This window comes from Burkholderia sp. Ac-20384 (assembly GCF_017104605.1).
Classification (GTDB): Bacteria; Pseudomonadota; Gammaproteobacteria; order Burkholderiales; family Burkholderiaceae; genus Burkholderia; species Burkholderia lata.
The window spans coordinates 1-42,786 of record NZ_JAAGPE010000058.1; the positions used below are offsets into that span (position 1 = coordinate 1).

The 42,786-nt window shown below is 67.2% G+C and carries 41 protein-coding genes; 31 read left to right on the forward strand and 10 right to left on the reverse strand.

The features are described 5' to 3' along the window. Together tecA and G3O00_RS13865 are read left to right on the forward strand one after the other, a co-directional pair. On the forward strand, positions 1 to 504 hold a 504-nt coding region (gene tecA / locus G3O00_RS13860), incomplete at its 5' end, for a type 6 secretion system effector deamidase TecA (RefSeq protein WP_277399269.1). Positions 505 to 812: 308 nt separating this feature from the next. After that, a complete protein-coding gene (locus G3O00_RS13865; protein ID WP_241025131.1) occupies positions 813 to 1,691 on the forward strand; it encodes an IclR family transcriptional regulator in 879 nt (292 codons plus the stop codon). A 105-nt stretch (positions 1,692 to 1,796) separates the two neighbouring features. Here G3O00_RS13865 and G3O00_RS13870 read toward each other — a convergent pair whose 3' ends face one another. Then, the gene (locus tag G3O00_RS13870; RefSeq protein WP_011354709.1) at positions 1,797 to 2,876 is read right to left on the reverse strand and encodes a porin; all 1,080 of its coding nucleotides are present in this window, start codon (positions 2,874 to 2,876) and stop codon (positions 1,797 to 1,799) included. Positions 2,877 to 3,320: 444 nt separating this feature from the next. On the opposite strand from G3O00_RS13870, the gene G3O00_RS13875 reads away from it, so the two are divergent. The 15 genes from G3O00_RS13875 to G3O00_RS13945 all read left to right on the forward strand — a co-directional run bounded on the left by G3O00_RS13875 (position 3,321) and on the right by G3O00_RS13945 (position 17,384). After that, positions 3,321 to 3,638, forward strand: coding sequence for a non-heme iron oxygenase ferredoxin subunit (locus G3O00_RS13875; protein WP_011354710.1), 318 nt, complete (start codon positions 3,321 to 3,323; stop codon positions 3,636 to 3,638). Between the two features lies 1 nt (position 3,639). Further along, the gene (locus G3O00_RS13880; RefSeq protein ID WP_011354711.1) at positions 3,640 to 3,951 is read left to right on the forward strand and encodes a recombinase-like helix-turn-helix domain-containing protein; all 312 of its coding nucleotides are present in this window, start codon (positions 3,640 to 3,642) and stop codon (positions 3,949 to 3,951) included. A 52-nt stretch (positions 3,952 to 4,003) separates the two neighbouring features. Continuing rightward, positions 4,004 to 5,080, forward strand: a complete 1,077-nt coding sequence (locus tag G3O00_RS13885) for an aromatic ring-hydroxylating dioxygenase subunit alpha (RefSeq protein WP_206143288.1) — start codon at positions 4,004 to 4,006, stop codon at positions 5,078 to 5,080. Next, entirely contained in the window at positions 5,073 to 5,843 is a 771-nt protein-coding gene (locus G3O00_RS13890; protein ID WP_206143289.1) for an SDR family oxidoreductase, read from the forward strand. The genes G3O00_RS13885 and G3O00_RS13890 overlap by 8 nt, the downstream gene beginning before the upstream one ends. Before the next feature lie 37 nt (positions 5,844 to 5,880). Beyond that, positions 5,881 to 6,408, forward strand: coding sequence for a cupin domain-containing protein (locus G3O00_RS13895; RefSeq protein ID WP_039344094.1), 528 nt, complete (start codon positions 5,881 to 5,883; stop codon positions 6,406 to 6,408). Between the two features lie 18 nt (positions 6,409 to 6,426). Further along, positions 6,427 to 7,323, forward strand: coding sequence for an alpha/beta fold hydrolase (locus G3O00_RS13900; RefSeq protein ID WP_206143290.1), 897 nt, complete (start codon positions 6,427 to 6,429; stop codon positions 7,321 to 7,323). After that, positions 7,320 to 8,177, forward strand: coding sequence for an IclR family transcriptional regulator (locus tag G3O00_RS13905; protein ID WP_206143291.1), 858 nt, complete (start codon positions 7,320 to 7,322; stop codon positions 8,175 to 8,177). Before G3O00_RS13900 ends, G3O00_RS13905 begins: the two co-directional genes overlap by 4 nt. Further along, a complete protein-coding gene (locus G3O00_RS13910) occupies positions 8,174 to 8,971 on the forward strand; it encodes an SDR family oxidoreductase (protein ID WP_206143292.1) in 798 nt (265 codons plus the stop codon). The genes G3O00_RS13905 and G3O00_RS13910 overlap by 4 nt, the downstream gene beginning before the upstream one ends. Then, positions 8,964 to 10,631: a thiamine pyrophosphate-binding protein gene (locus G3O00_RS13915; RefSeq protein WP_011354718.1), complete on the forward strand. Its 1,668-nt coding sequence runs from the start codon at positions 8,964 to 8,966 to the stop codon at positions 10,629 to 10,631. Before G3O00_RS13910 ends, G3O00_RS13915 begins: the two co-directional genes overlap by 8 nt. Then, on the forward strand, positions 10,624 to 11,439 hold the full coding sequence (locus G3O00_RS13920) for an aspartate dehydrogenase (protein ID WP_206143293.1): 816 nt from the start codon (positions 10,624 to 10,626) through the stop codon (positions 11,437 to 11,439). Before G3O00_RS13915 ends, G3O00_RS13920 begins: the two co-directional genes overlap by 8 nt. 72 nt (positions 11,440 to 11,511) lie before the next feature. Next, entirely contained in the window at positions 11,512 to 13,002 is a 1,491-nt protein-coding gene (locus G3O00_RS13925; protein ID WP_206143294.1) for an aldehyde dehydrogenase, read from the forward strand. Between the two features lie 18 nt (positions 13,003 to 13,020). Beyond that, positions 13,021 to 13,983 carry a VOC family protein gene (locus tag G3O00_RS13930; RefSeq protein WP_206143295.1) on the forward strand — a complete coding sequence of 321 codons (963 nt, stop codon included), beginning with the start codon at positions 13,021 to 13,023 and terminating at the stop codon, positions 13,981 to 13,983. Continuing rightward, positions 13,980 to 15,224 carry an FAD-dependent oxidoreductase gene (locus G3O00_RS13935; protein ID WP_206143296.1) on the forward strand — a complete coding sequence of 415 codons (1,245 nt, stop codon included), beginning with the start codon at positions 13,980 to 13,982 and terminating at the stop codon, positions 15,222 to 15,224. The genes G3O00_RS13930 and G3O00_RS13935 overlap by 4 nt, the downstream gene beginning before the upstream one ends. 29 nt (positions 15,225 to 15,253) lie before the next feature. Beyond that, positions 15,254 to 16,654, forward strand: coding sequence for an MFS transporter (locus tag G3O00_RS13940; protein WP_174935695.1), 1,401 nt, complete (start codon positions 15,254 to 15,256; stop codon positions 16,652 to 16,654). Positions 16,655 to 16,832: 178 nt separating this feature from the next. Continuing rightward, positions 16,833 to 17,384, forward strand: a complete 552-nt coding sequence (locus G3O00_RS13945; RefSeq protein ID WP_206143297.1) for a GNAT family N-acetyltransferase — start codon at positions 16,833 to 16,835, stop codon at positions 17,382 to 17,384. 15 nt (positions 17,385 to 17,399) lie between these two features. Here G3O00_RS13945 and G3O00_RS13950 read toward each other — a convergent pair whose 3' ends face one another. Together G3O00_RS13950 and G3O00_RS13955 are read right to left on the reverse strand one after the other, a co-directional pair. Beyond that, the gene (locus G3O00_RS13950; RefSeq protein ID WP_206143298.1) at positions 17,400 to 17,798 is read right to left on the reverse strand and encodes a RidA family protein; all 399 of its coding nucleotides are present in this window, start codon (positions 17,796 to 17,798) and stop codon (positions 17,400 to 17,402) included. 96 nt (positions 17,799 to 17,894) lie between these two features. Continuing rightward, on the reverse strand, positions 17,895 to 18,821 hold the full coding sequence (locus G3O00_RS13955) for an ADP-ribosylglycohydrolase family protein (RefSeq protein ID WP_206143299.1): 927 nt from the start codon (positions 18,819 to 18,821) through the stop codon (positions 17,895 to 17,897). Positions 18,822 to 18,998: 177 nt separating this feature from the next. Here G3O00_RS13955 and G3O00_RS13960 point away from each other — a divergent pair, with 177 nt between their 5' ends. The 6 genes from G3O00_RS13960 to G3O00_RS13985 all read left to right on the forward strand — a co-directional run bounded on the left by G3O00_RS13960 (position 18,999) and on the right by G3O00_RS13985 (position 23,880). Then, positions 18,999 to 19,226, forward strand: a complete 228-nt coding sequence (locus G3O00_RS13960; protein WP_011354727.1) for a DUF3079 domain-containing protein — start codon at positions 18,999 to 19,001, stop codon at positions 19,224 to 19,226. A 194-nt stretch (positions 19,227 to 19,420) separates the two neighbouring features. Beyond that, positions 19,421 to 21,088, forward strand: coding sequence for a hydroxylamine reductase (hcp, locus tag G3O00_RS13965; protein ID WP_206143300.1), 1,668 nt, complete (start codon positions 19,421 to 19,423; stop codon positions 21,086 to 21,088). Between the two features lie 13 nt (positions 21,089 to 21,101). Continuing rightward, a complete protein-coding gene (locus tag G3O00_RS13970; RefSeq protein WP_206143301.1) occupies positions 21,102 to 22,124 on the forward strand; it encodes an FAD-binding oxidoreductase in 1,023 nt (340 codons plus the stop codon). Between the two features lie 284 nt (positions 22,125 to 22,408). Next, positions 22,409 to 22,792 carry a hypothetical protein gene (locus tag G3O00_RS13975; protein WP_206143302.1) on the forward strand — a complete coding sequence of 128 codons (384 nt, stop codon included), beginning with the start codon at positions 22,409 to 22,411 and terminating at the stop codon, positions 22,790 to 22,792. 85 nt (positions 22,793 to 22,877) lie between these two features. Next, on the forward strand, positions 22,878 to 23,291 hold the full coding sequence (locus G3O00_RS13980) for a PPC domain-containing DNA-binding protein (RefSeq protein ID WP_174935680.1): 414 nt from the start codon (positions 22,878 to 22,880) through the stop codon (positions 23,289 to 23,291). A 76-nt stretch (positions 23,292 to 23,367) separates the two neighbouring features. Further along, positions 23,368 to 23,880 carry a DUF4274 domain-containing protein gene (locus tag G3O00_RS13985; protein ID WP_206143303.1) on the forward strand — a complete coding sequence of 171 codons (513 nt, stop codon included), beginning with the start codon at positions 23,368 to 23,370 and terminating at the stop codon, positions 23,878 to 23,880. Between the two features lie 119 nt (positions 23,881 to 23,999). On the opposite strand, the gene acnB is transcribed toward G3O00_RS13985, so the two are convergent. Further along, the gene (gene acnB, locus G3O00_RS13990; RefSeq protein WP_206143304.1) at positions 24,000 to 26,585 is read right to left on the reverse strand and encodes a bifunctional aconitate hydratase 2/2-methylisocitrate dehydratase; all 2,586 of its coding nucleotides are present in this window, start codon (positions 26,583 to 26,585) and stop codon (positions 24,000 to 24,002) included. Positions 26,586 to 26,947: 362 nt separating this feature from the next. Here acnB and G3O00_RS13995 point away from each other — a divergent pair, with 362 nt between their 5' ends. Further along, positions 26,948 to 27,703 carry a BPL-N domain-containing protein gene (locus G3O00_RS13995; RefSeq protein WP_206143305.1) on the forward strand — a complete coding sequence of 252 codons (756 nt, stop codon included), beginning with the start codon at positions 26,948 to 26,950 and terminating at the stop codon, positions 27,701 to 27,703. Between the two features lie 21 nt (positions 27,704 to 27,724). Here the strand turns inward: G3O00_RS13995 and G3O00_RS14000 are convergent, their stop codons facing one another. Beyond that, positions 27,725 to 28,198: a nuclear transport factor 2 family protein gene (locus G3O00_RS14000; RefSeq protein ID WP_206143312.1), complete on the reverse strand. Its 474-nt coding sequence runs from the start codon at positions 28,196 to 28,198 to the stop codon at positions 27,725 to 27,727. Between the two features lie 225 nt (positions 28,199 to 28,423). Here G3O00_RS14000 and G3O00_RS14005 point away from each other — a divergent pair, with 225 nt between their 5' ends. Beyond that, entirely contained in the window at positions 28,424 to 29,812 is a 1,389-nt protein-coding gene (locus G3O00_RS14005) for a lysozyme inhibitor LprI family protein (RefSeq protein ID WP_206143306.1), read from the forward strand. 66 nt (positions 29,813 to 29,878) lie between these two features. Here the strand turns inward: G3O00_RS14005 and G3O00_RS14010 are convergent, their stop codons facing one another. Next, the gene (locus tag G3O00_RS14010; RefSeq protein WP_021161497.1) at positions 29,879 to 30,127 is read right to left on the reverse strand and encodes a hypothetical protein; all 249 of its coding nucleotides are present in this window, start codon (positions 30,125 to 30,127) and stop codon (positions 29,879 to 29,881) included. A 623-nt stretch (positions 30,128 to 30,750) separates the two neighbouring features. Then, a complete protein-coding gene (locus tag G3O00_RS14015) occupies positions 30,751 to 31,185 on the reverse strand; it encodes a universal stress protein (protein ID WP_011354737.1) in 435 nt (144 codons plus the stop codon). Between the two features lie 367 nt (positions 31,186 to 31,552). On the opposite strand from G3O00_RS14015, the gene G3O00_RS14020 reads away from it, so the two are divergent. The 6 genes from G3O00_RS14020 to G3O00_RS14045 all read left to right on the forward strand — a co-directional run bounded on the left by G3O00_RS14020 (position 31,553) and on the right by G3O00_RS14045 (position 36,679). After that, positions 31,553 to 33,037: an amidase gene (locus G3O00_RS14020; protein WP_206143307.1), complete on the forward strand. Its 1,485-nt coding sequence runs from the start codon at positions 31,553 to 31,555 to the stop codon at positions 33,035 to 33,037. A gap of 514 nt (positions 33,038 to 33,551) precedes the next feature. After that, positions 33,552 to 34,238, forward strand: coding sequence for a hypothetical protein (locus G3O00_RS14025; RefSeq protein WP_041493250.1), 687 nt, complete (start codon positions 33,552 to 33,554; stop codon positions 34,236 to 34,238). A 125-nt stretch (positions 34,239 to 34,363) separates the two neighbouring features. Then, positions 34,364 to 35,194 (forward strand): arylamine N-acetyltransferase, encoded by an 831-nt coding sequence (locus tag G3O00_RS14030; RefSeq protein WP_206143308.1) that lies wholly within the window; start codon positions 34,364 to 34,366, stop codon positions 35,192 to 35,194. A gap of 91 nt (positions 35,195 to 35,285) precedes the next feature. After that, positions 35,286 to 35,462: a ribbon-helix-helix domain-containing protein gene (locus tag G3O00_RS14035; RefSeq protein WP_039344130.1), complete on the forward strand. Its 177-nt coding sequence runs from the start codon at positions 35,286 to 35,288 to the stop codon at positions 35,460 to 35,462. 1 nt (position 35,463) lies between these two features. Beyond that, positions 35,464 to 35,814 (forward strand): VOC family protein, encoded by a 351-nt coding sequence (locus G3O00_RS14040; protein ID WP_206143309.1) that lies wholly within the window; start codon positions 35,464 to 35,466, stop codon positions 35,812 to 35,814. A gap of 7 nt (positions 35,815 to 35,821) precedes the next feature. Next, a complete protein-coding gene (locus G3O00_RS14045; protein ID WP_206143310.1) occupies positions 35,822 to 36,679 on the forward strand; it encodes a class I SAM-dependent methyltransferase in 858 nt (285 codons plus the stop codon). 31 nt (positions 36,680 to 36,710) lie between these two features. Here G3O00_RS14045 and G3O00_RS14050 read toward each other — a convergent pair whose 3' ends face one another. The 3 genes from G3O00_RS14050 to G3O00_RS14060 form a co-directional block, all read right to left on the reverse strand. Beyond that, positions 36,711 to 41,552, reverse strand: a complete 4,842-nt coding sequence (locus tag G3O00_RS14050) for an NAD-glutamate dehydrogenase (RefSeq protein WP_206143311.1) — start codon at positions 41,550 to 41,552, stop codon at positions 36,711 to 36,713. 192 nt (positions 41,553 to 41,744) lie between these two features. Beyond that, positions 41,745 to 41,933 (reverse strand): 4-oxalocrotonate tautomerase, encoded by a 189-nt coding sequence (locus G3O00_RS14055; RefSeq protein ID WP_011354745.1) that lies wholly within the window; start codon positions 41,931 to 41,933, stop codon positions 41,745 to 41,747. Positions 41,934 to 41,984: 51 nt separating this feature from the next. Continuing rightward, on the reverse strand, positions 41,985 to 42,761 hold the full coding sequence (locus G3O00_RS14060) for a class II aldolase/adducin family protein (protein ID WP_174943821.1): 777 nt from the start codon (positions 42,759 to 42,761) through the stop codon (positions 41,985 to 41,987). Between the last annotated feature and the right edge of the window lie 25 nt (positions 42,762 to 42,786).

The following is a 42,786-nucleotide window of genomic DNA, read 5'->3' on the forward strand; positions in this document are numbered from 1 at the left end:
TTGCTGCTTCACAAGGAGCCATCCATGCAACTCTCGCAGTTAGGCGGGCATGTCGCCCAGTCCGGTTTCGCCGAACGGCAGAAGCACGCCCAGGCGCTGATGTTCGGCATGGCCGACATCAACGAATATGTTTCCGGCGGCGTCTGCTACGACGCCGCGGCCTATGTCCGGTATCTGCTGCGCAGCGACGCGATGATCGCACCCGGCGCGCTGCTCGACACGATCGGCCAGCACTGGCGGACCCGGTTCAACTTCGAGACCGGCGGTGAATGGGACGGGCGCGCGAGCATTCCGGCGGGCACCGCGGTCGGCTTCTCGCGCGGCGGCATGGTCTTTCATGCCGCGATCGCCGTCGGCGGCAGCCGGATCCGGGCAATCAACGGGGGCCGCCTGGGCAGCGGCTGGATGTATGCGGTCGATCTGGCACGCGTGCTCGAGCCGGACGCGGCTGGCGGCTTTACGTACGACCGCGCAAACATCCGGGTTCACCTGTCGCGCCTGTAGGCAGCCCGGCGTCGCCTGCCGCGCCGGCCGCCATTCGCTCGCCACGCGCCATTCGCCGCGCGCATGGCCGGCCTCCCGCCGTCCGCCGTCCGGCGATTTCCGCATGGCGTCGTGCTGTCCATCGCTGCTATCCTCTCGACCGTGAATGACTATTCGTGGGGCGGTGGCTGCGCATGCTGCGCCGCGGCAATGCACGCGGCTGCAAGCCTGCGTGTGCGCCGAGGTAGCATGGCCGCCTGTCCACGACGATCCATGACCTGTTTCGTGACTGATTTCCTTCCGTCCATGTCCACATGGCCAAGACAACGATGAGCGGCGCACCTGAATCCGCGGCGCCCGGCGACGACGAATCGACCGGCGGCGCGTCGTCCTACCTGGTGCCGGGGCTCGAACGCGGGCTGCGGATCCTCGCCGAATTCTCCGCGCGCGAGCCGGTGCTCGGCGCGCCCGAGCTGTCGAAGCGCATCGGCATTCCGCGCACGACCACGTTCCGCCTGCTGCAGACCCTCGAAGCGCTCGGTTTCCTCGAGCGCGTGAACGGCGACCGCTATTTCCGGCTCGGCGTCGGCGTGCTGCGGCTCGGCTTCGAATACCTGAATTCGCTCGAACTGACCGATCTCGGCGGGCCCGTGCTCGAACGGCTGCGCGATGCGACCGGCCTGTCGACGCATCTGCTGATCCGCGACCAGCGCGACGTCGTGTTCGTCGCGAAGGCGCAGAGCAATACGTCGATGTTCGGTTCGGTGAAGGTGCACGTCGGCACGCGCCTGCCCGCGCATGCGACCGTGCACGGCCACGTGCTGATGGGCGACCTGACGCGCGATGCGCTGCGCCAGCTCTATCCGGAAAAGCGGCTCGAGCAGTTCACCGAGCGCACGCCGGGCACCGTCGACGAACTGTACGAACGCGTGCGCCATTACGCGCGGCTCGGCTACGCGATGAGCGAGGCGGCATTCGAGAGCGGCATTTCGGCAGTCACTGCGCCCGTGCGCGATCATTCGGGCTCGATCGTCGCGGCGATCACCGCGACGGTGCCGCGCTCGGAAATCGGCGAGGCCCGCGAGAAGGAACGGCTCGTCGAAGCCGTGTGCGGCGCGGCGGTCGACCTGTCACAGCGGCTGAACTATCGTCCGCTCGAAAGCGATCCGACCTTCGCGCACGCGCGCCACAAGGTCGCGATGTTCTGAGTGGCCCGATGCGCGGCCGGTGGCCGTGCAAATCCAGTGTGCGAAAGAAAAAAAGCGGCCTGCGGGCCGCTTTTGTCGTTTCAGGCGGCGAACGCCTGACTTCGTTCAGAACGAGTGGTGGATGCCGGTGAGCACGATCACCTGGTTCGCGGTGCTCGACACGCCTGCCGTGAAGAACGCGGCCTGCGCACCGCCCGAACCGTGCTCAACCAGCACGTTCGCATACAGCTGCGTGCGCTTCGACAGCGAATAGATGTCGCCGAGCTCGACCTGCGTCCAGCGGCGGCCGGCCAGCGTCGTGGTCGCCGCGCCGCCCGCGATCGTGTTGAACGCGCTGCTGCGGTAGTTCACACCCGCGTCGTAGCTCTGGAACGTGTCCGAAAAGCCGTTCGACTGCATCTTCGTGCGCGTGTACAGGCCGTGCACGAGGAAGTCGCCGAACTGGTACGACGCACCCGCCCCGATGTTCTCGACCTTGCTCGCGGTATAGCCGTTCGCGGTGTTCTGCCCCTGGAACGACGTGATGCCGGTCGTGCTGATCAGGATCGAGCGGTCGTGCTCGTTCGAGTACACGGCCGACGCCTTGAACGGCCCGTTCGCATAGTTCAGCGCGACGCCGACCGATTTGCCGGTCGAGAAGTTCGTCGTATTGCCGAGCGCCATCGTCGCCGCGGCCGAGAAGCCCGCGAAGGTCGGCGAACGGTACTTGACCGCGTTGTTGTACGGCACGTTGCCGGTCGCGGCGAGCCCGTCGATGTTGCCGGGGTGGAACGCGTACCAGCTCATCGCGAGGTAGGCCGTGCTGAGCGGATCGAGATAGTCGAACGACAGCGGCGTCTGACGGCCGAGCGTCAGCGTGCCGTAGCGTTCCGAGCTGAGGCCGACGAAGGCCGCGCGGTTCCAGATCGTGTTCGCGGTCGCGAACTGGCCATTGTTCGTATAGAAGCCGTTTTCGAGCTGGAAGATCGCCGACAGGCCATTGCCGAGGTCTTCCTTGCCCTTCAGGCCCCACCGATCGGGCTGCGTATTGCCCTGGATCATCGCCCACTTCGCATGGCCACCGACGTTGTTCACGTACGCGATACCCGCATCCATGCTGCCGTACAGCATCACGCTGCTCTGCGCCCACGCGCCCGACACGGCGCCCATTCCGATCACTGCTGCTGCTACCGCGTGCTTGACCATTTGATCTCCTGAATCTCCAACCTGATGAAAACGTGCCGTGGCGGCATGCGCAGGAACGGCCGGCCGTCGCGCGTTTTCGCCATGGGGCGGGCATTCGTATGTTCCATATAAGGAACAATGTGCCTCTGATGGAATGGAGTATAGAGGTGTGAGGCCGCGAATCAAAAATAATTTTTTCGGGGCGGATGGGTTTCGGGCCGATGCCAGGCGCCGGCGCGCGAAGCCCGTGTAAACCCGGTAACTACCCGTTGTATAACAAAAAATTTCATTTGATGAGGTGGGTGCACGTGATCTCTGGCCCGACGGTCAGTGTTTTCCCTAGGGCGTGCAGCTTTTTGTTTTACTCGTGGAAAGTCACTCCTATAATCACCATCCATAAACTGATGTTCCGGGTATGGAACAAATCGGAACAAACCGAGAGTCGATCAGAAGGAAGGGTGTGAGATGTCTGAACAATGGGTTTGCGCCGGGCACGCCGGCGCGCTGTCGGAAGACACGCCGATCGAGTTCAAGCGGACCGACGGCGTTGAAATCGGGATCTACCGCGTCGGCGACGACGTGTATGCGCTCGAGAACGTATGCCCGCATGCGTACGCGCTGCTGACGCAGGGGTTCGTCGATGAAGGCACGGTCGAATGCCCGCTGCACGAGGCCGTGTTCGACATCAAGACGGGCGAATGCCTGAAGGGCCCGGGTGGACGCGCACTGAAGCAGTACGCGGTGCGCCTCGCCGGCGAGGAAATCCAGATCAAGGTGGAATGACATGAAAGAAGCGACCGTCAACTTCAATCCCTTCCTGAAGCCGTGGGTGGCGCCGCAGCCGAACAACGTCGCGGGCAAGGGGCAGATCGAGATCCCCGGCCAGGTCGAGAACCAGGTCTGGCAGAACCGCAAGGCTGCACCGACCCAGTACGAAAACGACCTCGGCGATGCGCTCGAACGCGTGTTCGAAGCCGGCGCGATCGAGCTGGACGATGTCGTCGCGGGCCTGAACCGCATCGGCTTCCGCGCGCCGGACGGCACGGTGTGGACACCTGAGCGCTTCCGCGCCGAAATGGCCTCGCTCGCGGAATGACCGCCTGAGCGCCGACCGCCGACCCGACGACAACCGCATCCGGAGCACACTGATGACGTCCCCCGAACAACACGCAGCACAACACGACCCGGTCCGTGCCTATCTCGACCGCGGCATCAAGAACTACTGGTATCCCGTCGCGCCGAGCTGGCAGGTGTCGAATGCACCGGTCGGCCTCACGCGCCTGTCCGAGCAGATCGTGCTGTGGCGCGATCACGACGGCAAGGTTCACGCGCTCGAAGATCGCTGCCCGCACCGCGGCGCGCGCCTGTCGCTCGGCTGGAACCTCGGCGGCAACATCGCCTGCTGGTATCACGGCATCGAAGTCGACGGCGGCGGCACGGTCAACCGCGTGCCGGCCGTATCGAACTGTCCGCTCGAAGGCACGAAGTGCGTGAAGTCGTATCCGGTCGAAGAGAAGGCCGGCGCGATCTTCCTGTGGTTCGGCGACGAAGCGCACGGCGAGCCGGCGCCGCTGAACCTGCCCGAGGAACTGGTCGGCGACGAGTACGGCCACTTCCTGTGCGTGTCGAACTGGAAGTGCAATTACCAGTACGCGATCGACAACGTGATGGACCCGATGCACGGTGCGTACCTGCATGCCACGTCGCACTCGATGGCCGAAGGCGACAAGCAGGCCGACATGCGCGTGCGCAAGACGGAAACGGGCCTGATGTTCGAGAAGGTCGGCCAGCGCGACGTGAACTTCGACTGGGTCGAGCTCGGCGAAACGGGCTGCCTGTGGATGCGCCTCGCGATTCCGTACAAGCAGAAGTTCGGCCCGGGCGGCAACTTCGGGATCATCGGCTTCGCGACGCCGGTCGACGGCGACAACTGCCAGGTCTATTTCTGGCGCACCCGCAAGGTCAGCGGCTGGCAGCGCGACGTGTGGCGCTTCATGTACCGCAACCGCCTCGAGGGCCTGCACTGGGACGTGCTCGAGCAGGACCGCTACGTCCTCGAAAGCCTCGCGCCGAATGCACGCGATCACGAATACCTGTACCAGCACGACGTCGGCATGACGCGCGTGCGCCGGATGCTGCGCACGCGTGCGCAGGAGCATCTCTCCGCGCTCGACGCGCATCGCGCGGCGCAGGCGCAGGCCGCATCGGAGCCGGCAAATGGCTGAGCGCGCTCCGGTCGTGGCGCTCCCGGGGCGCCGCGTGCTCGTCACGGGCGGCGCGCGCGGGCTCGGCGCGGCGTTCGTGAAGGCGCTCGTCGAAGCGGGCGCGCAGGTCGCGTTCGGCGACGTGCTGGCCGACGAAGGCCGTGCGCTTGCCGCGCAACTCTTAGAAGCGGGTCACGTCGCGCATTTCTTCGCGCTCGATCTCGCCGATCCGGCGAGCGTCACCGCGTTCGTCGCGCAGGGCGCGGCGGCGCTCGGCGGCATCGACGCACTGATCAACAACGCGGCGATCACGAACTCGGGCGGCAAGCTGTCGACCGAGCTCGACGTGTCGACGTGGGACACCGTGATGAACGTGAACGTGCGCGGCGTGTGGCTCGTCAGCAATGCAGCGCTGCCGTACCTCGCGCAGTCGGGCCGCGGCGCGATCGTGAACCTCGCCTCGGACACCGCGCTGTGGGGCGCGCCGAAGCTGCTCGCGTACGTCGCGAGCAAGGGCGCGGTGATCGCGATGACGCATGCGCAGGCACGCGAGTTCGGCGCGCACGGCGTGACGGTCAACGCGATCGCGCCGGGGCTGACCGAAGTCGAGGCGACCGCCTACGTGCCGGCCGAGCGCCACGCGTTCTACATGCAGGGCCGCGCGCTGACGCGTGCGCAGGTACCCGACGACGTGACGGGCCCCGTGCTGTTCCTGCTGTCGGACGGCGCGCGCTTCGTGACGGGTCAACTGCTGCCGGTGAACGGCGGCTTCGTGATGAATTGATTGAATTGAAGTTTTCACTCTGATGAAGGAGAGGACGATGGCGGACGCCGATCTCGAACGCAAGTCGTGGGACCAGCCGGAAGGCGCAAGCTTCAACGACTGGATGGAAGGGCGCGTGGCGCGTTATGCGACGCGGCGCTACGACTGGGACGCACTGAAGTTCCAGGCCGACTACGACCCGAAGTACCGCCGTGCGCAGATGCGCTACGTCGGCACTGGCGGCACGGGCGTCGCGAAGGACGTCAACACGGTGCCGGCCGGCGGCTTCACGTTCTCGACGATGGTCATCCCGGCCGGCAACATCGGCCCGAGCCACATCCACATGGACGTCGAGGAAATCTTCTTCGTGCTGCGCGGCAAGATGAAGGTGATCTGCGAGCGTGACGGCGAGACGTGGGAAGCGATCCTCGGCGAGCGCGACCTGATCTCGGTGCCGCCGGGTGTGTATCGCACGGAAATCAACATCGGCGAGGAAGATGCGCTGATGTGCGTGATGCTCGGTTCGCCGAAGCCGGTCACGCCGACGTATCCGCCCGATTCGCCGCTCGCGAAGATCAAGCGTTGAGACGGGGCAGGTGAAGCAATGAGTGTCATCGACAAACGTGAACGCGACCGCACCGCGGCGTTCGCCGCGCTGCTCGGGCAGTTTCCCGAACAGCGTTGCGCGGCCGGCGCGGCGGGCACGATCGGTTATCGCGAGGCCGGCGCGCAGCATGCAGGCCGTGCGTTGCCCGTCGTGCTGCTGCACGGCATCGGCTCGGGCGCCGCATCGTGGGTCCGCCAGCTCGACACGCTCGGCGCATCGCGGCGCGTGCTCGCGTGGGATGCGCCCGGTTATGGCGTGTCGACGCCGGTGCGCGGCGCGTCGCCGGCCGCCGCCGATTACGCGGCATCGCTGAACGCGTGGCTCGAGGCACTCGGCATCGAACGCTGCGTGCTGGTCGGTCATTCGCTCGGCGCGATCATCGCGGGCGGTCTTGCCCGCGTGATGCCCGCGCGGATCGCCGGCTTGCTGCTGGTGTCGCCTGCGGGCGGCTACGGCAGCGCACCGGCCGAAACGCGCGAATCGCGTCGCGATGCGCGGCTGGCGATGCTCGCCGAACTCGGTCCGGCCGGGCTCGCCGAGCAGCGCAGCGGCAACATGCTGTCCGGTTTCGCGAACGAGGATGCGCGTGCGTGGGTGCGCTGGAACATGGCGCGCATCGTGCCGGCCGGCTATGCGCAGGCCACGCATCTGCTTGCAAACGCGGATCTCGCAACGGATCTCGCCGGCTTTCGCGGCCGCACGGCCGTGGCCGTCGGCGCGAACGACGCGATCACGCCGCCCGCTGCGTGCGAGCGGATTGCCGCGGCCGCGCACGTCGGGCTGCAGGTGATTCCGCAAGCAGGCCATGCCGGCTACGTGGAAGCACCGGCCGTCTATTCCGCACTGATCGACACGTTCTGCCGTCAGTGCGACCAACAGCGGGGGCTGGCATGAACGAACCGCTGCAACAACCCGAAACCGAAAGCGGCAAGGCCGAAGCCAGCTACGTCGTGCCCGGCCTCGAACGCGGGCTGCGGATCCTCGCCGAATTCTCGCCGCGCGAGCCCGTGCTCGGCGCGCCCGAATTGTCGAAACGGCTCGGCATTCCGCGCACGACGGTGTTCCGTCTGCTGCAGACGCTCGAATCGCTCGGCTTCCTCGAGCGCGCGGACAAGGATCGCAACTACAAGCTCGGCATTGCCGTGCTGCGGCTCGGCTTCGAATACCTGAGTTCGCTGGAGCTGACCGATCTCGGCCTGCCCGTGATCGAGAGCCTGCGCGATGCGACCGGCTTCACGACGCACATCGTGATCCGCGACGGCCGCGACGTGGTGTTCGTCGCGAAGGCGCAGAGCCAGGCGCCGGTGTTCAGCTCGATCCGCGTGAACGTCGGCACGCGCTTGCCCGCGCATGCGACGACGCACGGGCACGTGCTGATGGGCGACCTGTCGCTGAAGGAGCTGCATGCGCTGTATCCGGAAGGTTCATTGAACCGGATGACGAACGCGACGCCGGAGTCGGTCGACGCACTGTACGAAGTGATCCGCGAGGATGCGCTGCGCGGTTACGGCGTCAGCAACTCGTCGTTCGAGCGCGGCATCTCGGTGGTCACGGCGCCGGTGCGCAACGAGACGCAGAAGATCGTCGCGTGCATCACGGTGACGGTGCCGCGCCCGGAAATCGATGCGGCGCTGATCGCGGACGGTCTGATCGACAAGGTGCAGCGCGCGGCGGCAGAACTGTCGCGGCGGCTCAATTACCGCTCGGATGACGAGCACACGTTTCTCAAGGCTTTAGGACTCCGATGATTCAGATCGATCTGACCGGGCAGGTGGCGGTGGTGACGGGCGGTTCGTCCGGCATCGGCCTCGCGACTGCCGAACGGTTCCTGCAGGCAGGCGCATCGGTCGCGATTTGCGGCCGGGACGGCGACCGTCTCGCACGCGCCGAAGCGATGCTCGTTGAAAAATACCCGGGCGCGCAACTGCTCGCCGCGCGTTGCAACGTGCTCGACGAAGCCGATGTGGCCGCGTTCGCGCAAGCGGTGTCGACGCGCTTCGGCCGCGCCGACATGCTGGTCAACAACGCGGGCCAGGGCCGCGTGTCGACCTTCGCCGACACGACCGACGACGCGTGGCGCGAAGAACTCGAACTGAAGTATTTCAGCATCATCCGCCCGACGCGCGCGTTCCTGCCGCTGCTGCGCGATGCGCAGGCGCCGACGATCACCTGCGTGAACTCGCTGCTCGCGCTGCAGCCGGAGCCGCACATGGTCGCGACGTCGTCGGCGCGCGCGGGCGTGCTGAGCCTCGTGAAGTCGCTCGCGACGGAACTCGCGCCGCAGCGCATCCGCGTGAACTCGATCCTGATCGGCATCGTCGAGTCGGGCCAGTGGCGCCGCCGTTACGAAACGCAGGCGCAGTCCGGCGAAAGCTGGGAGGACTGGACGGGCGCGCTCGCCCGCACGAAGAACATTCCGCTGAACCGCTTCGGCAAGCCTGACGAGGCCGCCTGGGCACTCTTTTATCTCGCAACGCATCTGTCGTCCTACACGACGGGCAGCCATATCGACGTTTCTGGAGGCTTTGCACGCCATGTCTGAAAAAACCACGGTTGGCGAGCTGATTGCCGCCTTTCTCGAGCAGTGCGGCGTGAAGACCGCATTCGGTGTCATCTCGATCCACAACATGCCGATCCTCGACGCGATCAACTCGCGCGGCAATATCCGGTATGTCGGTGCACGCGGCGAAGCCGGCGCATTGAACATGGCTGACGGCCTGGCCCGCGTGTCGGGCGGCCTCGGCGTCGCGTTCACGAGCACGGGCACGGCGGCGGGCAACGCAGCCGGCGCGATGGTCGAGGCGCTGACGGCCGGCACCGCGCTGCTGCACGTCACGGGGCAGATCGAGACGCCGTACCTCGACCAGGATCTCGCGTACATCCACGAAGCGCCGGACCAGCTGTCGATGCTGCATTCGATTTCGAAAGCCGCGTTCCGCGTGCGCACCGTCGAAACCGTGCTGCCGACGATCCGCGAAGCCGTGCGCATCGCGCAGACCGCGCCGACGGGCCCCGTGTCGGTCGAGATTCCGATCGACATCCAGGCTGCTGAAATCGAATGGCCGGAAGACCTCGCGCCGGCACACGTCGCGGTGCGCGAGCACGACGCCGCCCGCGTCGCGAAGCTCGCCGACGCACTGGCGGCCAAGCGCCGCCCGCTGCTGTGGCTCGGCGGCGGCGCGCGCCACGCACGCGAGGAAGTCGAACGCCTCGTGAAGCTCGGCTTCGGCGTCGTGACGAGCGTGCAGGGCCGCGGCGTGCTGCCCGAAGATCACCCGGCGACGCTCGGCGCGTTCAACGTGCACGCGTCCGTCGAAGCGTTCTACAAGACCTGCGATGCGCTCGTCGTCGTCGGCTCGCGCCTGCGCGGCAACGAAACGCTGAAATACAAGCTCGCGCTGCCGCAGCCGCTGTTCCGCGTCGATGCGGATGCGCTTGCCGACAACCGCGGCTATCGCAACGAGCTGTTCGTGCATGGCGATTCGAAGCGCGTGCTGGCCGCATTGGCCGACCAGCTCGAAGGCCGCCTGTCGGTCGATCCGCAGTTCGCGGCCGATCTCGCGGCAGCCCGCGAGCAGGCGGTGGCCGACGTGTCGAAGGGCCTCGGGCCGTACAAGCAGCTCGTCGACACGCTGCAGGGCGCCGTCGGTCGCGACTACAACTGGGTGCGCGACGTGACGATCTCGAACAGCACGTGGGGTAACCGCCTGCTGAAGATCTTCGAGCCGCGCTCGGGCGTGCATGCGCTGGGCGGCGGCATCGGCCAGGGCATCCAGATGGGCATCGGCGCGGCGCTCGCGGATGCGGCCGCGAAGACGGTGTGCCTCGTCGGCGACGGGGGCCTGATGGTCAACGTCGGCGAGCTCGTCACGGCCGTGCAGGAAAACGCGAACGTGATGATCGTGCTGATGAACGACCAGTGCTACGGCGTGATCCGCAACATCCAGGACGCGCACTACGGTGGCCGCCGCTGCTTCGTGCAGCTGCACCAGCCCGATTTCGCGCAGTTCTGCGCGAGCTTTGGCCTCACGCACTACCGGATCACGTCGCTCGACGACGCGGAAGCGATCGTGCGCGAAGGGATGGCGAAGGCAGGCCCGGTGATGGTCGAGGTCGACATGCTGTCGGTCGGCTCGTTCGCATCGAACTTCGCCGGCCCGCCGGTGAAGAAGGAAGAGCCGTCGGAGCGCCAGTATGCGTAATACCCACGCACCCGTCGACGTCGCGATGATCGGCTTCGGTGCGATCGGCGCGGCCGTGTACCACGCGGTCGAGCACGATGCGTCGCTGCGCATCGCGCACGTGATCGTGCCGGAACACCAGTGCGCGGCGGTGCAGGGCGTGCTGGGCGGCGCGGTGGAGGTCGTGTCGTCGGTCGACGCACTGGCCCGCCGCCCGGAGTTCGCGCTCGAATGCGCGGGCCACAGCGCGCTCGTCGATCACGTCGTGCCGCTGCTGAAGGCCGGCACCGACTGCGCGGTCGCGTCGATCGGCGCGCTGTCCGATCTCGCGCTGCTCGATGTGCTCGCACAGGCGGCCGACGAAGGCGACGCGACGGTGACGCTGCTGTCCGGCGCGATCGGCGGGATCGATGCGCTGGCGTCCGCGAAGCAGGGCGGCCTCGACGAAGTGCTGTACGTGGGCCGCAAGCCGCCGCTCGGCTGGCTCGGCACGCCCGCCGAGGCACTGTGCGACCTGCGCGCGATGACCGGGGAAAAGGTGATCTTCGAAGGCAGCGCGCGCGATGCCGCGCGCCTGTATCCGAAGAACGCGAACGTCGCGGCCACCGTCGCGCTCGCGGGCCTCGGCCTCGACGCGACGCACGTGCGCCTGATCGCCGATCCGTCGGTCGAGCGCAACGTGCACCGCATCACCGCGCGCGGCGCATTCGGCGAGATGTCGCTGGAAATGAGCGGCAAGCCGCTGCCCGACAACCCGAAGACGTCCGCGCTGACCGCGTACAGCGCGATCCGCGCGCTGCGCAACCGTGCGGCCCGCTGCGTGATCTGACCGGACCATCGAATGTCCGCCCGCGCCACGGCGAGGGCGGACGTGCAGAGACAGATTTGTGGGACTTGTGACATGACTCCTTTCGATACGAGCCTCGTACCCGACGGCAACATCCTGATCGGCGGCGAATGGCGGCGCGGCCGTGGCACGCCTTTCGCGAGCATCTATCCGGCCGACCAGTCCGTGAACATGGAAGTGTCGACCGCGAATGCGGAAGACGCGGCCGAAGCCGTCGTGACCGCCGATGCCGCGTGGCGCCGCGCCGACTGGGCCGGGTTGAAGCCGCACCAGCGTGCGCAGGTGCTGTACCGCATCGCCGACCTGATCATGCAGCGCCACGAAGCGCTCGCGAACCTGCAGCGCCGCGACAACGGCAAGCCGATCGGCGAGACGCGCGTGCTGGTGGCGAGCGCCGCAAACACGTTTCGCTATTTCGCGGCGTGTCTCGAAACGCTCGACGAGGAACTGACGCCGTCGCGCGGCGACTACCTGACGATGAGCGTGTACGAGCCGATTGGCGTGATCGCGGCGATCACGCCGTGGAACTCGCCGATCGCGTCCGATGCGCAGAAGCTCGCGCCGGCGCTGGCGGGCGGCAACGCGGTGGTGCTCAAGCCGGCCGAAGTCACGCCGCTCGTGTCGCTCGCGCTGGCGCGCATCTGCGAGGAAGCGGGCGTGCCGAAGGGCGTGCTGAGCGTGCTGCCGGGCAAGGGCTCGGTGATCGGCGACGTGCTCGTGCGCCATCCGCTGGTAAAGAAGGTGTCGTTCACCGGCGGCACCGAAGTGGGCCGCGGTATCGCACGCATCGCGGCCGAGAAGCTGATGCCCGTGTCGCTCGAACTCGGCGGCAAGTCGCCGACGATCGTCTGCGACGACGCCGATCTCGATCACGCGGTCAACGGCGTGCTGTACGGCATCTTCAGCTCGTCGGGCGAAGCGTGCATCGCGGGCTCGCGGCTGTTCGTGCAGCGCTCGGTGTACGACGAATTCATGACGCGTTTGGTGGCCGGCGCACGCAAGCTGCGCGTGGGCGACCCGACGCGCCCCGACACGCAGATGGGGCCGCTGATCACCGCGAAGCATCGCGAATCGGTGGAGCGCTACGTCGCGCTGGGCCTCGAGGAAGGCGGCCGCCTGCTGTGCGGCGGCGAGCGGCCGTCGGGCGACGGGCGCGAGAACGGCTTCTTCTATCAGCCGACGATCCTCGAAGGCTTGCCGAACAGCGCGCGCATCTGCCAGGAAGAAATCTTCGGCCCGGTGCTCGTCGCGATGCCGTTCGACGACGAAGCGTCGCTGATCGCGCAGGCGAACGACAGCGTGTTCGGCCTGGCGGCCGGCATCTGGACGCGCGACTACAAGCGCGCGTGGCGCATCGCGCGCGCGCTCGAGACGGGCACCGTCTGGATCAACACGTACAAGCTGTTTTCGATCTCCACGCCGTTCTCGGGCTGGAAGGAGAGCGGGATGGGGCGCGAGAAGGGGCGTCTCGGCATCCGCGAGTACATGCAGCAGAAGAGCCTCTACTGGGGCTTGAACGACGCGCCGCTGCCGTGGGCGAACTGAGCGAAGGGGAATGACGCAATGAGCATTTTGGGAATCGAGCAGATCACGTACGGTGTCGACGACCTCGCGACCTGCCGGCGCTTTTTCGCCGACTGGGGGATGAAGGAAGTCTCGCACGACGAATCGCGCGCACGCTTCGAGACGTTGAACGGTTGCACCGTGCTGGCCGTCAAGGCCGACGATCCGGCGCTGCCGCCCGCGTTCGAAGCGGGCCCGACGCTGCGTGAAGTCACGTGGGGCGTCGCGACGCAGCAGGAACTCGACGCGCTGCGCACGAAGCTCGCCGGGCAGCCCGGCTATTACGCGCAGGACGATGCGGTCGGCTGTATCGACCCGAACGGGATGGCGATCCGTGTTGAAGTCACGCGCAAGCGCGAACTCGACATCACGGGCTCGCCGTCGAACGTGTGGGGCCAGACGCTGCGCGTCGACCAGCCGAGCCCGATCTATGCACGCGCGGAGCCGGTCGAGGTCGGGCATGTCGTGTTCTTCACGAACTGCCTCGATGCGCAGGAAAAGTTCTATCACGAGTTGCTGGGCTTCGAGACGTCCGACCGTTACCCGGGCCGTGGCGCGTTCATGCGCTGCGCGCCGCACGGCGGCCACCACGACCTGTTCCTGCTCGCGCTGCCGAATGGCAAGCGTGGCCTGAATCACGTCGCGTTCACCGTGCGCGACATCCACGAGGTGTTCGGCGGCGGTATGCACATCGACCGCTGCGGCTGGGAAACGCAACTCGGCCCGGGCCGTCACCCGGTGTCGTCCGCGTACTTCTGGTACTTCCAGAACCCGGCCGGCGGCCTGATCGAGTACTACGCGGACGAAGACATGCTGACGCCCGAGTGGCAGCCGCGCGAATTCGAGCCGGGCCCGACCGTGTTCGCCGAATGGGCCGTCGACGGCGGCCTCGACGGCAACACGCGCCGGCAGAAGGACGCGAAGGCGCCGGAAGGCAAGTTCATGACGGAGCGAAAATCATGAGCGAAGAAACCGCACAGGAGCAGGCCGCGCCCGGCACGGTCGTCGTGATCGGCGGCGGCCAGGCCGCCGGCTGGGTGCTGAAGACGCTGCGCGCGGAAGGCTTTGCGGGCCGTCTCGTGATGATCGCGGACGAACCCCATCTGCCGTACGAGCGTCCGCCGCTGTCGAAGGCCGTGCTGGCCGGCGACGCCGATATCGAAACCGTGCGCGTCGTGCGGCCCGACGAATTCGACGCGTTGAACGTCGAAGCATGGCAGCCGGAACGCGCCGCATCGATCGACCGCGCACGCCGCGTCGTGACCACCGAAAGCGGCCGCGAGATCGAATACGACCGTCTCGTGATCGCGACCGGCGGCACGTCGCGCCGCTTGCCTGACGCGCTCGTGAAGACGCCGAACCTGCATTACCTGCGCACGCTCGACGAAGCGGCCGCGCTTGGCGAGAAGCTGCGCGCGAGCCGGCGCGTGCTCGTGATCGGCGGCGGCTGGATCGGCCTCGAAGTCGCGGCGACCGCGCGCAAGCTCGGCGTCGACGCGGTCGTGGTCGAAGGCGCGCCGCGGTTGTGCGGCCGCTCGGTGCCGCAGATCGTGTCGGATTTCCTGCTCGACCTGCATCGCGCGAATGGTGTCGACGTGCGCCTCGGCGCGGCGCTCGCGTCGCTCGACGCGCAGCCGGACGACGCATCGAAGGTGCGTGCAACGCTCGCCGACGGTACGACGATCGACGCCGATTTCGCGGTGGCCGGCATCGGCCTCGCGCTGAACGCGTCGCTCGCGAGCGATGCGGGGTTGGCGATCGACGACGGCATCGTCGTCGACGAATTCGGCGCGACGAGCGACCCGGCGATCTTCGCGTGCGGCGACGTTGCGAACCATCACAACGGCTGGCTGAAGCGGCGCGTGCGGCTCGAATCGTGGGCCAACGCGCAGAACCAGGCGATCGCGGCGGGGAAGGCCGTGCTCGGCGTGCGTGCGCCGTACGCGGAGATTCCGTGGTTCTGGTCGGATCAATACGACGTGAACCTGCAGATCCTCGGTGATCTGCCGGCGGATGCGCAGCTCGTCGTGCGCGGCGATCTTGCCGCGCGACGCGCGACGCTGTTTTTCGTGGGCGAAGGACATGTGAGAGGTGTCATCGCCGTCAACAACGCACGTGAGCTGAAGCTCGCGCGCAAGTGGATGAACCAGGGCCGGGCAGTGGATACGGAAGCCTTGGCAGACACGACCAAGACACTGGCCTGACCGGCGACGAGACACAGGAGACACCCCGCATGAGCACTTTCGACAACGTCGTGGCCGGTCGCGCCACGATGGAAGCTGCCGCTTCCACGCCTGGCGCGATCATCGCGCGGCTCGAGCGGCTTCCGGCCAACGCGATGCAGATCCGCGCGCGCGTGCTGATCGGCGCCGCGACGTTCTTCGACGGCTTCGACGTGATCACGATCGCGGCGACGCTGCCGCTGCTGATTCACAAATGGGGGCTGTCGCCGACGCAGATCGGCCTGCTGATCGCATCCGGCGCGATCGGCCAGCTGATCGGCGCCTTCCTGTTCCCCGCGCTGTCGGAGAAGCACGGCCGCGTGAAGGCGATCGCGTGGAGCTCGGCCGTGATCGGCATCACGAGCATCGCGTGCGGCTTCGCGCCGACCTTCGAGATCTTCGTGCTGCTGCGGATTCTGCAGGGCCTGGGCCTCGGCGGCGAGTTGCCGGTTGCCGCGACATACATCAACGAGATCACGCGCGCACACGGCCGCGGCCGCTTCGTGCTGCTGTACGAGATCGTGTTCCCGATCGGCCTGCTCGTGTCGATGGGGCTCGGTGCGTGGCTCGTGCCGCGCTTCGGCTGGGAAATCATGTACTTCGTCGGCGGGCTGCCGCTGATCCTGTCGCTCGTGCTCACGCGCCTCGTGCCGGAATCGCCGCGCTGGCTCGCGTCGCGCGGGCGGCTCCCGGAAGCCGGGCGTGCGGTCGGCGTGTTCGAAGCGTCGGTGCGCGGCGAGCTGCCGCCCGTCACGCAGGCGGCCGCGTTCGACGAGATGGTGCGCCAGCATCCGAAGCGCAAGATGAGCGACCTGTTCAGCGCCGCGTATCGCAAGCGCACGCTCGCGGTGGCGACGTTGTGGGCGACCTGCGGGTTCATCCAGTACGGGCTGTCGACGTGGCTGCCGACCATCTACAAGAACTTCTATCACGCGCCGCTGCAGCTCGCGCTGAACCTCGCGGTGATCGGCTCGGTGATGGGCGTGCTCGGGTCGCTGGCGTCGGCGCTGCTCGTCGACAAGCTCGGCCGCAAGCCGGTGATCGTGTGGTCGTTCGTGCTGTGCGCGGTGTCGCTGGCGTTCGCGGGCATCTATCACGCGTCGTCGGTGTATGTCGTGTCGATCTTCTGCTCGCTGTCGCTCGGGTTGATGGCGTCGGGGTTCATTACTGCGTACGTCTATACGCCGGAGCAGTATCCGACGAGCATCCGCGCGTCGGGCTGCGGGCTCGGCAGCGCATGGCTGAAGGTCGCATCGTTCGTCGCGCCGATGGTCGTGCCGCACGCGATCATCGGCGGCAACCTCGCGCCGGCGTTCTACCTGATCGGCATCGTGCCGCTGATCGCGGCGGTGACCGTGCACTTCGTCGGGATCGAGACGAAGGGGAAGGTGCTCGAAGCGCTGGAAGCGTAAGCGCGGCCGGCTGGCGGCATTTGCTGAGGTGAAGAGGCCCGGGCGATGATGTCCGGGCCTTTTTGTTTTGCGGTGATCCAGGGTACCGCGGTGGGGCGGGGCGGGCGAATACGCGAAATGGCCGACTCGCGGCTCGCGTGTTCTAATTCACGATCCCGTTTTTCGACCGACTGTCGCCATGCCCCTGTTCGAACCCGTCACGCTGGATACCGCGCGCCTCGTCCTGCGGCCGTTACGCGAAGCCGATGCGCACGCGTTCTTCGAGATCTGGTCGGACAGGGAGGCGATGCGCTATTTCTCGTTCTCGCCGATGACACACGTCGAACAGGCGATCGAGCGCGTCGCACGCAACGTGAAGACGTCCGCGAGCGGGCAGGACCTGATCTGCGTGCTCGAACTGCGGGAAACCGGCGAAGCGCTCGGCGAATGCGTGCTGTTCCATGCGAACGAGCAATGCCGGCGCGCCGAGATCGGCTTCAGCCTGCGGCGGAAGTACTGGCGTGGCGGATACATGCACGAGGCGGCATCGGCCGTGATCGATCACGCGTTCGGCACGCTGCGGCTGAACCGGCTCGAAGCCGATATCGATCCGCGCAACGTCGCGTCGGCGGGGCTGCTCGAACGGCTCGGCTTCGCGCGGGAAGGGCTGCTGCGCGAACGGTGGATCGTCGGCGACGAAGTGTCGGACAGCGCGCTGTACGGGTTGCTGGCGAGCGACCGGCGCGCGTGACGCGCTGGAGTCGGATCATTTCGCCGCAGGAACGATCGCGAACGCGTCCACTTCGACCAGCACGTCGGGGCGGAACAGCGAAGCCACGCCGACGAGCGCGCTCGCGGGCGGACAGGCGGTATTGACCCACCGGTCGCGCACCTCGCGAATCTGCGGCAACAGGCCGGAATCGAAGTCGCGGACGTAGATCGTGAGCCGCGCGACGGACTCGAAGCCGACGCCCGCGGCACGAAGCGTATCGGCGATGTTCCGGAACACCTGATCGAGCTGCGTCGCGTGATCGGTGCCGACCACGGTGCCGTCGGTGTCGAACGGAACGTGCCCGGACAAATACAGCGGTTGGCCGCCTTCCACGAGTACCGCCTGCGAAATGCCGGGAATCGTGGCGCCAGGGGGATTGATTGCACGCAGCATGCGACGCTCCTCTCAGGTTGATGCGGTTGTTCGGGACGGTCGGGGGTGGCCCGCCGCGTTTGATTCAAAAGGTTGGTCAGCGATGGGGCGACGCGCTCACAGTCGGGCGAGCCAGCCCTCGACCTGTTCTTTCCCGCGCAGTGCCGCGACCCATCGATCGGGCAACGCGTGCTCGCCGTACAGTGCGCCGGCAAGGCTGCCGGCGATGGCCGCCGTCGTATCCGTGTCGTTGCCGAGCGCGATCGCGCGCTTCACGCAGTCTTCGTAGCTGCTCGTCGACAGCAGGCAATGGATCGACGACCAGAAACTGTCGACCACGTAACCGGAGCCTTGCGGCGCATCGAAGCGACCGTCGAGCACGATCTTCAGTTCGATCTCGTCGGCGGTGCCTGCGTAGCGCGCCAGCAACTCGTCTTCGGCCGCGCGCACCGCGTCGGGCGCGAGCTGGCCGTCGACGAGGCCCATCGCCGTCAGCGCATAGAGCGCACAGCACAGCTGCGAGCGCGCGTGGCCGTGCGTAACGACACTCTGCCTGCACGCGAGCCGGATCGCTTCGTCGCGCGATGCGGCGACCATCACCACCGGAAAGCAGCGCATCAGCGAGCCATTGCCGTTGTCACGTTCGTCGCAAGGGCCGGCAACGGCTGGCGCCGCGCCGGCCGCCAGCGCGTGCAACGCACGCTGCGTCTGCAGGCCGACGTCGAACACGCGGCCATCGGGCGTGAAGGCGCCGCGATGAAACCAGTCCTGCAGGTTGCGGGCGAACGTATCGAGGTTCAGGTCGCGGTCGTCCGACAGCGCGTCGAGCAGCGCGAGCGCCTGCGCGCCATCGTCGCTCCAGGTGCCGGGCGGCACGCCGTCGTGTGCGCGCGCAAAGCCGGGCGGCGGCGTCATGTCGATCTCGGCGGGCGGCGGGATCGACGCGGCGTCGTGGAATTCGTACGGCACGCCCAGCGCGTCGCCGATCAGCAGGCCAAGCAGGCCGCCGCGCAGGCGGGATCGTCGGTTCGGAGTGGCAGTCATCGGGCAGGGGTCGGATTGGCGGCTCGCGCCGCGGAATACCGTGCAGCCTAGACCAATCGCCTGCGCGTGCCTAGCCGATGCAGTGTCGCCGATGCGAACGAATGCCGCATGGCCCATGCGCGCCGGCGAACTAGAGTCGAACGGTAACCGATGAAACGACACCGGGGAGACTAGCTCATGGCGAAGAAATTTCCGCTGCATCCCGTGCATCCGGAGCGGATCTGCTGGGGATGCGACAACTACTGCCCGACGCATGCAATGCGTTGCGGCAACGGTTCGAGCCGCACGCAGCACCCGAGCGAACTGCTCGGCGACGACTGGTATCGATACGGCGACTGGGGCATCGAAGGCGCGGATGCCGACAACGAAAGCGAACGCGCGACCGAAGCCGGCGGGCAGTCGTAGCGACAAGTTGCCTCACCCGGGTGCGTCCGGTTTCTTGATCTGCATCACGGTTGCGAAACGCGTGCCGAAACATCATGAATAAAGATGCATACACAACGCATCTTGAAGCGGGCGAGATGCCCGGTGGTCAGGAACGCGCGTTCCGCCGCCGATCGCACCGACCTGCGCCCCCATGATCGATAAAGGAGAGCACCGTGTTTTGCTATCAATGCGAACAGACCGACCGGACCGGCGCACGGCCCGGCTGCGCATCGGCGAAAGGCAATTGCGGCAAGGATGCAACGACGGCGGACCTGCAGGACCTGCTGGTCCATGCGGTGAAGGGCATTGCGCAATACGGCGCGATCGCGCGTGCGATGGGCGCACCGGATCGCGACGCCGACCGGTTCGTGCTGTATGCGATGTTCACGACGCTGACCAACGTGAACTTCCATGCGGCCCGTTTCGTCGCATTGCTGCGCGAAGCGACGCAGATGCGCGACCGCGTGAAGGCCGCATGTGACGCGAGCGCGCGGGCGGCGGGAACGGTCGTCCCGGCGCAGCACGGGCCGGCGATGTGGCAGCCGGCGGACGATCTGGCCGGCCTGCTGGAACAGGCCGCGCGCGTCGGCGTGGACAACGGGCTCGACAAGGTGGGCGCGGACATCGTCGGCCTGCGCGCGCTGGTGCTGTACGGTCTGAAGGGCGTGTGCGCGTATGCGCATCATGCGCGGGTGCTCGGCTACGAGCGCGACGACATCTACGAGGGGATCGAGGCGGCGCTCGCGTTTCTCGCGCGCGACCCCGACGACGTCAACGCGCTGCTCACGCAGGCGCTCGACCTCGGCCGGCTGAACCTGACGGTCATGGAGCTGCTCGACAGCGCGAACACCGGCCGTTTCGGCGCGCAGCAACCGACGGCCGTGCGCGTGTCGCCGGTGGCGGGCAAGGCGATCCTCGTGTCGGGCCACGATCTCGGCGATCTGCACGCGCTGCTCGAACAGACGGCCGGCACGGGCATTCACGTGTACACGCACGGCGAGATGCTGCCGGCCCATGCGTATCCGGTGCTGAAGGCGTTTCCGCACCTGGTCGGCAACTACGGCGGCGCGTGGCAGGATCAGCAGAGCGACTTCGCGCATTTCCCCGGGCCGATCCTGATGACGTCCAATTGCATCATCGAGCCGATGCCGCAGTACCGGCAGCGGATCTTCACGACGGGGCCGGTCGGCTGGCCGGGCGTGCGCCATCTCGAACATCACGATTTCTCGACGCTGATCCGCGCCGCGCAGGCGCTGCCCGGGTTCCCGGCCACGGCGCCGGAGGAGATGATCACGGTCGGCTTCGGCCGGCATGCGGTGCTCGGCGTGGCGGACAAGGTCATCGACGCGGTCAAGGCCGGACAGATCCGCCATTTCTTCCTGATCGGCGGCTGCGACGGCGCGGCGCCGGGCCGCAACTACTACACCGAGTTCGCGGAGCAGGCGCCCGACGATACGGTCGTGATGACGCTCGGCTGCAACAAGTACCGCTTCAACCGGCACGCGTTCGGCGATATCGGCGGCATTCCGCGCCTGCTCGACGTCGGGCAGTGCAACGACAGCTATTCGGCGATCCGGATCGCGACGGCGCTCGCCGATGCATTCGAATGCGGCGTGAACGACTTGCCGCTGTCGCTCGTGATCTCGTGGTTCGAGCAAAAGGCGGCGGCCGTGCTGCTGACGCTGCTCGCGCTCGGCCTGCGCAACATCCGTCTCGGGCCGACGTTGCCGGCCTTCGTGACGCCGGGCGTGCTGGCGGTGCTGGTCGAGCAGTTCGGCATCCAGCCGATCGGCGACGCCGGCACCGACCTGGCCGCGTCGCTGGCGCGCCAGGCCGCTTGAGCGGGATCGTTCGATGACTTATCGCATCGAGATCACGACACGCGACGGCGAGCGCTTCGGTTTCGGCTGCGACGGCGAGCAGGATCTGCTGTCGGCAGCGGCCGACGCCGATATCACGCTGCCGTCGCAATGCCGGCGCGGCAGCTGCGGCGCATGCCAGGCGACCGTCGTCGACGGCGCGTACGAGATGCAGCCCGACAGTGCCGGCGTGCTGCCGGCTGGCCAGCGCGGCGCGGTCCTGTTGTGCCGGACGCGGCCGCGCGGCAATCTGCGGGTCGCCGCGCCGTACGACCGCACCAAGGTGCTGCTGCATCCGGTGCCCGTACGCACCGCGCGGATCGCGGCGCTTGAGACGGTCGCGGCCGACACGATGCGCGTCGAGCTGCAGGTCGAGCCTGACGACGCATTCGGCTCGGCCGCGGAGTTCGAGCCCGGTCAGTTCGCGGAGCTCGAGGTGCCGGGCAGCGGGGTGCGTCGCCCGTATTCGCTCGCGAACACGAGCAACTGGGACGGCCGCCTCGAATTCCTGATCCGGCTGCGGCCGGGCGGCTGGTTCTCGACGTACCTGCGCGAGCGTGCGCGGCCAGGCGACCCGCTGACCGTGCGCGTGCCGATGGGCGGCTTCGGGCTGTTCGCGGACAGCCTGCGGCCGCGCTGGTTCGTCGCGGGCGGCACTGGGCTCGCGCCGATCCTGTCGATGCTGCGACGCATGGCTGAGTTTCAGGAGCTGGTCGACGCGTGGCTGTTCTTCGGCGTCAATCAGGAAAGCGAACTGTTCATGCTGGATGAACTCGCGCGATTGCAAGCCGACCTGCCGCAGTTGCGCGTCGAGCTGTGCATCTGGCGGCCGGGCGGGGCGTGGGCCGGGTTGAGTGGCACGCCGGTCGATGCGTTGCGCGCGGCGCTCGCGCAGGTCGGCACGCCACCGGACATCTACGTGTGCGGGCCGCCCCCGCTCGTGCAGGGGGTGCGGGACGTGGCGATGACGGCAGGCGTGCCCGATGCGCAGTTCGCGAGCGAGCGTTTCACTGCGTGATGCTTGCATCCTGCACCGGTGGTGCGCCGCGGGTATCGAGGCACCAGCGGAAGGCTGCGCTATCCGGTGTGCAACGTGCCGGCGCGGCCTGCTGGTCCGTTGCCACGAAGCCGTTGCACGGCGCAGCCGCGAATTCGTCCGGAGGGTGCGTGCAAGGGGGCAAACAGGCGCGCGCGAGTCACCGGCGGTATGCTTGCGCCCGGGACCGGCGTCGGTGACGGACGACGGAGCGCAATCCGCGCAGCCGAAGACACGGCGGCGGCATCGGGGCACGGAGTCACAGCATGAAGCAGGTAGTGGTGACGCACGTCGCTGCGTATTCGGCCGACAGCGAATGTGCGGCGGTGACGTTACGGTGTGGCGAACACGAGATCACGGTGTTCTCGTTCGGAGGCGACGCGCGCGTCGACGACATCGTGCGAACGCCGGTGTCGGCAGTCGACTGCGATGTCCGGGCGGCCTGTCTCGACGATTGGCCCGACGACGCAAGACATGCGACCAGCCGGCAATGGATTGGGAAAACCGGGAACCCGTACGGCTACCGCGGATGCGGGTGGGTCATCGATCGGGAGCAGGGGTTGATCGACGTGGTCGGCTTCACGCTCGACGTGGGTGAGTTGCCATGCGACGGCGCGGTCGAATTCGAGTGCCTGCGGCTCGATCTCTGACCGGTCGGGTGACCGGCGGGCTTGCCGGATTGCCGGCACGAACTTACCCTTTGTCGACATCCCGGCCCCGAACAGGATCACGACCATGCACGCCCACCCTTTGCGTCTTTCCCCCGGCGACGACCTGCGCGCGTCGATCGAGCATGCATTGCGTCAGCACGACGCGCGCGCGGCATTCGTGATCCAGGGCATTGGCAGCCTGAGCGTCGCGCAGCTGCGCTTTGCCGGCGCCGACGTGCCGACCGAGCTGCGCGGCGACCTCGAAATCCTGACGCTGGCCGGCTCGGTGTCACCGGATGGCGCGCACCTGCACATGTCCGTTTCCGACGTGGTCGGCCGTGTGTCGGGCGGCCATGTGGCCAGCGGCTGCGTGGTGCGCACGACCGCCGAGATCCTGCTGGCCGTGCTGCCCGCGCATCGCTTTGCGCGCGAGCCCGACCCGCACACCGGCTTCAACGAACTGGTGATCCGTCGCGAACCGGGCGGCGATGCCGCGTGAATGACGCGCAGCGGCGCTAGAATCGCCGGTCATTCGACGCTTTTCCGCCATTCACCCTTCCGCGAGGCCGCCGTCCATGGATGATTCCGAAATCGAACAAAAGGTGTGGGACATCGTGCGCACCTGGCTCGAGGGTGCGACGCCCGAGCAATGGCACCGCTTCGCCGCGCGCTCCAATTACGACGGCAACGGCCGTGCGCTGCGCTGGCTGCTCGACAACCGCCACATCGATCGCGCCACTGCGCTGCTGATCTACTGGAATCTCGGCGCCGCGTGGTTCGTGCAGTACGCGAACGAAAGCGACCTGGGCGACGCATCCTATCAACTGGACAGGTTCCGGCTGGCGCGTGAAGTCGAGCAGCGTTATGCCGATGGCTACTACGCCGATCACGGGATCTGGTTCGATCCGCACGACTTCGACGGCGCGGGCCCGAACGACTATCCGGACGTACCGGTCGCGCGGCCGGTGCCGGCGCTGATGCTGCAGCCGACGAACGGCCGTGAGTATGTCGATCTCGACGAGGCGGAAGGGTACGACGAAGGTTTGCCGCTCGACGTCGTCGAGCGGATTTCCGCGCTTTACGACTGACCGTGCTGCGATTACCTATCGGCACCGCATAAAAAAATGGCGCCGCGGGCATTCAGCCAGCGACGCCATTGCGTGGTGTGCTGCGACGTCAACCGCCCGCCGCAGCCCGCTCCGCGTGCTTACATCTGCACGGTGTCGGCCACTTCCTTGAAGTCTTCGATCTGGTCGAAGTTCATGTACTTGTAGATCTGGTCGCCGTTCGCGTTGAGCACGCCCATGTCGGCCATGTACTCTTCCTTGGTCGGGATCTTGCCCAGACGCGAGCAGATCGCCGCCAGTTCCGCCGAGCCGAGATACACGTTCGTGTTCTTGCCGAGACGGTTCGGGAAGTTACGGGTCGACGTCGACATGACCGTCGCGCCTTCGCGCACCTGAGCCTGGTTACCCATGCACAGCGAGCAGCCCGGCATTTCGGTACGCGCACCGGCCGTGCCGAACACGCCGTAGTGGCCTTCTTCGGTCAGCTGCTTCTGGTCCATCTTGGTCGGCGGCGCGACCCACAGCTTGACCGGGATGTCGCGCTTGCCTTCGAGCAGCTTCGACGCGGCACGGAAGTGACCGATGTTGGTCATGCACGAACCGATGAACACTTCGTCGATCTTCGCGCCTGCGACGTCGGACAGCGTCTTCACGTCGTCCGGGTCGTTCGGGCACGCGACGATCGGCTCGTGGATGTCGGCGAGGTCGATCTCGATGACGGCCGCGTACTCGGCGTCGGCATCCGGCGACAGCAGTTGCGGGTCGGCCAGCCACTGTTCCATTGCCTGGATACGGCGCTGCAGGCTGCGCGGATCCTGGTAGCCCTGCGCGATCATCCACTTCAGCAGCGTGATGTTGCTGTTGAGGTACTCGATGATCGGTTCCTTGTTCAGGTGGACCGAGCAACCGGCTGCCGAACGCTCGGCCGACGCATCCGACAGTTCGAACGCTTGCTCGACCTTCAGGTCGGGCAGGCCTTCGATTTCGAGGATGCGGCCCGAGAAGATGTTCTTCTTGCCTTGCTTGGCGACCGTCAGCATGCCTTGCTTGATTGCATACAGCGGGATCGCGTTGACGAGGTCACGCAGCGTAACGCCCGGCTGCATCTTGCCCTTGAAGCGGACCAGCACCGATTCCGGCATGTCCAGCGGCATCGTGCCGGTGGCGGCCGCGAACGCGACCAGGCCCGAGCCGGCCGGGAAGCTGATGCCGATCGGGAAGCGCGTGTGCGAATCGCCGCCAGTGCCGACGGTGTCGGGCAGCAGCATGCGGTTCAGCCACGAGTGGATCACGCCGTCGCCCGGGCGCAGCGCGATGCCGCCACGCGTGCTGATGAAGTTCGGCAGCGTCTGGTGCGTCTTCACGTCGACCGGCTTCGGATAAGCGGCGGTGTGGCAGAACGACTGCATCACGAGGTCGGCCGAGAAGCCGAGGCACGCGAGATCCTTCAGTTCGTCGCGGGTCATCGGGCCCGTGGTGTCCTGCGAGCCGACCGAGGTCATCTTCGGTTCGCAGTACGTGCCCGGGCGCACGCCCTGGCCTTCCGGCAGACCGCATGCACGGCCGACCATCTTCTGCGCGAGCGAGAAGCCCTTGCCGCTGTCGGCCGGCTGGTGCGGCAGGCGGAACAGCGTCGACGGCGCGAGGCCCAGCGCTTCACGCGCCTTCGAGGTCAGGCCGCGGCCGATGATCAGCGGAATGCGGCCGCCGGCGCGCACTTCGTCGAACAGCACGTCGGACTTGACCTGGAATTCGGCGATCACGTTGCCGTCCTTCAGGGCCTTGCCTTCGTACGGGCGCAGTTCGACCACGTCGCCCATTTCCATCTGCGACACGTCGAGCTCGATCGGCAGCGCGCCGGCATCTTCCATCGTGTTGTAGAAGATCGGGGCGATCTTGCTGCCGAGGCACACGCCGCCGAAGCGCTTGTTCGGGACGAACGGGATGTCTTCGCCGGTGAACCACAGCACCGAGTTGGTGGCCGACTTGCGCGAGGAGCCGGTGCCGACCACGTCGCCCACGTAGGCGACCAGGTGACCCTTTTCCTTCAGCGATTCGATGAACTTGATCGGGCCGCGCTTGCCGTCTTCTTCCGGCGTGATGCCCGGGCGTGCGTTCTTCAGCATCGCCAGCGCGTGCATCGGGATGTCCGGGCGGGTGGTGGCGTCCGGGGCCGGCGACAGGTCGTCGGTGTTGGTTTCGCCCGTCACCTTGAACACGGTGATGGTCAGGCTTTGCGGCACTTCCGGACGGCTCGTGAACCATTCGGCGTCGGCCCAGCTTTGCAGCACGGCCTTCGCATGCGCGTTGCCCTTGTCGGCGAGTTCCTTGACGTCATGGAACTGGTCGAACATCAGCAGGGTTTTCTTCAGTGCGTCAGCGGCCACGGCAGCGACGGCTTCATCGGACAGCAGCTCGATCAGCGGCTGGATGTTGTAGCCGCCCAGCATCGTGCCGAGCAGTTCGGTCGCGCGTTCGCGCGAGATCAGCGGGCAGGCGGTCTCGCCCTTGGCCACGGCGGCCAGGAAGCCGGCCTTCACGCGGGCGGCTTCGTCGACGCCTGCGGGTACGCGATGGGTGATCAGGTCGAGCAGCGTCTGCTCTTCGCCGGCGGGCGGGTTCGTCAGCAGTTCCACCAGTTCGGCGGTCTGCTGAGCCGTCAGCGGCAGGGGAGGAATACCGAGCGCGGCGCGGGCGGCCACGTGAGCACGAAAGTTTTCAAGCATGGGGAGACCTGCTGATATTGCGTTTGAGGGGAAGGCCTTGCCGGCACTCCGGGGCTGTTCCAGGCACTGCTTTGCAGCGGGATTCTAATCTCAATGCGCTTTGACGTCAAATGTCTTATGTCTTATATAAGAGTTGGTGTCGGCACGCGGGAAAGCGAGGTGGCGCGGGGGGGCGACAGCGCAGATATCTGCACAAGCATGCAAGAAACGTGACACACAGGCGGCTTTCGCGCGCCTACGCTCTGTTTCACGTGACTTTCAATCGGGTTTCAAAAAGCGGAGCGAGCATCGGCGTGTGCTGGTCGCCTTGTCCTGGAATGTCCTGGATGGCCGCGAGCCCTTGAATCCTGTCGATCAAGAACATGCGATCCAGAGAATCGATTTTCGTGGTGGTGGCGCTCGTCGCGTCGTCGGTCGTTCATGCGGCCACGACCGACGATGAAACAAGTGGCTCCGCCAGCCGTCCCGTCGCCCTGGTCTATCGCGGCCCGGCCGCGTGCGACGGCTGCCCGGAGACGATTGCGCAGCGCCTGCGGGAATCGGGCCACCCGTTCCGGGTGATCTACGTCGGGCCGGCGGAGAAACTCAAGATCACGCCCGCTGTCCTGGCCGGCGCGGCGCTCTATGTGCAGCCGGGCGGCGGGCAGGACATCCCCGGTGCGGCGGCCAGCATCGGAAAGCATTCGATCAAGGCCGTGCGGCAATACGTGTCGAACGGCGGGCGCTATCTGGGCATCTGCATGGGCGCCTACCTGGCGGGCGACCCGGGTTTCGGGCTGGTCGCCGGCGAGTTCGACTCCGAGGTCGACCGGCCGGGCTCGACGCTCCACGGGATCGCGGACACGGTGACGCCAGTGGTATGGCGTGGGAAAAAACGCTGGATCTACTTCCAGGACGGCGCGATGCTCCCGGCCGCCCCCGGCGCGGTCGTGCTGGCGACCTATCCGAACCGCGATATCGCGGCCGCGACCTATCGCTACGGCAAGGGGCGCGTCGGGCTCGTCGGCCCGCATCCCGAAGCCGACGAAAGCTGGTATCGCCAGAACGGGCTCAAGAACCCGGACGGCATTCGGGCGGACATGGCCGACGACCTGATCGACGCGACGATGAAGCCATGACGGCGTGTGTGCGACTTCCGCTTATTTCCGCTTGGCGCGATACGCGTCGAGGTTCTTCCGCGCCTGCGTGCGGATCGCGCGTTGCATGAAAGGCGTCCAGCCGAGCAGCGCGCCTTTCAGCCCCAGCGCCTGACGCGCCCAGCGCCACAGGTCAAAGCTGTCGCGATGCTCGACGATGCGTCCGTCGCGAAACCGGAATCGCGCGTCGATCCGGTTGACCACCATCCGGTCGGTTGCGGTGAAGCGGTAGTGAGCGATCCACTCGGCGCGTCCGGCCTGCTGATCCGCGGCGACGTCGCCGAACGTCAATGAAAAGTCCTGTGCCCGCGCGACCAGCATGCGCCACATGTCGCGTGCGAGGTCGCCGCGCAGCTCGCCGAATGCGGGATCGCTGAACACGACGTCATCGGCATAGCAGGCGAGCATCCCGTCGATGTCGCGCTGCTGGAACGCCGTATAGAAGCGCTGGATCAACTCGGTGTGTGGGTGGCTCATCTTTGGGTGTGTTGTCGTTGGCGATGAAGCGGGGTCTCGACGCGGCGGCCGGATGCCGGGCAAGCCACTGTAGCGGAAATCAAACGGGCTGTCGCCGATGGCAGCGGCGGCGCGTAGCGGTTGCTCGCGGCTGTTCCACGGGCCGGTCATTTGACGGACAATCCGGCGCTGGAGGCCGATTGCGCGTCGACCCGAGCGCGCGCGTCGGCTGCCGGGAACCCACTCATGACATTCCGCTTTGAAGCCTCGTTGCGGCGCACGTTTCTGCTCGTGCTGCTTGCTCATGCGCCCCAGGCCTTCGCGGCAGGGCTCGACTGCGCGCAGGCAACCAGCCAGACCGAAAAAGCCGTCTGCGCATCGAACGACCTGCATCTGGACGACGGCAGGCTGTCGGTCTTTTACCGGAAACTGTCCGATGCATTGCCGCAGGGGCAGCGTGCCGTGTTGCGCACCGCGCAGCTCAGCTGGCTGAAGACCCGTGATCAATGCGGCGCCGATCACGGTTGCCTCGAGCAGCGCTATCTGACGCGGATCGGCGACCTGCAATCGCAACTCGCCACGGTGCTTGCCTATCGCCCCGACGCCGAAGACAAGGCTGCGCTCGACGACTTGCGCGCGCTCGTCGACCAGGCGCGCCGCGCGGATTCAAGCTCGCCGGTCGAGAAAGTGATCGACCGGTTGCGGATCACGAACGGCGTGACGCGCTTTTCGAGCGACGCCAGCGACGGGCAGGGGGCGGTTTTGCCGACGGCGCGCCCCGGCGGCGTGACGGCCGACGAGTGGCGGGCGTTGAAGGCGTCGCCGAGCGGTAGCGGGGTGGACGACACCGCGATGGGCGCGTCCTACACGCTGATCGACCTCGACGGCGACGGGCAGCGCGATCTGGTCGTCGAATCGGCGGCGAACGGAACCGGGTTGTGGTCGTCGGTCGATGTCTTGCGCCGCAAGGGCGGCAAGTTCGAGGTGTCCGGCGATTCGAACGAGGCGCTCGACCGCAGCCTGTACACGACGAATGGCCGCGGCGCGAACCAGGCCGGTGAATGGATTCGCTTGCGCGGGCGCGTCTATGCGTTGTATCGCGACAGCCACTACGGCATGGACGAGTTTTACCTGCTGCGGCCGTTTACCGTCGTTGGCCAGGTGCCGAAACTGACGGTGCATTATCGTTACCGCCTGTCGGTGCCGATCGAGCAGCGCAATGAAGGCAAGACCGGTTCGACGGTGCTTGACGGCAAGCTGCACGCGGCGCTCGACAAGGCGCTGCACGACGTGAGCGACAGCACCGCGCGCGATGCGGGCTCCGATACCCCGCTGTGTCCGATCCCGCCGTCGGTGCAGGGCGACGATCGCAGCGACTATTCGAGCTACGGGCCCGGCCACTACGCGTACGAGATCGTCGGCGACATGGCGGTTCATGTCGGCGACACGTGCTACATCGGCAGGTTGATCGACTGGTTTGGCGACTACCGGAAGGATGGCCTGGTCGCGCAGTTGTCGATGCGTCTTCCCCGCGACGAGTCGGACCGCGAGCAGACGTTCAGCGTGAACGGCATCCGGACCGTGACGTCCGTCGCGACGTCGATCGAGCAAATGACCGTCAACAGCGGGAATTGATCCAGGCGCGCGGCTCCGGTTCAGCCGTCGTGACCCGAGCGCGACCGGCGCCTCACCGGACGCCCGTCAACGGTTCGCCAGCGCGACATCCTGGTTGCCGCGCCCCGTCACCAGGCAGCCCGACATGAAGGCTTCGCCCTGGCTGCTGGCGGCTGCTTCGCCGAAGCCGCGGCCGAGCGCGTCGACCTTCACCTGCGCGGCACCTTGTTCGCACGCAAGCGGGCTGGTGTCGCGGCCCTGCGCATGCAGGATCGCGCGATCGCCAATGAGATATGCCAGCAGGGCGAAAACAGCGATATGTACGGCTCGTCTCATGGTTCGTCTCCTCGTGGCCCAAGCGTAACGCGGACCCGTTCGACGAAGCACTTGGGGGTTCCCCCGGTAAACGTCCGCTGAAATGGGGGCGCCGGGTGATCCTGTCCCGTTTTTCGTGGTTTGCGGGAGGAGGGGAATCGCGGCTTCAGTGCGCGTGGCAGGCGAAACCGGACGGGCGGCGAGGCATTCGCGCGACGGTTGTCTGCGCGACAGGCGCGCGATTCACGGGAGTTTGACGAATGTCAGGGTACGGACGGGCGGGGGCGGTTGCGCGGCGGTTCAAAGCGATAGCATGAATGCATGATTTGACGGAACGCGATCGCGGACGAACGCATCGGTTCCGGCAAGCAGGTGCGTGTTGAACATCGCTATCCAATTAGTGAGGAATCCAAATGCTTAACGTCTCTTCCGTCCTGATCAGCCTCGCCCCGATGTGGGCCATCCTGCTCGTTGCATCGTCGGCCGCCGCCTATTTCGTGTTCTGGCGCAAGGTCATCGATTGAGCGCAGCGTGAACGCCGGTGCGCGTGCGAGCGGTAACGCGCACACGGGTCGCACCGCACGTTGCAAACCCGGGGCGCGTCAGCGAACGAGCCCTCGACGCGCCACCGCGCGTCATTCCCGTCATTGCACGGCCGTGACCGGCACGTTTGAAATCCGCACCAGCCGGCTCATCACGCTGCGGCGGAACACCGACATCAGCGCATGCAACGGGTCGTGCCGCGGCGCGACGACCACGATCTCGTCGCACCCCGTCTCGGCCGCGACGGACGCGATCGTATCGGCCACCGGGCCCACCTTCATCACGACGCTGTACTTGACGCCGGCTTCCTGCAGGATCCGCTCGGCCATGGCCAGATCGTCTGACGCGAACTTCTCCTCGATCGAACGCAGCCGCGACAGCGGATGGTAGGCCTCGAGCCGCGTCGATTCGAGCGGTGCCTGAACGTTGATCAGCACGATCTCCGACGCGCAGCGTTCGCGATACAGGAAGGTCGCGTGGCGAACCGCCTGAAGCGAGCGGGGAGAGTGGCCGACCGGAACCAGCAGCTTGAGCATGAACGTTGTCCAGGAAACGAGATGATTCCAGCGTAGCGCCCCGCCGGGCCGAACGATCTAAAGAGAACGGGCGGCCGCGTAAAAATGTCGTTAACGCGTGCCGCCTCGTGGCGCGCCTAATAGAAATATAAGAAATTTAAGTTTATGCGCATAAACGATTTCATCGACCGGGGCGGCGCGCGCAAAGCGGGGCCCGCCGCCCCGATTTAGTCGGAACCGCAATGAATCGCGGCGGAAAATATCGGAGGTCGCCGATTCGACGTCGCGTAGAGTAGTGCATCGGCCGCGGCGCGGCCGCTCCCGGCCGGTTAGGGAGCAACCGCCGCCATGCGGCCCGCCATTCCATTCCGATTCCAGGAGACTCCGCATGCCGCACGGCGCCCCGCAGCTTCTCGCTCCCGCTTCCATCCCCGTCGACCCGATCGTGCGCCTGTCGGCGAGCGAGCTCGCGTCGGCGATCCGCGGCAAGGCCGTGTCGTGCGTCGAGACGATGCGCGCGTATCTCGATCACGTCGAGCGCGTGAACGGCGCGGTCAACGCGATCGTCGCGCTGCGCGACCGCGACGCGCTGCTCGCCGAGGCGGCGGAAAAGGACGCCGCGCTGGCGCGCGGCGAGTACCACGGCTGGATGCACGGGATGCCGCAGGCGCCGAAGGATCTGGCGATGACGAAGGGGCTGCGGACGACCTACGGCTCGCCGATCTTCCGCGAAAACGTGCCGCAGGCCGATTCCGTGGGCGTGGCACGGATGCGCGCGGCCGGCGCGATCTTCATCGGCAAGACCAACACGCCCGAATTCGGGCTCGGCTCGCACACGTTCAACGAGGTCTACGGCGCGACGCGCAACCCGTACGACCTGACCAAGAGCGCGGGCGGCAGCAGCGGCGGCACGGCGGCGGCGCTCGCGTCGCGGATGCTGCCGGTGGCGGACGGCAGCGATTTCGGCGGCTCGCTGCGCAATCCGGCCGCGTTCTGCAACATCTACGGCTTCCGTCCGTCGCAGGGCCGCGTGCCGCGCTGGCCGGGCGTCGACGTGTTCGTGCAGCAGCTCGGCATCGAAGGGCCGATGGGCCGTACGGTCGGCGACGTCGCGCAGCTGCTCGCGATCCAGGCCGGCTACGACCGCAACGACCCGCTGTCGCTCGCGGACGATCCGGCCGTGTTCGCGCAGCCGCTCGACGCCGACCTGCGCGGCAAGCGCATCGCGTGGGTCGGCGACTGGAACGGCTATCTCGCGACCGAGGCCGGTGTGCTCGCGCTGTGCGAGCAGGGGCTGGCGACGCTGCGCGAGATCGGCTGCGACGTCGATGCCGCGCTGCCGGCGTTCGCGCCCGACCGGATCTGGCGCCTGTGGCTTGCGCACCGGCACCTGCTGTCCGGCGGCGGGCTGCTGGCGCACTATCGCGACCCGGCGCGGCGCGCGCTGCTGAAGCCCGAGGCGATCTACGAGATCGAAGGGCTGCTCGCTATGCAGGGCGCCGCGGTGTTCGACGCGAGCGTCGAGCGCACCGCGTGGCACCAGGCCGTTCTCAGCTTCTTCGACCGCTACGACTTCATCGCGGCGCCGACCGCGCAGGTGTTCCCGTTCGACGTCGACCAGCGCTGGCCGAAGGAGATTGCGGGCCGCCCGATGGATACTTATCACCGCTGGATGGAAACGGTCGTGCCGTGGACGCTGGCCGGCTGCCCGGTGATCAGCGTGCCGGTCGGCTTCAACGACGCGGGGCTGCCGATGGGGATGCAGCTGATCGGGCGTCCGCGTGCCGATCTCGCCGTGTTGCAACTCGCGCGCGGCTACGAGCAGGCGGCTGACTTGGTCGGCGGGCGGTTGCCGGCGTGGATGGCTGCGTAACGCGTTGATGGCCGATAGCTGATAGCTGGAAGCCAAAGCCGGTTGCGGATCGCGCATGGCAGATGGGAAAGCGGGCGGCGGAAAGCCGCCCGTTTTGCTTTGACTCTCGAACGTGTTGTTCGCAGGCGCGTGTCACGCCGAGCACGGCGTGTTGCGCGATGGTATGGCGTCATGTCATCGACGCTGCGCAGCACGTTCCGTGTCGCTGCTGCTCCTGGCGATCGAGCGCTCGATGTGCAGTGCGACATGCGGGATGGCTGGCAGGCCACCTCCGGCATCGCCTGCGCAAGCCGGCAACCGCCGCGATCGATTGATGCGGCGCGAGAACGAATTTCGGTACACGCCCGGAAATCGCCCGGCAAACGCGGACGAATCTCCTCAAGCACGTACGCCGGTCGCGGAATTGCAAGCGGCCACGCCGCGTGATTTCGTTTCGATGTGTTTCAGTCGTTGCGGCCGCGCGCGGCGCGCTTCGACAATATCGGCCTCAACAATTCGGGCACGAGGACAACACATGAAGCAGATTCGCGCGACGGGCCGGCACCTGGCCACGGCAGGCATCGCGTTCGGCATCCTGGCAAGCGGCACCGCGCACGCGCAGCTCGACCTGCAGTCGCTCGGCGCATCGCTGCTCGGTGGCGGGCAGCAGCAGGCGGCACCCGCGCAGGGCGGCGTCGCGCAATTGCTGCAGGCCTATGTCGGTGCGAACCAGCAGGTGCTGACCGGCCAGTCGTCGCTCGCGTCGGCGATGGGGCTGACCGGCGCGGCCGGGCAGGCGCAGCAGGCCGCGAGCCAACTGACCGGCGGCGATGCGCTGACGCCGGCCGCGCTGTCGCAGATGGGCGGCGCGCAGCAATCGGTGTCGCAGGCGCTCGGCCAGGCATTCGCGAGCGGTGGCGCGACACACGGGCCGATCGACAAGCAGGCGTTCAGCAACGGCCTCGCGTCGCTCGGGCAGGGGCTCACGCAGTATTCGCAACTGCAGTCGGGGCTCGGCAATCTCGGCTCGACGAGCGCGGCATCGCTGTTGCAGTCGGGCCTGAATCCGCAGAACATGCAGGCTGCGTCGTATATCGCGCAAAGCGCGCCGGGCCAGTTGCAGTCGCTCGCGACGACGCTCAGCCAGGCCGTGCAGTTCGCGACGAGCCAGGGCATTTCGGTGCCGTCGGTCGCATCGTCCGCGTTGAAGCTGCTGCCGTAACGTTGCGCGGGGCCACGCGCGCGCGATGCGGTGCCGGCATCGCGCGCGACGCGAAGATGGCCCCGCACAACATGGGGATTCCGCACGATGCTATCGTGGCGTGTCCCTTTTTTCGGTGCAGGTTCATGACAGACTCGTTTGACCTCTCGCGCTATTTCTCCCGCATCGGCTACGACGGCCCGGTCGAGCCGACGCTCGACGTGCTGCGCCAGCTGCATCTGCTGCACCCGCAGGCGATTCCGTTCGAAAACCTCAATCCGCTGACCGGTGCGCGCGTCGCGCTCGACCTGCCTTCGATCGTCGACAAGGTGCTCGCGCATCGCCGCGGCGGCTACTGTTTCGAACTCAACAAGCTGTTCTACACCGCGCTCACGGCGATCGGTTTTCGCGTGACGCCGATGATCGCGCGTGTGCGCTGGATGCAGCCGCCGGAAGCCGCCACCGCGCATACGCACATGCTGCTGCGCATCGATCTCGATGGCGCGGCCTGGCTCGCGGACATCGGCTTCGGCAGCGCGACGCTCACCGCGCCGCTGCGTTTCGTGCCGGACGAGCGGCAGCTGACGCCGCACGGCGTGTTCCGCGTCGTCGCCGCGCCGGTCGACGGTGAATTCGACATGCAGATCGAGACACCCGACGGCTGGCAGACCACCTATCGCTTCCAGCCGAAGCGGGTCGAGTGGATCGATTACGACGCCGCGAACTGGTTCACGTCGACGTATCCCGAATCGATCTTCCTGCATAACCTGATCGCCTGCCGCGTGCTGCCGGACGGCCGTGCGGCGCTGCGCAACACCACGCTGACGATCCGCGATGCGGCGGGCGTCGGGCGCACCGTCACGTTCGACGATGCGGCCGCATGGGGCGCGTGCCTGCGCGACACGATCGGCATCGACACGACAGGATTCGATCTCGACGCGCTGTTCGCACGGCTGGTAGCGCGCGCCGCGGCGTAACCCGGATTCACGATCGATTGCCAACGGCGTCCCGCACACGCGTGCCGCACCTGCGGTTGACATTTGCTAGATTGCTAGCATACTAGCCAACATGACCGACGAAGAAGTGAAGCAGTTCAACGTGTACCTGCCGCTCAGCCTGATCCGGCAGGTCAAGCATCGCGCCATCGAAACGGAGCAATCGCTGTCCGCGCTGGTGGCCGACGCATTGCGCGCGTACCTGGCTGCGCCGCCGCCGGGCGCGGGGCCGTCCACCAAGGAGGAGTGACATGTCATCCGAGCGAATCGAAGCCGTGTACCTGACGACGCACAACTGGGGCAAGTCGGCGAAGTTCTTCCAGGCGCTGGGTTTCACGCTGGAGTTCGAAACCGATCACCAGTCGGGCCAGTTGCGCAGCGGCGACGGCCCCTTTCTGTTCATCGCCGAAGTGCCGTCGAGCGAGACGCCGGACATGCAGGTCGTGCTCAAGGTCGCGGATGAGCAGGCGGTGCAGCCGCAGCCGATCGTCGACGTCGTCACGCCGTTCGAGGACACCCACTGGGGCACGCGCGACATGACCGTGCGCGATCCGGACGGCCGCGTATGGCGCCTGCAGGCGCCGGGCAAGCAGGGCGCGTGAGGCGGCCATGACCGAACCTCGCGCGAACGCTCCCGACAGCACCGCCGCCCGCGTCGCGCTGTGGCGCGCACTGCACGTCGAACTCGATGCTCCGCCGGTGCTCGCCGACAAAGTCGGGCTGCAACTGCTCGCGCCGGAACCCGGCTGGCAGCAGCGCGGCGACATGGATCCGCAGTTCACGCGGCCGTTCCGTGCGTCGATCGTCGCGCGGGCGCGCTTCATCGAGGATTGGGTGGTCGAGCAGGCCGCGCGCGGCGTGAACCAGTACGTGATCCTCGGCGCGGGGCTCGACAGTTTCGTGCAGCGCCGGCCCGACATGGCGTCGCGCGTGACCGTCTTCGAAGTCGATCCGCCCGCGCCGCAGGCGTGGAAGCAGCGCCGCCTGGTCGAGCTCGGTTTCGGCGTGCCCGACTGGCTGCGTTTCGTGCCGGTCGATTTCGAGGCGAAACAGTCGTGGCGGGCCGCGCTCGTCGGCGCGGGCTTCGATGCGGGCAAGCCGGCGGTCGTGGTGTCCACCGGCGTCAGCATGTATCTGACGCACGAAGCGAATGCGGCCGCGTTGCGCGAAGTCGCGTCGCTCGCGCCGGGCTCGACGCTCGCGATGACGTTCCTGTTGCCGCTGGAGAATGCGGATCCGGAGGTGCGCCCCGGGCTGGAAATGGCCGCGAAGGGCGCGCGCGCCAGCGGCACGCCGTTCATCAGCTTCTTCATGCCGGCGCAGATCCAGGCGCTCGCGCGGGAGGCCGGTTTCGCGCACGCGGCGCACGTATCGGCCGCCGATCTGACGCGTCGTTACTTCGCCGATCGCACCGACGGCCTGCGGCCGCCGAACAACGCGGAAGAGCTGCTGGTCGCGACGGTCTGAGCCGTCGCGACCAAAGCGACCACGCTGACCATCACGCCCGTTCGAGCACGGCCATTTCCCGCACGACCACGAGCAGCACCGCGAGGCTTGCACCGCCCGACGCGCGCAGGTCCGCGAGCAGGTGCTCGTAGCGCACGAGCGCGGCTTCGCGGCGCGCGCGCCACGCGCCCACGATCGTCTCCGGTGTGGTCGAATCCGGCGATTCCGCGAGCGCGCTCGCCGCAAGCGTGCGCTTGAGGCGCGCGACTTCCGCGAGCGCGGCCGCGCGCGCCAGCATGTCCCAGTGCGTCGGCGTCGGCAGCGTCGCCGCGCGCTCGCCGATCCAGCTGTAATTGAGCAGCGTGCCGAGCGAGAAATCGACGCCCGCGACGAGTTCGAGGCTGCGGTTGCTGGTCGCGGCCACTTCGGCGATGTCGAGCAGCGCGGCCGAGATGTCGCCGCTTGCGACGCGCACCGCCAGCGCGCTGTCGACGCCGGCTTCGACCAGCACGCGCGGCCGTTCGGACAGCGCGTCGAGATCGTCGGCCGGCAGCAGCGACGGCAGTTGCGGCGCCAGCCGCTCCGCCGCGTCGCGGCAGCGCGCGATCAGCTCGGTGACGCCACCATCGGCCACCGCGCCGGATTGCAGGTGCCGCAGGAACCACAGCGCCGCGCGCTCCAGCAGCCGCGCAACGTCGACGAACATGCGCGCCTGCACGTCGTCGGCGACGCGGTTGTCGAGCGCGTCGATGTCGCGCCACACCGCATCGAGGTCGAACACGTCGCGCGCCATGATGCACGCCCGCACGATGTCGCCGGGCTTCGCGTCAGTTTCTTCCATCAGCCGGTGCACGAATGCGCAGCCGACGCGGTTCACGAGCGCGTTGGTCAGGTGCGTCGCGAGAATCTCGCGGCGCAGCGGATGGCGGCGCATCGGTTCGCTGAAGCGCTGCTGCAGCGGCTTCGGGAAGTAGTCGACGAGCATCGCGGCCACCAGCGGATCCTCGGGCACGTCGGATTCGAGCAGCGCGTCGTACAGCCACATCTTGCTGTACGCGAGCAGCACCGCGCGCTCCGGTGACGTGAGGCCGAGCTTCGCGGCCTGGCGTTCGGCCACTTCATCGTCGGTCGGCAGGAATTCGATCACGCGGTTCAGCCGGCCCGCGCGTTCGAGCCAGCGCATCAGGCGCGCCTCGGCGTCGAGCAGCTCGACCGCATAGCGGCCGGCGATCGATAGCGCCTGCGTCTGATAGTAGTTGTCGCGCAGCACGAGCAGCCCGACTTCGTCGGTCATTTCCGCGAGCAGCGCGTTGCGCTGCTTCTCGGTCATCTCGCCGTCGGACACGACGAGCCCGAGCAGGATCTTGATGTTGACTTCGTGATCCGAACAATCGACACCGGCCGAGTTGTCTATCGCATCGGTGTTGATGCGGCCGCCGCGCTGCGCGAACTCGATCCGGCCGAACTGCGTGCAGCCGAGGTTGCCGCCTTCGCCGACCACCTTGCAGCGCAGGTCCGTGCCGTTCACGCGCACCGCGTCGTTCGCGCGGTCGCCGACCTGCAGGTGGGTTTCGCGCGCGGCCTTCACGTAGGTGCCGATGCCGCCGTTGTACAGCAGGTCGACCGGCGCCTGCAGGATCGCGCGGATCAGCTCGGCCGGCGGCAGCGCGTGCGCGTCGATGCCGAGCGCGGCCTGCACGGCCGGCGACAGCGGGATCGTCTTCGCGGTGCGCGGGTAGACGCCGCCGCCCGACGAGATCGATGCCGGATCGTAGTCGGCCCAGCTCGAGCGTTCGAGCGCGAACATGCGCGCACGCTCGGCGAAGCTCGTCGCAGGATCGGGGTTCGGGTCGAGGAACACGTGCCGGTGATCGAACGCGGCGACGAGCCGGATATGCGGCGACAGCAGCATCCCGTTGCCGAACACGTCGCCCGACATGTCGCCGACGCCGACCACCGTGAAGTCGGTCGTCTGCGTATCGATGCCCATCTCGCGGAAGTGCCGCTTCACCGATTCCCACGCACCGCGCGCGGTGATCGCCATCTTCTTGTGGTCGTAGCCGACCGAGCCGCCGGACGCGAACGCGTCGTCGAGCCAGAAGCCGTATTCGTGCGAGATCGCGTTCGCGTAGTCGGAGAAGGTGGCCGTGCCCTTGTCGGCGGCGACGACCAGGTACGGGTCATCCGGATCGTGACGCACGACGTCGGGCGGCGGCACGATCGCGTTGCTCACCAGGTTGTCGGTCAGGTCGAGCAGGCCGCGCAGGAAGGTCTGGTAGCATGCGATGCCTTCGCGCATCCACGCTTCGCGATCGCTCGGCGGCGGCGGGTTCTTCACGACGAAGCCGCCTTTCGAGCCGACCGGCACGATCACGACGTTCTTCACCATCTGCGCCTTCATCAGCCCGAGCACCTCGGTGCGGAAATCCTCGCGGCGATCCGACCAGCGCAGGCCGCCGCGCGCGACGCGTCCGCCGCGCAGGTGCACGCCTTCGACTCGCGGCGAATACACCCAGATCTCGAACATCGGCTTCGGTTCGGGCAGCCCCGGCACTTTCGCCGGATTGAACTTGAACGACAGGTACGGTTTCGATTCGCCGTTCGCGTCGACGAGGAAGTAGTTCGTGCGCTCGGTCGCGTTGATCACGCCGAGGAACTGGCGCAGGATGCGGTCCTCGTCGAGGTTCGGCACCTGGTCGAGCGCGCCTTCGATCGCCTTCAGCAGCCGTTCGGCCTGCACGTCACGCGTGTCGCCGGTGGCCGGGTCAAAGCGCAGCAGGAACAGCTCGACGAGTTGCCGCGCGATTGCCGGGTTGCCGGTCAGCGCGCGCTCGATATACGCGTCGCTGAAGGTCGAGCCGACTTGCCGCAGGTATTTCGCATACGCGCGCAGGATCGTCACTTCGCGTGCGCTCAGGTGGGCGCGCAGCACGAGGCGGTTGAAGTCGTCGTTCTCGATCCGGCCGCTCCAGATCTGGTCGAACGCATCCTCGAACAGGCCCTTCACGCGTTCGATGTCGAACTCGGTGTCGTCGGCGAGTTCGAGGCCGAAGTCGTGTACCCACGCGTGCGCGGCATCTTGCGTCTGGATCCGGTACGGCCGCTCTTCGTCGACGCGCACGCCGAGATGCTCGAGCATCGGCAGGCTGCGCGACAGCGCGATCGGGTCGCCCGCGCGATAGACCTTGAAGCGGAACGCACGCGCCTCGGCCTCGATCGGCCGGTACAGGTTCATCGCGAGCTGCCCCGAATCCTTCACGCGCTCGATCAATTCGATGTCGCGCACGGCCGTGCGTGCCGGATAGTCGTCGCGATAGCCGGCGGGGAACGAGTCGGCATAGCGCTGCAGCAGGCGGTTGCCTTGCTCTTCGCCGAATGCGTCGAGCAGCGCGTCGGCGAGGTCGTCCTGCCAGCGGCGCGTGACCTGCACGAGCCGCGTTTCGAGCTCGCGCGTGTCGACGTCGGGCATCGTGCCCGGTTCCGCGTGCACGACGAAATGAATGCGCGCGATCGCCGATTCCGACAGCAGCGGCGTGAATTCGACGTTCACGCCGTTGTACGCATCGATGAGCAGCTTCGCGATGCGCCGGCGCAGGTCGGTGTTGTACTTGTCGCGCGGCACGAACACGAGGCACGACACGAAGCGGTCGAAGCGGTCGCGGCGCACGAACAGGCGTGTGCGCTGGTGTTCCTGCAGCCGCAGGATGCCGAGCGCGATGTCGTAGAGCTGGTCCTCGTCGGCCTGGAACAGCTCGTCGCGCGGATAGGTTTCGAGCACCGTCACGAGCGATTTGCCGAGATGTCCCTTCGGCAGGAAGCCCGCGCGCCGCACGATGTTCGCGCACTTGCGGCGCACGATCGGGATCTCGGCGCTCGACACCATGTAGGCGGTCGATGTGTAGAGCCCGATGAAGCGGCGCTCGCCGGCGACTTTGCCGTCGGGGCCGACGAGTTTCACGCCGACGTAGTCGAGATAGCCGGGCCGGTGCACGGTCGCGCGCGAGTTCGCCTTGGTCAGGAAGATCGGCCAGGAGCCGGTGATGATGTCGGCGGCGGCCTGCGGCAGCGGCGTGACGTCGGGTGCGCCCGACGTGCGCAGCGATTCGCGCAGGATGCCGAAGCCGGTGCCTTCGATGCCGCGGAGCCCGAAGCCCGAGCCGTCCGATACCAGCGCGTAGTCGCGCTGGCCGAGGAACGTGAAGTGATCGGCGGCCATCCATTCGAGGAACGCGCGTGCCTCGATGTCTTCCGCGGTCGATTCGCGCGCCTTCATTTCCTTGATCGTCGCGCGCGCGATGTCGACGATCTTCGGCCAGTCTTCCACTGACGCGCGCACGTCGCCGAGCACGTGCGCGATGTCGTTGCGCAACGTGTTGAGCAGCGCAGCATCGCCGCAGCGGTCGACTTCGAAATGGATGAACGAGGCGAGCTGCGACTGGCCGTCGCCGGGTGTCGCGCCGCCCGCGTCGACGCGCTCGATGCCGCCATCGCGACCGCGCCAGATGCGGAAGACCGGGTGCAGTGCCGAGTGCAGCGCGAGCCCGAGGCGGTTGACGGCCATCGTCACCGAATCGACGAGGAATGGCATGTCGTCGTTGACGATCTCGATGACCGTGTGGTCGGAATGCCAGCCGTGCTGTTCGAGGATCGGGTTGTACACGCGCAGCCGTTCGCTGCCGGGCACGAATTTCTGGGCGGTCTGCCAGTGCGCCATCGCGGCGCCGTAGAGATCGGCGATGCTGCGGCTTTGCAGATCGTCGGCATCGACGAAATCGTAGTAATGACGCAGGAAGGGTTCGACGATCCGGAACGTGGCTTCGGGCAGGCGCCCGCGCGCGAATTCGACGACGTCCGAGAGCAGGTGTGCGACGACTTCCTCGTTCTTCGCTTCCATGGCGGTCTCCTCGTCGGGTGGCCATCGGCTGCTGCGTCTGTCCGGCATTATGCGCCGATTGCGTGACAAAGCGATGTGCGGGCGCACAACGAGCGGCGGCCTGGAGAGACCGCGTGCAGCGCCCGTCGTGGGCGTTGCAGTGGGTGAATCAGTGCAGGGCACGCGGCGCCGAAACGACGCCGCCTTTGACGCTCAGCGCTCGTCGCTCCACAGCTTCCCGGCCGTCGCCCAGTTCTCTTTCTTCACGTCGGTGAGAATGATATCGACCGAGCCCGGCGCGCAGCCGAGCGTTTCGCATGTGACGCGCGTGATGGCTTCGACGAATTCGCGCTTCTGGTCGACGGTGCGGCCTTCGAAGAGCTGGATATTGAAAGTCGGCATGACGGAATGCTCCGATGGTTGGGGTGAATGATTCGCGGGGAGCCGGCGGCGTCAGTCGCGATACGTCGGATCGATCCGGTCGAGCCGGCGCAGCAGCGCCGGCCATTCCAGTTCGCCTTCGATCGCGCCGCCGTCGCGCAGCTGTTCGGCGGTGCGGTCGGCGATGGCCGGGTCGGGCAGCACGAGCGGCCCGCCGCCAGCCTGCGCGCGTACCTGGATATCGCACGCCTTGATCAGCGTATCCATCAGCACATAGGCTTCGGCCACGGTGCGGCCGACCGTCAGCGTGCCGTGGTTGCGCAGCAGCATCGCGGATTTCGCACCGAGGCTCGCGGTCAGTCGCGCGCCTTCGGCCGGCGAGAACGCGAGCGCCTCGTAGTCGTGGTACGCGAGGTCGCCATGAAAGCGCAGCGCGTGCTGCGACGCGGGCAGCAGCCCGTCGCGCTGGATCGATACGGCAATGCCGGCCGTATTGTGCAGGTGCATCACGCACACGGCATCGGCGCGCGCGGCATGCACGGCCGCGTGCAGCGCGAAGCCCGTCACGTTGACCGCATGCTCGCTGTCGCCGATCCGGTTGCCGGCCAGGTCGATCTTCACGAGATTCGATGCGCGGACTTCATCGAAGGTGAGGCCGAACGGGTTGATCAGGAAGTGGCCGGGCTCGCCGGGCACGGTCGCGGAAAGATGCGTGTAGATCAGGTCGTCCCAGCCGTTCAGCGCGACGAGCCGGTACGCGGCGGCGAGGTCGACGCGCATCCGGCGTTCGGCGTCCGAGATCGGGCCGCCGGGTTTCACGGCATCAGGACGGTGTGCGAATGACGACATCGGGTTCTCCGAGGGTGAAGCGGCG

Excerpts from the sequence above, each read along its gene's own strand:
- G3O00_RS13865 (WP_241025131.1), top strand. The coding sequence starts at position 813 with ATGAGCGGCGCACCTGAATCCGCGGCGCCCGGCGACGACGAATCGACC.
- G3O00_RS13870 (WP_011354709.1), bottom strand. The coding sequence starts at position 2,876 with ATGGTCAAGCACGCGGTAGCAGCAGCAGTGATCGGAATGGGCGCCGTG.
- G3O00_RS13875 (WP_011354710.1), top strand. The coding sequence starts at position 3,321 with ATGTCTGAACAATGGGTTTGCGCCGGGCACGCCGGCGCGCTGTCGGAA.
- G3O00_RS13880 (WP_011354711.1), top strand. The coding sequence starts at position 3,640 with ATGAAAGAAGCGACCGTCAACTTCAATCCCTTCCTGAAGCCGTGGGTG.
- G3O00_RS13885 (WP_206143288.1), top strand. The coding sequence starts at position 4,004 with ATGACGTCCCCCGAACAACACGCAGCACAACACGACCCGGTCCGTGCC.
- G3O00_RS13890 (WP_206143289.1), top strand. The coding sequence starts at position 5,073 with ATGGCTGAGCGCGCTCCGGTCGTGGCGCTCCCGGGGCGCCGCGTGCTC.
- G3O00_RS13895 (WP_039344094.1), top strand. The coding sequence starts at position 5,881 with ATGGCGGACGCCGATCTCGAACGCAAGTCGTGGGACCAGCCGGAAGGC.
- G3O00_RS13900 (WP_206143290.1), top strand. The coding sequence starts at position 6,427 with ATGAGTGTCATCGACAAACGTGAACGCGACCGCACCGCGGCGTTCGCC.
- G3O00_RS13905 (WP_206143291.1), top strand. The coding sequence starts at position 7,320 with ATGAACGAACCGCTGCAACAACCCGAAACCGAAAGCGGCAAGGCCGAA.
- G3O00_RS13910 (WP_206143292.1), top strand. The coding sequence starts at position 8,174 with ATGATTCAGATCGATCTGACCGGGCAGGTGGCGGTGGTGACGGGCGGT.
- G3O00_RS13915 (WP_011354718.1), top strand. The coding sequence starts at position 8,964 with ATGTCTGAAAAAACCACGGTTGGCGAGCTGATTGCCGCCTTTCTCGAG.
- G3O00_RS13920 (WP_206143293.1), top strand. The coding sequence starts at position 10,624 with ATGCGTAATACCCACGCACCCGTCGACGTCGCGATGATCGGCTTCGGT.
- G3O00_RS13925 (WP_206143294.1), top strand. The coding sequence starts at position 11,512 with ATGACTCCTTTCGATACGAGCCTCGTACCCGACGGCAACATCCTGATC.
- G3O00_RS13930 (WP_206143295.1), top strand. The coding sequence starts at position 13,021 with ATGAGCATTTTGGGAATCGAGCAGATCACGTACGGTGTCGACGACCTC.
- G3O00_RS13935 (WP_206143296.1), top strand. The coding sequence starts at position 13,980 with ATGAGCGAAGAAACCGCACAGGAGCAGGCCGCGCCCGGCACGGTCGTC.
- G3O00_RS13940 (WP_174935695.1), top strand. The coding sequence starts at position 15,254 with ATGAGCACTTTCGACAACGTCGTGGCCGGTCGCGCCACGATGGAAGCT.
- G3O00_RS13945 (WP_206143297.1), top strand. The coding sequence starts at position 16,833 with ATGCCCCTGTTCGAACCCGTCACGCTGGATACCGCGCGCCTCGTCCTG.
- G3O00_RS13950 (WP_206143298.1), bottom strand. The coding sequence starts at position 17,798 with ATGCTGCGTGCAATCAATCCCCCTGGCGCCACGATTCCCGGCATTTCG.
- G3O00_RS13955 (WP_206143299.1), bottom strand. The coding sequence starts at position 18,821 with ATGACTGCCACTCCGAACCGACGATCCCGCCTGCGCGGCGGCCTGCTT.
- G3O00_RS13960 (WP_011354727.1), top strand. The coding sequence starts at position 18,999 with ATGGCGAAGAAATTTCCGCTGCATCCCGTGCATCCGGAGCGGATCTGC.
- G3O00_RS13970 (WP_206143301.1), top strand. The coding sequence starts at position 21,102 with ATGACTTATCGCATCGAGATCACGACACGCGACGGCGAGCGCTTCGGT.
- G3O00_RS13975 (WP_206143302.1), top strand. The coding sequence starts at position 22,409 with ATGAAGCAGGTAGTGGTGACGCACGTCGCTGCGTATTCGGCCGACAGC.
- G3O00_RS13980 (WP_174935680.1), top strand. The coding sequence starts at position 22,878 with ATGCACGCCCACCCTTTGCGTCTTTCCCCCGGCGACGACCTGCGCGCG.
- G3O00_RS13985 (WP_206143303.1), top strand. The coding sequence starts at position 23,368 with ATGGATGATTCCGAAATCGAACAAAAGGTGTGGGACATCGTGCGCACC.
- acnB (WP_206143304.1), bottom strand. The coding sequence starts at position 26,585 with ATGCTTGAAAACTTTCGTGCTCACGTGGCCGCCCGCGCCGCGCTCGGT.
- G3O00_RS13995 (WP_206143305.1), top strand. The coding sequence starts at position 26,948 with ATGCGATCCAGAGAATCGATTTTCGTGGTGGTGGCGCTCGTCGCGTCG.
- G3O00_RS14000 (WP_206143312.1), bottom strand. The coding sequence starts at position 28,198 with ATGAGCCACCCACACACCGAGTTGATCCAGCGCTTCTATACGGCGTTC.
- G3O00_RS14005 (WP_206143306.1), top strand. The coding sequence starts at position 28,424 with ATGACATTCCGCTTTGAAGCCTCGTTGCGGCGCACGTTTCTGCTCGTG.
- G3O00_RS14010 (WP_021161497.1), bottom strand. The coding sequence starts at position 30,127 with ATGAGACGAGCCGTACATATCGCTGTTTTCGCCCTGCTGGCATATCTC.
- G3O00_RS14015 (WP_011354737.1), bottom strand. The coding sequence starts at position 31,185 with ATGCTCAAGCTGCTGGTTCCGGTCGGCCACTCTCCCCGCTCGCTTCAG.
- G3O00_RS14020 (WP_206143307.1), top strand. The coding sequence starts at position 31,553 with ATGCCGCACGGCGCCCCGCAGCTTCTCGCTCCCGCTTCCATCCCCGTC.
- G3O00_RS14025 (WP_041493250.1), top strand. The coding sequence starts at position 33,552 with ATGAAGCAGATTCGCGCGACGGGCCGGCACCTGGCCACGGCAGGCATC.
- G3O00_RS14030 (WP_206143308.1), top strand. The coding sequence starts at position 34,364 with ATGACAGACTCGTTTGACCTCTCGCGCTATTTCTCCCGCATCGGCTAC.
- G3O00_RS14035 (WP_039344130.1), top strand. The coding sequence starts at position 35,286 with ATGACCGACGAAGAAGTGAAGCAGTTCAACGTGTACCTGCCGCTCAGC.
- G3O00_RS14040 (WP_206143309.1), top strand. The coding sequence starts at position 35,464 with ATGTCATCCGAGCGAATCGAAGCCGTGTACCTGACGACGCACAACTGG.
- G3O00_RS14045 (WP_206143310.1), top strand. The coding sequence starts at position 35,822 with ATGACCGAACCTCGCGCGAACGCTCCCGACAGCACCGCCGCCCGCGTC.
- G3O00_RS14050 (WP_206143311.1), bottom strand. The coding sequence starts at position 41,552 with ATGGAAGCGAAGAACGAGGAAGTCGTCGCACACCTGCTCTCGGACGTC.
- G3O00_RS14055 (WP_011354745.1), bottom strand. The coding sequence starts at position 41,933 with ATGCCGACTTTCAATATCCAGCTCTTCGAAGGCCGCACCGTCGACCAG.
- G3O00_RS14060 (WP_174943821.1), bottom strand. The coding sequence starts at position 42,761 with ATGTCGTCATTCGCACACCGTCCTGATGCCGTGAAACCCGGCGGCCCG.